The sequence below is a fragment of the uncultured Campylobacter sp. genome, assembly GCF_938045345.1.
Lineage (GTDB): Bacteria > Campylobacterota > Campylobacteria > Campylobacterales > Campylobacteraceae > Campylobacter_B.
On sequence record NZ_CALIMS010000005.1, the window covers coordinates 1 to 56592 of the forward strand.

The following is a 56592-nucleotide window of genomic DNA, read 5'->3' on the forward strand; positions in this document are numbered from 1 at the left end:
GATCCAGTGAAATTGTAGTGGAGGTGAAAATTCCTCCTACCCGCGGCAAGACGGAGAGACCCCGTGGACCTTTACTATAGCTTGACACTGCTACTTGGATAAAGATGCGCAGGATAGGTGGGAGGCTTCGATTCGTAGATCTCGGTTTACGATGAGCCATTGTTGAGATACCACTCTTCTTTATTCGGGTAGCTAACTAGCCTAAGTTATCCTTAGGTAGGACAATGTCTGGTGGGTAGTTTGACTGGGGCGGTCGCCTCCCAAAATGTAACGGAGGCTTACAAAGGTTGGCTCAGAACGGTTGGAAATCGTTCGTAGAGTATAAAGGCAAAAGCCAGCTTAACTGCGAGACATACACGTCAAGCAGAGACGAAAGTCGGTCTTAGTGATCCGGTGGTTCTGTGTGGAAGGGCCATCGCTCAAAGGATAAAAGGTACCCCGGGGATAACAGGCTGATCTCCCCCAAGAGCTCACATCGACGGGGAGGTTTGGCACCTCGATGTCGGCTCATCGCATCCTGGGGCTGGAGCAGGTCCCAAGGGTATGGCTGTTCGCCATTTAAAGCGGTACGCGAGCTGGGTTCAGAACGTCGTGAGACAGTTCGGTCCCTATCTGCCGTGGGCGTAAGAAGATTGAGGAGAGTTGACCCTAGTACGAGAGGACCGGGTTGAACCGACCACTGGTGTACCGGTTGTTCTGCCAAGAGCACCGCCGGGTAGCTAAGTCGGGATGCGATAAGAGCTGAAAGCATCTAAGCTCGAAGCCGACTCCAAGATGAATCTTCTTTTAAGAGCTCTAGTAGACTACTAGTTTGATAGGCCGGATGTGTAATGGATGAAAGTCCTTTAGCTGACCGGTACTAATAGCTCGTTTGCTTATCTTTTAAGCATTACTTCCTTGTTAAGGATAAAATTGATTCCTAATTTTTCACTATGCTTCGTTAAACTTCGCTGCAGACTTCGGTCACATACCATACGTATGCTCCCTTGTCTTTGCTCGTTTGCCTCGCCTAGCAAAAAATTAGTTCTCAATTCGAAATAGTAAATTTTTACTATGCCTTATCAACTTTTGTTTTTATAAAACAAGATCTGGCTTTAACGATGAACGCAGTGTTAAATAAGAGATTATAAAAGATATCCGTAATCTACGATTAATCTAAGTTTTAGATTACGACGAAGTATTTTTAAATATGAGGCGAATAGGCAAGAACGAGTAAAGCTCCTATGCTACGCGGCTAAAGCTCATAACGTATTCGCAGTATATAATATTACTATCAAACAACAAAAGCAATCCCTTATTTAACACTGCCTGTGGCTATACAGACGAGGAAACGCCTTGCTCCATCTCGAACCAAGAAGCTAAGCTCGTCCTGGCTGATGATACTATCCGTTACTCGGACGGGGAAAGTAGGTCGCTGCAGGCTTTGTTAAAATTCCATAACTTTCCATACAATTTTCAATTTAAATTCTATTCCGGCATCTTTGGCTTATCGCTTTTTTAGCCAATAAATATTGCTTGATAAATTTAAAATTCCATAGCCTTTTTAGAATTTTAGAACCTTCTGCAAATACAAATTTTAAATCTAGCCCTCCGCCACAATACAAAATCTCAAAACTCTGCATTAAATTTGACTTATATTGAGTGAAAAATGATACGGATTGAAATTTTTCTATAATACTTGCTCGTTCGTGTCATTTTTCTATACTATCTGTTGCGTTTGCTTTTTAACTTCTATTGCGCGATCTTTATTTCTAACCTATACGAGCCTCATTTATGATTTATCCATTCGTTCGTTTTTAATACATTACCGCGTTTTTATATCTAAATTATAAAGCCGCCGGCAACTTATAAGGCTTTCGTATGATTTAAACTAGATGCCAAAAAAGCTTGGCAAGTGCTGTTGCTTAGTATAATGAAACGTTCTATAAGCAGATAAAACCCTATTAAAAATCAAGCCCAGAAAAGCATGTCCTACAAAAGCAAGCTTACGAATGCGGCTAAATTTTATGAAGATTGCCCGCCCGTCCTCGCACGTATAGTATCCGCGCCTTTTATAACACCAGCATCCCGTGTCGCCGTATGCGTCTAGTATTGCACGTAAAAAGTCTCTGTGCGCGGTAGGGTAGGACTAAATTTCATAAATACCGTCGCTTAGCCTTTTACATGATTTAAATCCAAATCCCGTTTCAATGCTTGCGGTATTAAATTTAATCTATCTAGCTTTATCCTTTTCGGTCTCCAAAGAGGAGCAAAAAAAGCGCTATTAAATTTAATCTATCTAGCTTTATCGCCTATCTGCTTTTTAAGATCAAGCTAAAATTTAACGTATTTATTTAATAAAACGATCGGAGCAGATAAAATTTCAATATATCTCTTAAATTTATCTCCCTTTAAGCCCTGCGTAAATATAATTCTTACCGTATTGCAAGGTAGCGTAATAGCATATGGGCGTATTCCTTTTCTAGCACTGACGCGGGATAGGTATGCAAAAGCTCTCAATGCTAATAAACGTTTTATTTAGCGATACAAATATCTCAACTTCAAAGGACTTTTAATGAAAAACCTATTTAAATCCGCATTATTTCTATCGCTTCCTGCATTTATGCTAGCAGCAGTAAATTTAAACACCGCAAGTAAAGAGGAGCTTATGGCACTTCCCGGTATCGGAGAAGCAAAAGCTCAAGCTATCATAGATTACCGCAAGGATAATAAATTTAAAGATATCGAGGATATCAAAAACATTAAAGGCATAGGCGATAAGAGATTTGAGCTTATTAAAGATGATCTTGCCGTAAGCGGACAAACAGATATAAGCGATCTAAAATCCGTAAAGCAAAAAGCAAGTAAGAAAGCTAAAGATAGCGTCAAATCTACTAAGGCTAAGGCAAATGCTAAATCAGAAAAGATGCAAGAGAAAATGGATGATAGCATGGATAAAACTATGAATGAGGATGGTAAAGTAAAAAACTCTACGGCTAAGTTGAAAGATGAGGCTAAAGAAGAGGGATCATCTAAGGCTAAAGGTAAGAGGGGTAAGAAGGGTAGGGGAGAGTAAAATTTCTCCCGACCTTAGCTTATTATTTTACAGATCTAGCACTTGCGGCGAATGCAAGGGTTAGGCAGCAAGTGCATAGATTTAGTCCATATCCTACAAATGTAACTTGCTATAAATTCAGCCGTAATTTATAGCCTCCAGTTCGATTTAAACTTGCGGATGCGATTTTATTTTATGGTACGACGAGCCGATATTTTTTAGAATTTTAAGGTGTAAATTCTTGATTTCTCATAAATTTCAATCTCACTGCTTTTAAGCAGAACTAAAATTACCCTAAAGACCGCCTAACTACAGCAAGGTATCGGCAAATCGATTACCGGCGCGTTTCAAATAATGCCTAGAAATTGTGTAGGCTAAAGTCAAGCCATAAGAAATCATAGCGGTTTAGGGCGGCAATTTTGCAGAAGCGGCAGTGGGTTTATCTGATCAAAGTGTATAGCGTAGTGCGAGAGTGGCGGCTAAAAAGAGCACAAGAGATAGATTTAAAGCAAATTTTACCCTATTTAAATGCTAGCATCATCACGCCTGCGCCGATTAGTGCTAGCGCGAGCCATTCGCGCAGACTCGGGCGCTCGCCTAAAAAGATCACGGCGATGATTACAACGAGCACTACGCTTAGTTTATCGATCGGTGCTACTTGATAGGCTTTGCCGATTTGTAGGGCTTTGAAATATGCTAGCCACGATGCACCCGTAGCTAATCCGCTTAGTATCAAAAATACCCAGTTACGAGGGCTCAGACTAGATAACGGCTGCCAGGCTTTAGCGTAGCGTAGGAATGCGGCGAGACATAGGGCGATGATGATCGTGCGGATAAAAGTCGCGAAATGAGAGTTGATCCCTTCGAGTCCGATTTTTGCAAATATCGCAGTCAGCGCCGCAAAGAGTGCTGATGCAAGCGCCCAAGCCACCCATGTCTCCATGATATTCCTTTATGAAATGAATTATTGGATTATAGCCCTATTTGGGTAAAATTTGTTTATAATTTCGCGAGCGTCGCAGCAAAAAGCTAAATCGCGAGCGAGCAATCCCACGAAGGCGACATTTAAATTTTAAAATTTTAGCCGCAAAATACGGCTAAATTTCAGTTCCGACAAGCAAAGCTTGCCTCACGCGCTACCGAATGAGTTTGGGCACCGTTTGAGTGGTGTGCCGCAAGACACGGTTCGCAGAAACTGCCATAAAATTTCGCTTCAGCAAGATAAAATTTTACCGAGGCAAGACGAGCTTTCCTTCGAATGCAAAATTCTATTTTAATTCAGAAAAAGCACGACCGAATACCCTTTTTGCAAATCCAAACGCGATATAAATTCCCCCGAGCAGAAAGGTTAAAATTTAAAAAATATTCACCGCTCGTATATAAAATTTCAAAATTTCTACGAGGAGAGCTTATGAAAAAATTTCTACTTGCACTCATTGCGATATTCGTTTTAGCGGGCTGCGGCAGCGACTCGAAAGGCGTAGCCGAGGACTTCATCAGAGCCCTATACGAGGGCGATTCTAAGACTTTGGTGGATGCTATAGATATACCCGATAAGGACAGATGGCTCTATGCAGATGATAAACGGCAAACTGATGCAGATGGCAGGCGCCGGCAAGGAGGAGGCCTCTAAGCGCGACGGGCTAAAGAGCATCTCAGGCGAGCTGCAAAATAGCGACGAGAAATCGGCGCTCGTGAAAGTCACCGTGTCTTTTAAAAACGGCATGAGCCATACCGAGGACGTTGATCTCATCAAAAAAGATGGCAAGTGGAAAGTCTCGCTTTAGCGAAAAAGTTTCTTATCTGCTTGATCTTTGTGGCGGGCGGGCTCGGCGAGCTTTGGATGCTCACGCACGCACCTGCCGCCAAAGAGCCGCTACGGGTACCGGATGAAATTTTATCAAATCTACGCACGGGCGATCTCGTCTTTCGCTTAGGCGACATTACCGACAGCCGCATAATCGCGACTGCGACGGATTTTAAATACTCGCACGTAGGCATGATCGTGCGCGAGCGCCCGCTTTTGGTGGTGCACGCGGTAACGGGCGAGGGCGGGCTAGAGGGCGTCGCGGCTGTTTCGATGCGGGAGTTTTTAGCGCATGCGCGAGACTTCGGCACGGTGCGGATGAAATTTTTAAGCGAGGAGCAAAAGGCGCGCCTCGCTGTCTCTCTACTTAGGCGCGTCGGCGAGAGTTTTACGTTAAGACCTCGCGGTGAAGCAAACCTCTACTGCACGACGCTACTTGAGCAGGAAATCTCTAAAATCACGGAATTCTCGCCGCAATATTTTAAACTAGGCCTAGCCGTCTTGGGCGGCGAATACCTCGCGCCGAAGGCGTTTTGGCATTACGGCGACGTTGAAATTTTATACGAGCGGTAGGCACAACTTAGTTTAGGTCAGAATTTTGCGTGCCGTGTAAATTTAAATATCGCGTCAATTCAAATCCGCGCATGAATAAAATTTGATCTTAAAATTTCGTGCCGTAAAATTTCAGTCAAGATTTCGCTTTGACTTTAAATTTTGAAATTCCGCACTCCGTAAAATTTCATATTAGAATTCTGCAGAGCATTAAATTTACAAATTTCGCTAGCTACCGAATTCGCAAAATTACCGCTCGCTTCAGATTCTGCACATCCTACGCGCAAAACAAAATTCCGCCTTGCTACAGAATTTTCAAAAGACGAAATTTACAATTCATAAAATCCTAAAAGAATAGAATTTTATAAAAAGCGCAACTTGCAAAATTTCAAAAAGCGAAGTGCGCTTCGTCTCTACAGCTCGCCGAAAAGCGCTTCGAGATTTTTAAGACCTTCCTCCGTGGAGACCTTTTTCTCGCTTGCCGAGCCGATTTCGATAAGCTCGATCTCGCAGCCGCACAGCATCGAAGCCAGGCGGATATTTAGGCCGTTTTTGCCGATCGCTTTACTTTTTTGATCGGGGTTTACATAGACGATCGCCTTGCCGTCCTGCGTTATTTTGACCGAGTTTACGATCGCGGGCGCCATTGCGCGAGTGATCAAAATTTCGGGGCTTGCGGAGTATTCAAACGCGTCGATGCTCTCGCCGCCGCTTCCGTCTTGCAAATTTTTGCTTAAAAATCTACTCACCGCGTCGATTCGAGCGCCTCCTTTGCCGACGGTGGCGCCTACCGGATCGACGTTTGGCGAGACGGCGCTAAGTGCGATCTTGGCTCGCCTGCCCGGAATCCTCGCGCAAGCCTGAATGATAACGCTGCCGTCTTTGATCTCTGGGACTTCGGCAGCGAGCAGGGCTTCTAGGAATTTCGGGCTGGTGCGCGAAAGTTCTAGTCTGATGCCGTGAGATTTGTCGATGGCTACGTTTTTGATGACGGCTTGCAGCACGTCGCCCACTTTGAAATTTTCACCCTTGATGCGGTTTTTTTGCGGCATGAAAGCCTTCGTATCCTCGATCTCTACGTAGGTCGTGCCGTCGTGATCGATCTTGGTGACCGTGCCGTGGGTGAGGGTGCCTACCTTGCTTTTATAGTTTTCAAAAATTTTCTCTTCAAGTAGCCTTTGGATGTGGAAATTTAGCTCTCTAGCCAGCACGCCGGAAGCCGTGCGACCGAGGTTTTCTATATTTATTTCGTAGCTTAGCTCATCGCCGATCTCTGCGTTTTCGCCTATTTTTTTGGCCTCGTTTAGCGCGATGAAGTTGTGATCGCCGAGCCGCTCATCATCGTCTGCTACGACGTGGACCTTTTGGTAAAGCTTGACGCGCTTGGTCTGCGGATCGACTTCGCTGTCGTAGAGATACTCCTCGCCGAAAAGTCTTTTTGCGGTCTGGATGAACGCCGTTTTGACGCGTTCTTTGACGTCTGCGGGCTCAAGCCCCTTTTCATTTGCAATCGACTCGATGATGTCGGTGATTTTTTCCATAAATTTTCCTTAAGATTTGATTTCGTGCTACTAAATTTGGATTTTAAATTTTGAAGTGCGGTATTATATGGAATTTTGACTTTATTTTTATTTAAACGAATTATTATCTAAATTTCGCTAAACTCGCGGGTTTAAAACATAAATGAAAGGATAGATCATGCAGCTAAAACTTGCCAGAACGGAGCTTGCCTCTAAGCCAAAAAGCGTTAAGATCGAGGATTTGCAAGCCCAAGTAGAAAAGAGCGGACAAAAAATATTTTATCTGGATAGAGAAAATTCTCAAAAAGATTTAGCCGCTTTGGTGGATTTTTTCGATACTAAGGGTTTTAGCGTGTATCAGCGCATAGTGCGATACGGGCTGAACGAAAATGAGTATATGTACGAGGTGCATATCCTTTGAGTAAACTCCTCTTCATCCAGACTCTAGGTTGCGCGATGAACGTGCGCGATAGCGAGCATATTATCGCGCAGCTAAAAGAGCAAGATTACCAGATCACCGACGACGTAAATATTGCGGATCTGATCTTAATAAATACCTGCTCCGTACGCGAAAAGCCCGTGCATAAGCTTTTTAGCGAGATCGGAGCTTTTGATAAGGCGCGAAAAAAGGGCTCTAAAATCGGCGTTTGCGGCTGCACCGCAAGCCATTTGGGCGGAGAAATTTTTAAGCGCGCACCCTTTGTGGATTTCGTACTCGGCGCCAGAAACGTATCTAAAATTTCGCAAGCCGTACGTACGCCAAAATTTATCAGCACGGACATAAACTACGACGAGAGCGAGTTTGCCTTCGGCGATTTTGCGAGCTCGCCATATAAATCCTTCATAAACATAATGATCGGCTGCGACAAAAAGTGCTCCTATTGCATCGTGCCGCAAACTAGAGGCGATGAAATTTCGATCCCCGCTCAAATCATCTTGCGCGAAGCCGAAAGATCCGCCGCTCGCGGCGCCAAAGAGATATTTTTACTCGGCCAAAACGTCAATAATTACGGCAAGCGCTTTTCTAGCGCGCACGAAAAAATCGACTTCAGCGACCTGCTCATGCGGCTTAGCGAGATAGAGGGCATCGAGCGCATCCGCTTTACTAGCCCGCATCCGCTGCATATGGACGATAAATTTTTGGACGTTTTTTGCAATAATCCTAAAATTTGCAAATCGATGCATATGCCGCTGCAAAGCGGTTCCAGCAAGGTTTTGCGCGATATGAAGCGCGGATATACCAAGCAGTGGTATCTGGACCGCGCGCTTAAACTGCGCCAAAGCTGCCCGGGTGTGGCGATTAGCACCGACATCATCGTAGGCTATCCGAGCGAGAGCGAGGATGATTTTGCTGAGACGATGGAAGTATTGGAGGCGGTGAGATTCGAGCAGGTTTTTTCCTTTAAATTTAGCCCGAGACCCCTCACGCCAGCGGCAAGCTTAAAGCCGCTGGATGATGAAATTTCAAGCGAAAGATTAAGCAGGCTACAAAGCGCTCACGCTAAAATTTTAGATGAGATCGCAGGGGCGCAAAAGGATAAAATTTTCGACGTATATTTCGAGGAGCTGCGCGAGAGCGGCACCGCGTGCGGTAGAAGCTTTTCAAATTTTTTAATCTGCGCGCAAGGTGGCGAAGAGCTGCTAGGCAAAACGCGCAGAGTGCGTATCGAAAAGACCGCCAGAATGGCGCTTTATGGACAAGTTATCGCTTAAAAAGCGGTTGTTTTTCCGCGTCGCCGAATATCTCATTTTTATCCTGATTTGGTGTATTTTTTTAACGTGCAGGGTTAAATTTACCCCCACGAAGCTGCCCGGAAAGCCCTGCGTCGTCGTATTTTGGCATGGAAGGCTAGCGATGATGAGCTTTGCATATAGGCGCTGGTGGTTGCGGGATTTCGGCAATGCTAAGCGCGCTAAGGTCATCATCTCAGATCACAAAGACGGCGAGATAATTACGCGCGTGATCTCGCATTTCGGCATCGGTGCGATCCGCGGCAGTAGTTTCAAGGGCGGCGCACGCGCACTTATGGGTGCGATCAAAGAGATAAAAAACGGCACCGACGTCATCATCACTCCCGACGGTCCGCGCGGCCCCCTTCACGGCGTCGCCGACGGAGCCGTGATCCTTGCGCAGCGACTGAACTTAGGCATTTACGCGCTAAATTACGAAGCGAGCAGTTTTTGGAAATTTCGTAGCTGGGACGAGATGGTGTTGCCAAAGCCGTTTTCGCGTATAAATTACAGCCTCAGTGCGCCGCTGAATTTGGAAGGACTTGACCTTGAAGAGGGCAAAGAGGCGATTAGGCGGCTGCTTTTTGCAAGCGCTGAGCAGGACATTAAATTTTAGTTTGAAATAATAGTGTTTCGATATAATTGCAATTTTAGGAGAAAAAATGGCACTATTTAAAGCAAAATCATTCCTCGGCGTCGCTAAAAGTGCCGACGCATGCGAGTTTTTTTATAGAAAATTGGGCTTCGGCAAAAGAATTTTGGATGAGAAATCCGATCGCTTTCCCATCGCGCAAGAAAATGATCTGGCTACCTCGCTGGCAGGCTTTGCGGATCTGAGTGATAAAAATTTAATCTCTTGCGTACTGATAGACGACGAAAATCAAAGGGTGTATTTTAACGAGGATTATATGATTAAAGAAAATAGCATTTATCAAAAAGTCGATGATAGCTTCATAGTGGAATTTCCTCGCGCAAGTGCACAGGCGGCGGATGAGACTTTTGGAATAGAATTTAGCTCGCACGCTAGTTTATTTAAAATTTTATACTTCTTGCTAAAAAATCAAAGCGATTTTGAAAATATGGCGATGTTCGCACTGAAATTTAATAACCGCGCATGTTTCGTCGTCGCCAACCAAGAGCGCGTGCTGTATGCCGACATAATGCGTATCGATGAGGAGATGCAGGCGGCGATGAGCGACGCGGACGAGCTATTTTACGAGCTTTTAAATTTTCAGATCGAGACCTTCTATAAATCCGAAAATAGCGAGTTTCTCACCAACGTTTTCATCTACTCCGACGGCACGCTTAGCAACGAGATCGGTTATGTGATTTTCACGCGCATCTTCATCAAAACAAATTTGATAAATCTAAATTTCGCCGATTACATCAACAAAATCGCGATGCTGGAAGCTCGCTAGATCAAATATTTTTGCTCCGTACCGAGTTGGAATTTTAAAATTTTATCTTTGCAATTGCGCTTGCTTGATACGATTTAGTTGCCTGTTTGCGCCGCATTTTATTAAATTTTATCTCGCGTTACATAATGGATTTTGGCTGGGTAAAATAATCAGTATTTAAACAACTCGATTTTAAATTTAAGCTCATTTGCCGCAAAGATCCGTCTTGCGCCGTAAATTTTGTCTTTTTCACGAATCCCGATTAATTTTGCGTAAAAAATTTTCTATCAAAGCCCGCCTTTGCTCCACGTCGTCGTTCTCGCTAATGCCCTCTAGCTCGCTTGCGTGATGGGCTTTGGGCGGGATATCTTTCAGATACGACCACACTTCGTCCTCGCTTAAAATTTTGCCGTGCAGATCAAAGCCCACGTTTAGCGCCCTGCCCGAAACTTCAGCCATATCTGCGTGCAGGTGACCGTAGAGCATCAGCGCGCCATAATGGCAGTTTGCCCACTCGATCATAGGGTAGTGAGACAGAGCCGCTCTCTTATGCGATAGGCGCACAAAGGCATATCCCACGATCTGTTCAAACATAAAATTGCCGTCCGCCTTGCGTCCACTTAGCAGTTCGTTTTTCATCGCAGCGATCCGCCCGTCGTGGTTACCCAGTAGCAAAAAATGTCGCCCGTTTAGCCTGCCAAGTAACTCGCAAGTGTGCGCAAAATCCTTGTGAAAGGACACGTCGCCGAGATTATAGACGAGATCCTCGGGCGTAACGAGCGCATTCCAAGCGGCGATGAGATTTTCATCCATCTCGGCCACGTTCGCGCCTTTTCTAAAATTCGGGTATTTTTTCAGCACCAGCTCGTGACCGAAGTGCAGATCGGAGGTAAAATAAACGCTCATAAAAGCTCCTCAAATAGCGCAAGATCCGCGCCTGCGGCAAATAAAAATCCGCGGTTTATCGGTGGGATGGCGAGCTGTCTGCACGCTTCTTTAAATTTCTTGTCCATCGCGGCTTTGATATATGGCGTTACGAGAATAAAATTTTCGCCCGCACCCACGGCTACCTTGCCGCCTAGCACACAGCCTGCGCTGTTTTCTAGGCAGCGCGCGCATTCGTTTCTCTGTGCCGAGCTTAGCACTAGTCCTAGCCGCTTGCACGCCTGATCTACGCCGCGAAGCTCGCCCCGGCCTCGTTTTATGAGATAAATTTTAGGCGCGGGATTAGAAATTTCGGGGCTTAAATTTTGTGCGTCAGTCGCCAAAAACTCAAAACTTTTTTTCACGCCGCTAAAATATTCGTCCAAAAACGGCTCGCTAAATTTCGCGCGAATAAAGCCGCGTTTAAACCGGTTCGTTAAATTCGTCTCGTCGGTGAAGTATTTTAGGTTTCGCTCACGCAAAAACCGCTCCAGCTCGCACTTTCGCACGCCTAGAAGCGGACGAGCGATCACGTAGTCCTCGCGAGCCTCTAGCTCTTGCATGCCTAGCATCTCGTTAAGCCCGGCGCCGCGTCCCAGCTGCATCAAAAACCACTCAAATTTGTCGTCAAACTGATGCGCTAAGATCAAATTTTCATATCCCTGCTCGCGGCAAATTTGAGCGAAAAAATCATATCTGACTGCGCGCGCCTCGTGCTCGAAATTTGACGTGCCCAGTCGCACGCTTTTTACGTAGATTTGTTTGTTAAATTTGGCTACGAGCTGCTGCGCCGAATCGACTTCGTCCTTGCTCTGCGCGCGGACGTTATAGTCCACGATCGCAAGGTCAAATTTCACGCCCGCCTCGTTTAAAAGATAAAAAAGCGCTGTGCTATCGACGCCGTGCGAAAATGCAAGCAGATTTTTGCCAGCCCGCAGCAAGGCTAGAATTTTGCTTGGAATTTCGGGCGAGTTTTTCATTGTCCTTGCGAGCTTTTTAGTACTCGCGCAAGCAGTCTATCGCCAACAAATTCCGTGATCTCGCACTCGTATAGACCGCCTGCTTTTAGGTTTTGCACGCAGCTTTCGTTGATTAAAATTTCGCCGTCGATGTCCTTGCCCCATGCAAGAGGCTTGGCGCCGTAAAAAAACTCGCCCTCACTGCTGGCACCTTCGATTATTAGGGGTATCTTTTTGCCTACGAGCGTGCGCATGCTGCTATCTATCGCCTCGCGCGTGATTTTCTCGATTTTATTCAGACGGCGACTAATTGTCCGTGCGGGGATTTGCGACATCGCAAAGCTCGCCGTATCCTCCTCTTTGCTGTAAGCAAAAGCTGAAATTCTATCAAATTTAAACTCCTGCAAAAAGTCGCAAAGCTCGTCAAATTCTACGTCTGTTTCGCCCGGGTGCCCGACGATGACGCCCGTTCGTAAAAATGCGCCCGACGCACTTCGCATTAAATTTAAAAGCTCTTTGATCCGCGCCGCGCTTGCGCCGCGCTTCATCAGGCTTAGCATTTTGTCGTTTATGTGTTGGATCGGCATGTCGAAGTAGTTTGCGAAAACGGGTGAGTCCACGATCGCGCGGATGAGCCGCTCGTCGGTGCTGGTGGGGTAGAGATACAGCACGCGCGCTACCTTGACGCCCTCGATTTTTTCGATGCGTTTTATCAGCGCGACTAGGTCGGCGCCCCACTCATCAGCTATTTCATCGCTTGCGTTCTCCTCGCTAGAGCTCTTGCCGCGGGTGAGCCTGCCTTGAGCGGAAATTTTATCTGCCGCGCCGCCGCTTGAGTCATCAGAATTCTGCCCGTCGCGAAAGCCTGCAAAATTTAACTCATCGCGGTAGTCTTTAAAATTTGATCCGCCTTTTTTGCCGCGTCTTAGATCGCGACCGTAGCTGCTAGAATCCTGCGCTATAAAGCTAAAATCGTAAAATCCGCGCGCTACCAAACTGCGTACCTCCGCTTCGATGTCCTCGATACTGCGGCTTTTTAGGCGACCTTTGAAGCTCGGAATGGCGCAGAAAGAGCATTTTTGATTACAGCCCTCTGAAATTTTAACGTAAGCGTGGTAGTTTGAGCCCGTTATCACGCGCGAAGAGGTAAGCGCGGGACTTTGCAGATAGGTTTGCGGGCTGAATAAATTCTGCTTTTTTAAAATCATCTCATCGATTTTATCGTAGTCGCCGACGCCGCTGAAAATATCAACCTCGGGCAGCTCGCGCATGAGCTCATCCTTGTAGCGCTGCATCAGACAGCCCGTGACGACCAGCAGTGCGCCGCTTTTTTTCTGCTCGCTAAGCTTCAAAATCGTGCGGATACTCTCCTGCTTGGCGCTTGCGATGAAACCGCAGGTATTTACGATGATGACGTCGGCAGAGGCCACATCGGGCGTGAGCTCATAGTTTTGCAAGCGCCCAAGCATGATCTCGCTATCGACTAAATTTTTATTGCAGCCTAGAGAAACGAGATGGAGTTTTGCCATTTTACAGCCAGATATTATCGATCAGACGGGTCGTGCCTACCTTGGCGGCTACTAAAATGATAGTATCTCCCGACTTGATCTGCGAAATTTCATTAAATTTATAATCCACGAACGCTATATAATCGACCGCCAGCGGCTCAAGCACGCTAAGCATCTTTTCGCGGACGATGTTTAGGCTGATCTCGCCTTTTTTAATAAGCGAGCTGGCATTTAGCAAGGAGCGCGAAAGCTTAAGCGCCATAAGTTTTCCCTCCTCATCCAAATAGGCGTTGCGCGAGCTAAGCGCCAAGCCGTCGCTCTCGCGCACGATTTCACAGGGCACGATGTTTATATCCATAAAAAAGCTCTTTACCATATTTTGTACGATGAAAAGTTGCTGGGTGTCCTTTTTGCCCATATAAACGTTGCTAGGACGAGTTAGATTAAAAAGCTTATTTAGCACCTTAAGTACGCCGTCGAAGTGCCCGGGGCGCGTTTTGCCTTCTAAAATTTCACTTATTGGCTTAGGTGCTATGATTGCTGGCTCCTCCGTGCCGTAAATTTCATCCGCGATCGGGATAAAAAGCGCGTTCACATCGAGGCTTTCGCAAATTTTAATATCGCCCGCTTCGTTTTTTGGATAGCTGTTTAGATCCTCGCCGGGCAAAAACTGCGCCGGATTGAGGAAGGTCGAGACGATTACGATGTCGTTTTCGTTCCGCGCTCTTTTTATGAGGCTCGCATGCCCCGCGTGCAAAGCCCCCATCGTAGGCACAAAGCCTATGCTGCCGCTTGCTGATGCTCTGAAGCTTTTTAGCTCCTCTACGCTTCTAATGATCTGCATTGTTCTCTCTTTTCAATATAAAATATTAGGCTGGCAATTATATCAAAAAATATTAAAGGTATAAATTAAGCGCGAAAGGGTGGTCTATTTAGCGAGTGTTAATCAATAAGTACTAAAATCTATCGCGAGCTTTAGCTCTAAAATAAACTTCAAAAGGAGCGAAAATGGCTACTCAAGAGACAAATTTAGATTCTTTGAAAAAGGATATCGACTCTTTAAAAGCGGATTTTAAAGAGATTATGAAGTCTATTAAAAATATAGGCGCAGAGCGTGCGGAGTCTGCTAAAGATAAAATTCTAGATCAGCTAAATAGCAATGAGATCAAAAAATATATAGATGATCTAAGGCTCAAAGGCAAAGACGGCATAGAAAGCGTAAATGACACGATAAAACAAGATCCGATAAAAAGCATCGCTATCGCTGCGGGCGTCGGGTTTTTGCTCGCTTGGTTGCTGAAAAAATAATGGCCGGCATATCTGAATTTATAGTTTCGGTAGTAGAGCTCGTAGACGCTCAAGCTAGCGATATTAGGCGCTCTTTTTTAAAGAGCGCCAACTCGGTTTTACTAAACATAATTACGGGCGTAATTTGCATTATAGGCTTAGTTTTCTTTTTGCTAGGGTTGCACGCGCTTCTTGAAAAAACTATCGGAGAAATTTGGGCGTATTTTGCCTGCTCCATCGTAGCTTTTTTATGCTCTATTATCGTGTATAAGGCGCTTTCGTGCAAAGCGAAATGACAAAAGAAAAGCTAAGACTAGTGGTGTCTATGCTTGAAGACAAAAAAGCCGATTGCAAAAAGTTAAAGCTAGAAGAAGCAAAGCTAAAACTGCTACTAAACGACCCCTTGCCCGATCTCTCGACGGAGCTTAAACTGATTAATCGCGGAAATATCAAGCAGGTTTTGATATCCCTAATAGATAAATGCTTCATAATGCCCGCCTTAAATAAAATTTTATAAACAACCTTAATCCAAAATATGTTATAATCACGCCAAAAGCATAAAAAGGCCTTAAATTTTGGATAATTACGAATACACGGAACTTTTAAAAACCCTAAGTACTAAAGTCGAAAATATTGCAGGCGTCGTAAAACCAGAGAACATTAAAGCGCGCCTAAAAGAGATCGAGGAGCTTGAAAACGATCAAAATCTCTGGCAGGACGTCGCAAAAGCAGGCGCCATCGGCAAGGAAAAAACTAAAATTTCAAATATCTTAAATAAATTTTTAAACGCTAAAAATGCCGTAGACGACGCAAAAGCTCTATATGAGCTGGCAAACTCGGAAAACGACGAGGAGACGATAAACTCGCTTTTTGCCGAGGCGGACGAGCTAGAGGGCAAGATCATAAATTTAGAAATTTCTATGATGCTTAGCGGCGAAAACGACGATAAAAACGCTATCGTCAGCATTCATCCGGGCGCAGGCGGTACGGAGAGTAACGACTGGGCGAGTATGCTATACCGCATGTATCTGCGCTTTTGCGAGCGAGAGGGTTTTAAGATCGAGGTTTTGGACTTTCAAGAGGGCGAGGAAGCAGGTCTTAAAGATGTCAGCTTCATCGTGCGCGGCGAGAACGCCTACGGATATCTGAAAGCCGAAAACGGCATCCATCGCCTGGTGCGCGTAAGCCCGTTTGATAGCGCAGGGCGTAGACATACGAGCTTTTCAAGCGTGATGGTAAGCCCCGAGCTGAATGATGATATCGAGATAAATATCGAAGAGAAGGATATCCGCGTTGATGTGTTTCGCGCAAGCGGCGCAGGCGGGCAGCATATCAATAAAACCGAAAGCGCCGTGCGTATCACGCACATCCCGACGGGCATCGTAGTAAACTGCCAAAACGATAGAAGCCAGCACAAAAACAAAGAAACGGCGATGAAGGTGCTAAAGTCCCGCCTTTACGAGCTTGAGCTGATGAAACAGCGCGAAAAGGACGAAAACGCGCCTAAAAGCGAGATTGGCTGGGGGCATCAGATCCGCTCCTACGTACTTTTCCCGTATCAGCAGGTCAAGGATAACCGCAGCGGCGAGGCGTATAGCCAGACCGACGCGATCTTAGACGGCGATATAAAAAGCATAATCGAAGGCGTTTTGATTTCACAAGCGAACAAATAAATTTTTTTGAAAGGATGAGAATGAGTGAAGATGGAATTTTGCTAGCGCTAGGATATAGCGTAAACGACGCGACGGTAGCGCAGCTGCGAGGAATTTTATCGAAGTGTGATTTTGAGGATAACGAGCTCGATCGCATCGTGGGGCTGAACGATAAGCTTAAAATTTACGGTGCGCATGTGGCTATGTCGAATTCAAACCCATATTTTAAGATAAAAAATGACGCTACGAATGAGGAGCGTAAGAGCGCTGTTGAGGAGATCATCAGCGCTTGGTCGGAAAAATTTAAGCTCAAGCTGCAAAAGGTCGCGGGCAAAGAGACCTATTACATTTTGGGTCGCCAAATTTCAAAAAATTAAGGAGCAAAATATGAAAAAAATTCTAGCTTTGATAGCCGCCGGGGTGTTTTTGGCAGGTTGCGTAAGCAACGCACCAAAAAGCGCGGTCGATGCGCCTAAGAGCGGCAAATATTCTTTCGCCGAGGTTCAAGACGGAATCCGCCCGATGAGCTTGCAAGGTAGCGTCGTGCAAAGCGATGCATGCAAAAACGGCAACGGTGCTATGTGCCTAAATTTCGCGGATTCTATGTACTCCAAGCGCGACTACGCTTCTGCCGCTAACGCCTACAACGCCGCGTGCACGCTCTCTCAGAACTTCCCTGCTTGCCAGAAGCTCGCAGCGATGTTCGAAAAAGGCGAGGGCGTGGAGCAAAATAAATTCAACGCCATTGATCTATACCGCATCTCGTGCTATTACGGCTACAAGGATGCGTGCGCAAATATGCGCCGCTTAGGCTACAACGGCTAAGGCTTTGGGATTTAAATTTTAAAATTCTATTTTAGATTTACTCGCTACGAATTAGCTGCTTTCAAATTCCATTCCGCCGTATCACGGGATGGAATTTGTTGCATGAAATTCTGTTATCTAGCCGCAATGGCTAAAATTTTCCTTGCCTTCTCAATTTGTTCCATAACATGCTCCTTTAAAATTTAAATTTTCTAAATTCTATCTTTTCATTAAAAATCGACATCGTGCGCTGAAGATTGTTTATATCTTTTTGCATCGTTTGCATAAAATAATCTCTCAGCTGCAGATACTCCTCTTTATTCGCCATCAGAATATTTAGTATCTCGACCTCAGCATTTTCTTTATAAAGCACGAGCTGATCGTGAAGACCGAAAAAGCCGAGGCTACCGTTAAGCAGATGCATATAGGCTTTGGTAGTTAAAATGGAAAAGCAAAAAGTAAAAATTATCGCCACGCCATTGATCGGCTCTCCCGTCGTATAGCAGCCGAGCAAAAACCAAAGAACAAGAAAGACCTTTATATAAATAGGTATTTTTTGCTTCCAGCTCCATCTCCAGTCAAAGCTTAAAGCCATAGCGCCGATTGTATTTATCTCGAACGTTTTACGAATCTTATTTTTATTGTAATATAAAATTTTATCGTTATAAAACACGAAGTATGCGCCGTCTCTATTCATAAAATTTGTTACGAATATTACCAAGACCAAAGGAAGGAGGCGAAACATTTTAATGCTTATGGGATTTACAATAGTGGCAAATGCAAGCGCTATTAACAAGCCTACCATAGTAGGAACTATGGAGTATTTCATATAGTCATAATAAGTATGATCTTTGATAATTAGCGGATTTTTGTCGTAATCTCTAGCTTTGAAATTTTGTTGCAAGACGCCGCTGTCATCGTATATAAAATTTTGCTGCTCTATGTTGTTTACACAGGCGGAATTCTGATCCGCTTCGGCTTCTAAATTTAAAGCGTCAGGAGCGGAATTCGGTGCTTTAGAATTCAGAGATTCGAAATTCGGAGGTTCAGAATTCAGGATTTCAAAATTCGAGGCTTCGAAATTTAAGGTTCTAAAATTAGAAGCTTCAAAATTTGAGACTTCGGAATTCGAGATTTCGGAATTTTGAGCTTTGAAATTCGAGACTCCAAAATTCGATGTTCCAGAATTTTCGCCGTTAGAATTTTGCTCCAAGCCCCGCTTTGGCTCCTGATGCCGCTTTTGTAGTAGCCTTTTTAATTCCCCAAGCCTGCTTTGATCCATTCTTGCCCCCGATAAGGCGTTTTAACCTCGCTTATTTTTGCTTGCGCTTTTCATCGCCGCTAGCTCCTGCACCAAAAATTCCCCCGTGTAGCTGAGCGTCTTTTTGAAATCTTTCGCGAGCTTTTCTGGGGTGCCGCAAGCGACGATCCGTCCGCCGCCCTCGCCGCCCTCGGGCCCCATATCGATGATGTAATCGCAGTTTTTGATGACGTCCAGATTATGCTCGATCACAAAGACGGAATTTCCCAGATCGACCAAATGGTGCAGCACCGCCACCAGGCGATCTACGTCTGCAAAATGTAGCCCCGTCGTGGGTTCGTCCAGGATATATAGCGTATTGCCCGTGTCGGTGCGGCTTAGCTCCTTGGCGAGCTTGACGCGCTGTGCCTCGCCACCGCTAAGCGTCGTGGCGGGTTGGCCTAACGAAACGTAGCCGAGCCCGACGTCCGCGAGCGTTTTTAGCTTTTGATAAATTTTAGGCACGGCTTTGAAAAACTCGAGCGCCTCGTCGATACTCATCGCCAAAACGTCGGCTATGCTTTTGTTTTTGTATAGAATTTCAAGCGTCTGCGCGTTGTATCTCGTGCCGTGGCAGACGTCGCAGACGACGCTGATATCGGGCAGGAAGTGCATCTCGATCGTGATCTCGCCCTCGCCCGCGCATTTTTCGCAGCGCCCGCCCTTGACGTTGAAGCTGAAGCGGCCGATCTTATATCCGCGCAGCTGCGCTTCCTTCGTCGCGGCAAAAAGCGCGCGGATCTCGTCCATCACCCCCGTGTAGGTCGCAGGATTGCTGCGCGGGGTGCGTCCGATCGGGGTTTGATCCAGATAGATCACTTTATCCAGGCTATCAAGCCCGGAAATTTTAGCGCCCTTTACCGCGTGCACTTTCCTCGCGCGATTTAGCTCCTCAAGCGCCGTCGGCAGTATAGTTTGCAGCACCAAGGAGCTCTTGCCGCTGCCGCTAACGCCCGTGATGCCGACTAAATTTCGCAGCGGAAATTTTGCGCAAAGGCCGTGGATGTTATTGATATTTACGTTTTTGATGCTTAGCCAAAGCTCCTGTTTGCGGTGCTTTTGGTAATTTATCTCCTTTTGGTTATTCAGATACAGCGCGGTTTGCGTATTGCTTTTAAGCAGATGCGCGACGTCTCCTGCGAATACGACCTCGCCGCCTAGATTGCCCGCTCCTGGGCCGATATCTACGACGAAGTCTGCCGCCTCGATCGTCTTTTTATCGTGCTCGACGACGATTACGGAATTTCCCTTTTCCTGTAAGCTTCGCAGCGTCTTGATGAGCTTTTGCGTATCGCGCTCGTGAAGCCCGATACTAGGCTCATCGAGCACATACATCACGCCGCTAAGACCCGAACCGATCTGGCTGGCTATCCTGATTCTTTGCGCTTCGCCGCCGCTGATGGTGCGCGCATCGCGCCCCAGCGTGAGGTACCCCAGCCCCACGTCCTTTAAGAAAAACAGCCTCTCGTTGATCTCTTTTAGGATCGGCGCCGCGATCTGCGCGTCCTTTTCGCTTAAATTTGAAAACCGCTTCTCGTCGCTGAAAAATTCCACGCAGTCTGCGATACTCATATTTATCACGTCGCCGATGCCCTTGTCTGCGACCTTTACGGCTAGGCTTTCGGGGCGCAAGCGCAGTCCGCCGCAATCGGGGCAAATTTTTTCGCTCATATAATCGTCCAGGTCGCTTTCGTTTTTGAGCAGATCGTAGGCGTATTTGATCGCGCCCTCAAATTTTCGCACGAGCTTATGTTTTTTCCAGTAAAAATCGATCTCTTTGACGCTGCCGTAAAGGATCAGCTTTTTTTGCTCTTCGCTTAAATTTGCGTACGGGATTTTGACGTTTATGCCGTTTGCTTCGCAAAATCCGAGTAGAAATTTATAGTAATAGCTCTTGTTGAAGCCTGACATCACTTTAATCGCGCCGCCCTCGATCGAGGCGTTTTCGTTGATGATCTTGCCCAGATCGAGGCTAAATTTTATCCCCAGCCCGTCGCAACTCTCGCACGCGCCCTTTGGGGAGTTGAAGCTAAACGCGAGCGGTTCGAGTGGCTTGAATGAAATTTTACAATCAAAGCACGCCATATGCTCGCTGTAGTGGATCAGACTCTGCGCGAGCCCCAGCTCGGCGGCGTTTGCGATCTCCACCTCAAGCTCGCCGAAGCTGAGCTTGAGCGCCTTTTCGACGTCGCTTGCGATACGGATGGAATTTTCCTCGTCGATGGTCGTGCGGTCGATGATGACCTTGATCGAGTGCTTTTTCGTCTTGCTTAGCTCGATCTCCTCGTCCAGTCGCACCAGCACGCCGTCGATCTGAGCGCGTACGTAGCCCTGCTCGCGCAAGCTTTGCAGCATATCGGCGAAGCTGCCCTTTTTCTCGCGCACCAAAGGCGCGCCTAAGATTACTTTAGCGCCGCGCGGCAGCTTCATAATCTCGGCGATGATGTCGCTGGAGCTCATCTTTGAGATCGGCTTGCCGCATTTGTGGCAGTGCTGCACCCCCACGCGCGCATAAAGCAGCCTCAGATAGTCATAAATTTCGGTAATCGTGCCCACCGTCGAGCGCGGGTTTTTCGACGTCGTTTTTTGATCGATCGCGATCGCAGGCGTCAGACCGTCGATCTTATCGACGTCAGGCTTGCCTACGCGATCTAAAAACTGCCTCGCGTAGCTGCTTAGGCTCTCGACGTATCTGCGCTGCCCCTCGGCATATAGCGTATCAAAAGCCAGCGTGCTCTTGCCGCTGCCGCTAAGACCGGTAAAAACGACGAGTTTGTCCTTTGGAATTTGCAAATTTATATTTTTCAGATTGTGCTCGCGCGCGCCCGTGATGGTGATGAGATCGTTCATTTTCGCCCTTTTGTGCAAATTAATCTTACATTATAGCTCAAATTGTTAAAATTGCGCTTTTGGAAGGGGCGGCGATGATACTAATCTGCACGGCTTTGCGCTGCGAAGCCCAAGCGATAATCGAGAGTTTTAAACTTACGCGTAGTGGCGATCTGTTCGCAGGCGAGCAGATGCTTCTATACATCTGCGGCGTGAGGTTTGGAGCTAAATTTGAAGCGGGCGCTGCAGGCGGCATAGAAATAGAATTTAAGAGCGAACCCGGCGCGGAATTTATTTGCCGTGCCTATACAGATGCGGAATTCGGGCGTAAGCTTCGCAAGGATCGGCGCGGCGCGGATCCAAAATTTAAGCATCGTTTGGACGCGGGCGCGCTCTGCGGCGATGATGCAGAGGTCGGTTCTGCGCGAAATACGCCTGAAAATTTTGAAATTTTAAATTTTGGTTCCACACAAAATTTAAAACGCTTCGGCGAAATTTTACTTTCGCGGCGCGTGGACTTTGCGCTAAACATAGGCGTCTGCGGCTGCGAGGATACAAATGTGCAAATCGGCGAGGCGTTTTACTTTGACAGCACGGCAGCGCGGGAATTTTACGGCGAGGGCGGATCGGAGCTTTACGGCTCGCAGGCAATGGGACGCGGCGTGCAGGCTCAAAAATTTCAAAATTTCCGCTCGCAGACATTTTGCGGCGTGAGTTTGGACAGCAAGCTGCTGGCAAATTTAATCTGCGTAAGCGAGCCTAAAATTTTAAACGCAGCGGAGCAGACCGATGAGGCAAATGTCGCAGAGATCGAGGCGCGCGGCGAGATAAACGCACAAGCCCCAACGCAAGGGGTAAACGGCTCAGCAGATACAAAAAATTTCACGCGCGACGCGACGCGGGCTGAAATACAAAGCTTAACGCAAGTCAAGGCGCAAAATTTATCGAGCGTAAAACCCTCACAAATCGCGGTAAGTGGGCACAACGTCGCGACGAATACCGCAACGCGAGCAACACAAAATACGCCGTGCACGGCAAAAGACGCTACCCGCGGGCGTGCAAGTTGCGGCGTTACGCTTTACGATATGGAGAGCTCGCTTTTTGTTAGTGCTTGCGAGCGTGCGGGTGTGCCGTGGGCGATGATGAAGATCGTAAGCGATCATCTGCGCGGCGAGCGGCTTTGCAAAAGCTTCGTCTATGAGCTCGTAAAGGCGCGCCTGCCACAAATCCGCGCCGCAATAAAGAGTAAAATTTAACTATAAGAGCGTATGCAAAAAACCGAGCCGAGAGATGAATTTTGACTTCATACGCCGAATGTATCGCAGAATTTGAAGGTATTGCGGAAGCGCAGGAGAAACGATGAAAATAAAAGGCTCTTATCTGTATTTTGCCCTCTTGACGTGCGCATGCATCGCGGCTTGCGCGTATGCCGTAGCGGATCTGTTCGCAGATCCGCCCTCGCTAGTCTTTTTAGCCCTTTTGCTCGCATTTGCCTGCATCGGGCTATGGCTGAAAGACGCCTTAATAGGTGTGCGCTACCTATTTTACTGCGTCTGCGTGCAGCTACTCTTTGCGGCGGCCATTTTCGCCGCCCTTAAATTCCCCGCCATGGCGCAGTTTGTGCGCAGTGCTGAGATAGGCATCGGCGGCACGGGCATACCGCTAGGCATCGTTCTGCTCGTGCTGCCCGCGTTCTTTTGCGCCCTGCCGTATTACTACCGAACTGGCGTCAAAAAAATCCCGCAAAAGCTCATACTCGGCGGAATTTTGATCCTAAACGTCGCTATTACGCTAGCTTACGCCTTCTATTTCGAGCGACTATTCTGCGGCGCGATCTGAAATTTCAACGATTTTCAGTGACCGCGCGTGAAATTTAAGTATAATTTGCAAAATTTAAACGAAACGGAGCAAGATGACGGAGGCAAAAAAGGAGCTAGGCACGCAGTTTGGCGTGAATCTGAGCGAGCGATCAAGCGCGTTTTTGGGCGCGCTATTTGAGAAATTTCACTTTTCATTTCAGCAACGAAAGCAGCTTGCGGAGTTTGCGAGCGATTTTGAGGCGTGGGACGAGACCCCCGTTTATGAGCTGCTTGCGAGCGAGCAATGCGGGCTAAATTTTAATAAAGCCAAATTTAATAAAGCAGAAAAAGGCCCAAGCGGCGAGCAAATTTTTAATTTCGTGCGCGAAGCCTGGCTTGAGCTAAAGTCGCGCCCACACTCATACGCGAGCTTCAAAAGCGATTACGCGCCGAAAAAATTTGAAATTTCATCCTTTCGCGCAGATCGCATCGCTTTAGGGCTCTGTCCGGTGGCGAGCGAAAATACGCGCTGCTGCAATCTGCTGACGCTTGATGCAGTCAATTCGTGCGGCTTTGACTGCTCCTATTGCGCGATCGGCTCATTTTACAAGCAGGGGAAAATCGGCTTTGACGAGAATTTCGCGGCAAATTTAGCGCGCCTGCGGCTCGATCCCGCGCGCAGCTATCACATCGGCACGGGTCAGAGCTCCGACTCGCTCATGTGGGGCGATCGCTTCGGCATTTTAAGCGCATTATGCGATTTTGCGGCGCAACATGAAAACGTGATTTTGGAGCTTAAAAGCAAGTCGAATAATATCCGGTTTTTCCTGCAGCGCGAGATCCCGCGCAACCTCATCGTCACCTTTTCGCTCAATACCCCCGCGATCATAGCGAACGAGGAGCATCTAAGCGCGAGCCTGGATGCGCGGCTGGCTGCAGCCGAAGCGCTCGCGGCGCGCGGCATTTTGGTGGGCTTTCACCTCCACCCGATGGTTTGGTACGAGGGGTGGCGGAGTGATTACGGCGCGCTTTTTGAGTGGCTGCTACGCAGCTTCGATCCAAGCGGCGTCGCGATGGTCTCGCTCGGCACGCTTACCTTCATCAAACCCGTCGTAAAAAAGCTGCGCTCTCGCGGGCTGCGGAGCAAAATTCTACAGATGCCCCTTGCGGACGCGAACGGCAAGCTGTCCTACCCGCTGCAGATCAAGCGCGAGCTTTTTAAATTTGCCGCGGACGCGCTTTCGCCGTGGCGGGAGCGGGTGTTTTTCTACCTCTGCATGGAGGATGCGAGCCTGTGGCGCGAGGTCTTGGGGCACGAGTACGAAAGCAACGACGCATTTGAGGAGGCGATGAAAGCGGCGTATTTCGCAAAGATACGGCAGTGCTAGACGCGCTGTTTGTCGCGGACCGACCGCAGCTCGCTCATGTGTGACGCCGAGGATACAGCGCGAAATTTGCGGCAAGCGAGCGGTTAAAATTTAGCGGCGCGCCGAGTTTTATAAAATTAAATTTTATAAATCGGGTGGGCGGGCACGGCGAGCGTCGATGAAATTTACAAAGCGGCGGCGCAGCAAAACGCCCGTGGGCTAAATTTAAAATTTTACCCGGCGCAGGTCGCGGCGCGAAATGTTTAAATCGCGCAAATTTAGCGGCGGACACAATGAGCAGAGAAAATTTAGCGTAGGAAAATTTACTCAGCGCGCGAAATTTAACGCGCCGAAGCGGCATGAAAATTTAAAGGAGAAAAGATGAAAGCATTGATCACGGGCGCAAGCGGCGGTATCGGCAGCGCGGTTGCGGAGCTTTTGCGGCAAAACGGCTATGAAATTTTAACGCTAAGCTCGCGCTTTGAGGATACGGACGCGCTAGCGAAGGAGTGCCGCGCTCTGGCTGCGGCGTGTGAGATTGATGCGCTGATTTTATGCGCGGGTGCGGCGAAATTTGCGCCGCTTGAGGCGATGAGCGAGAGTGAAATTTTAAAAATTTTAAACGTAAATCTTGTCGCAAACATCATCATCGCGCGCGCGTTTTTGCCGAATTTAAAGCGCAACCGCGCCCATATCATCGGCATCAGCTCGATCGAGGCGCTGCGATCTAGCCGCTTTAGCGCGGTTTATAGCGCGAGCAAGGCGGGGCTGCGGGCGTTTCTGCTCTGCCTTTTCGAGGAGGCGCGCAAACATATCAGAGTAAGCTGCATCAACCCGGACATCACCAAAACGCCGTTTTACGAGGATTTGAGCTTCGAGCCCGCGGATGATGAGGCGAGCTTCGTGGATGCGGGGGAGATCGCAAATTTTACGCTGCAAATTCTGCGCACGAAGTCCAACGTGAGCGAGTTTACGATCCGCCCGCAAATCGTAAATCTGCGGAAAAAATCAAAATTTAATCGTGAAGGGGGCAAGCTTGAAAATCGGTAAAAGTCATGTTTTTGTGCTAGCTGTGGCACTTCTTATCATTTATGCCGCGTTTATAAGCGGTAGCGGCGGGTATTGTAGCGCGAGAGAATTTTTTTCAGGCAGGCACGACGAAGAGGATGACGCCTGCATCGCTAAGCTGATAAAGCGAGCGGACGCGGGTAATATATATGCGGCAAATCGACTAAGATATCCGCACGAGGCGTATATCAAGCGCACATGTAAAAAGGAAGTGGAGAGCTTGGGCGAGCGCGAAAGATATTATTTTGAGCTCTACATCCAAAATCGCTGCGAAGCTTGGGGCTTTGAAACGCCCAAATCAAAGGGCGGCGAAGCAAATACGACGAGCGGCAATACGAACGCAACGGACGGCAAGGGAAATTTAACGCGCGAGGGTGCGAATACAATCCGCGATGAAACGGGCGTAATCAAACGCGATATAAATTCTACGGGAGGGTCAAATGTCGGGCGATAAAGCGAAATTGAAAGCCAGTAAAAGTAAAATTTTTATTATGCTAATTGTGGGATTTTTTATTATTTATGGAGTTATAAGAAGCAGCGGTATGTATTGCAATATGGAGGAATTCTTTTCTGATAAACAGGGCGAAGAGGATGATGCCTGCATCGCTAAGCTGATAAAACGAGCGGACGACGGAAACGGCTTTGCGGAAAATAGACTAAGATACCCAACTATGGAATATATCAAGCGAGTGTGCGAAAAGGGAGTGGAAAGCTTGGGTGAGCGAGAAAGATTTTATTTCGAGCGTTATAGTAAAGATCGTTGTAGCGCTTGGAGCTTTAAAACGCCCAAATCAAAGGGCGGCGAAGCAAATACGACGAGCGGCAGCGGTAATTTAGCGCAAGGCAATACGGACGCAACGGATAGCAGAGCAAATTTAACGCGCGAAGGTGCGAATACAGTCCGCAATGAAACAGGCGCGATCAAACGCGATATATAAATTCTACGGGAGGATTAAATGCCGGGCGATAAAGCGAAATTGAAAGCTAGTAAAAGTCAAATTTTTTTGTTAATCGTAGGGGTTGTTATTCTGTGCACCCTATATATAAGCAGCAGTGGTGCGTATTGCAACATTTGGGAATCTTTTTTAAACAATAAGGGCGAAGAGGATGATGCCTGCATCGCTAGGCTGATAAAGCGCGCGGATGCGGGTAGTGAATTGGCGCTCAGTCGACTTAGATACCCTAGCAAGGCATATATCAAGCGCACATGCGAAAAGGGAGTAGAAAACTTGAGCGAGCGTGAGAGATATTATTTCCAAGGCTTTAGCGGGGATCGCTGCGAGATTTGGGGCTTTAAAACGCCCAAATCAAAGGGCGATGAAGCAAATACGACAAGTAGCGGCGGTAATTTAGTGCGAGGTGATATGAACGCGACGGATAGCGGAAATTTAACGCGCACCGAGGCAAACAACGGCGAAGCCGATACTACGGACAGCAAAGCGGACATCGCGAAGCGCGAAGGAAATTCTACGGAAGAACAAAATGCTGGGCGATAAGATTAGCCTTGAAGGCGATATCGTAAATTTTATGTCATTGGTCAAATTTGTGAAAAAATGAGTTAAAATTTATTACTCAAGGAAAAATATGGTAAAAAAGAGATCTTTAGAAGTAAAAGGAAGCATATCGATCGCCATAATCCTGCTTTGGGTTTATTTTTTGATTACGGCGCTGGGCGGTGATAGATACTGCGGCATATGGGATTATATCGCAAATAGTGAAGAGGATGATACCTGCATCGCTAAGCTGATAAAGCGCGCAGACGCGGGTAGTGAATTGGCGCTCAATCGGCTTAGATACCCTAGCAAGGCGTATATCAAGCGCGTATGCGAAAGGGGAGTGGAAAACTTAGGTGAGCGAGAAAGATATTATTTTGAACGTTTAGGTGTAGATCGTTGCGAAGCTTCAAATTTTAAAGATAACGAAGTAAACACGACGAGTGGCAGCAGTAATTTAACGCGAGGCGATACGAACGCAACGAGCGGCGAGGGAAATTTAACGCGCGCCGAGGCAAACAACGGCGAATCTGACACTATGGACAGCAAGGCGGACAAGATGAGGCACGAAGAAAATTCTACGGAAGAGCAAAATGCTAGGCGATGAAAATTTAGAAAAATTTTTCTCGAAAATCGACGCGGCGGAGTTTGGAATTTCTGCGGGCTCAAAGCTTGCTTTAAAAAATTCCAAACTTGCAGGAAGCACTAGAAGTAGGAGCGGCGACAAGCCTTTAAAATCACAAGGCGGCGCGGAATTTTGCGACGGACAGCCATATTCGAGCGGCGCGCAGCAAGCTGAAATTTTAAAATTTAATGCCGAACCGCTGTTTAATGCCGAGCAAGTGCGTCTTGATACGGAGCAAGCACATTTAAAATTTAACGTCCGTTCATCGCAAGCAGGGCTAGGTGCCCATCCGCCGCAGACGCCGTTTGATGCCGAGCGAGCGCAGGCAAAAATCGAAAATTTCATGCGCGATCTGCTGCAAAACTATGTGCTTTGCGTAAGCGGCGCGGAATTCGCCTTCGCGGAGATCGAGGCGTATTTCACGGGCGCGGATCGCAACACCTACAAGCGCACGTCGCGGGCGGGCGAGATATTTTTTCACAATTTCGGCTTTGACATTTCGTTTCGCAGCGTCCCGCAAAGCGGCGGCGGGATTTTGGTGCGAAGCCTGCGCGTCCTAAGCGGCGCAGAGCTTTTGGCGGGCGGCTTACCGGATTCAATGGGCTGCTTACCCGGCTTGGCGGAGAGTGGCCAGCTTGGCTCTGCCGCCCCGCTCATACAAAATGGCGATTTTATCGCGGGTCCGCGCAAATGCATGGGTAAAATTTTAAATCTGCAAACGCAAAATTTAAGCTTTTCTTTAAAGCATGCGCCGAAAATAGCGCGTGCGGCGAGCTTTAGCAACCGAATCCGACGAGGCGAGATTATAAATGAAGCGAATCTGGACGCAAATACGCCAAGCGGCGCGGCGGACGCGGCGAGGCTTGCGAATGAGCCGCGCAGGCTTACTAGCGAGGAGTTTGAGGCATATCTGAGCGCGGGCTGCTCTGCGGCGAAAACATATAAAAAATCGCTGCAAAGATACGAGAGCTAAATTTTGATCAAACGGCGCACGGCGGGCGAGTGGTAAAATTTACTGAGCTTTAAGCGGCGGCGCTATAAAATGGCGCGTCCATCAAATTTAAAGGCGGCAAATGGATCAAGGCAGGCTTGAGGAATTAAAAAGGCTACTACAAAAGCGGCATCAGGAGCCGAAGCGGGGCTTGGAACAAAATTCTAACGGCAAAAATTCTAAAGTCTCGAATTTTGAAACCAAAAATTCCGAAGTTTCAAATTTTGAAGCTTCGAATTCTAGAACCTTGAATTTCGAAGCCTCGAATTTTGAAATCCTGAATTCCGAACCTCCGAATTTCGCTACCGACGCTTTAAATTTAGAGGTCAAAGCGGCTCAGAATTCTGCCTGTGAAAACAACGCAGAGCCGCAAAATTTTATATCCGATGACAGCGGCGCCTTACCGCAGAATTCCAAGGCTAGAGATTACGACGAAGATCCGATAATAATCAAAAATTATGAAAAATTTTTTGTATATTCGTTTTTAGTCTTATTATTGCCGATTTCTACGCTACATGCATTTTTGATTATAGATTGTATAAATTATAAAAATATTGACATAGTTCAGTATTTTGCAATTTTATTCATTATTTTACTATCTACAGTTATAATATCCATATTTACCGTAATCCGCCCTAGGCAAGAGATAAAATTCACAAACAAATATATACAATTCATTAGCGACGACTTGGTTGAAAAACGCTGCGAAATTGACAAAAACGCTTTATCTTTAAATTTCTCTATCGGAATTTTGGCAAGTTCATATGAGATAGGAAAATCTGAAAAGATATTTTTGTACTTTATCGCTATTTTTATATGCGTAATATGGTGGGATATATTTTTTATAGCGGTATTCTTTACATATTTATTTGGGTTCTTATTAAATTTCATACTTTATCTGTTTATAAATAGAAATTTAAAAGGGTTTAGGGCTCTGCCGTTTATTAGGATCGCACGTCCCTCATATGGCAGATGGTTTAGGAACAAACTCATTTATCCAAGATATTATCTCGTTTATCTCTATAATCAAAAAATTTATGATGAAATTAAGGAATATTTTTTACGAAAAAGCATAAATATAAATAACGTTAAGAAAGATTACTTGTTTATCTAATGAGGAGGATAAAATGACGAGGGAAGAGGTCGCGAAGAAAGAGTCAGGCAACGTATATAAAAGTCTTTTGTCAATTAAGCTATTACAAATTTAGATCTATTTTTTAAAAGGTGCTTGAAATAATGGAAAATTTTAATAAACAAAAAGCCAGGGACTACGACAAAGATCCGATAGTTATAAAAGACTATGCTTTTTACGACTATATGAAATATTCCACGATTGCTACGCTTATAGGATGTTTATTCTTTATCTCGGTCGTTACCGTAGTAAACCCCATTGAGCCCAAAAATTTTAGACTACTCCCTTTCGCTTTGGTAATGTTTTTTATCAGGCGAAAGCAACAAAAGGGCGTCTATTTCGTATTTAACGATTCGGAGATCGAATACCGCAAAGAAGATAAAGCTTATAAATCTTTGAAGCTTGAACAAATCGGCGCCGTTGCGATCAGTTTTGATCCTCGCTGGGACCGGCAGCAGAGGATAAGCATACCCGAAATGCTATTTTTGTCACTTTGGCCTTTGGGCGCATACGTTATGCGCGGAATGCATGCGATGATCGCGCTAATTTCGATGATAGCAATTGGCCTATTCGGAGCGGGTATATTGATGCATCTTAAAAATGGCAGTTTCAGATGCTTAGGTATTCATGACCGGCTTGTGATATACGGCGAAACGGGCGATCTTAGAATTATAAATGTTTTGATTTATAGCGAAAAAGAGTATCTGGAATTAAGAGAGTATTTTATGCGCAAAACGCATATAGATTTAGATACCGTCCCACGCACCTTGTCGGTATTTAGCAAAAAGGTAAAATTTAGAAAATTTAAATTCTAACGCTCCGCTTGAAATTTTGCCTTTAAATTTACGCGCTAATCAATCTCTGCCTTCATATACGCCGAGCTCTACGAGATTGCCGTCAGGATCGCGCAGATAGATACTTTGCATAGCTCCACGCGCGCCTGTGCGAGGCACGACGCCAAGCTCTATTTGCGCCCCTTTGCTTTCAAGCTCCGTTTTGAGCTGCTGCGCGCTTTGATCTTCGCAGATGAGGCAAAAATCCGCTGAGCCCGCGATAGGACGCGCTGCAAACGGCGCAAACTCGCCCGCGCGGGTGTGGATATTGATCTTTGAAGAGCCGAAACGCAGGCTGTGTTTGCCGCCCTCGCAAACATGCTCTAAGCCCAAAATCCCTTCGTAAAATTCCACACATTTTTGCAGATCCTCCGTAACTAGGACGAAGTGATCGATCTCTGTGATTTTCATTTTGCCTCCAATCTCGGCAGCGGGTTCAAATTTACGCCTCGCAGTACAATTTTGGAATTCTACCGTGAAATTTTGCGACAAAATTCCAAATGTTCGTAGCGAGAAATCAAAATCTCGCGGCGTAAATTTTAAAATTCTAAAATTTTGCCCAAGCAAAATAGGGTGCGAGTAGAGCCTGGCTTTAGTAAAATTTAGACCGACGAAATTCCGTCTAGCTAGCGCCGCAAATTCTAATCTCGCGATTTCAAAACTAGCGATTTTAAAATTCTCTTGCCCACCTCGACACCCGGCTGATCGTAAGTGCTGACGCCCAGTATCGCTCCAGTAGCGCTGGTTAGCAGCTCGAAGTAGTAAAATAGCTCGCCCATGCTCTGTTCACAAAGCCGCGAAACCTCGATAAGATCGACGCTGATACCCTCGTTTAGCACGGCTTGCAGCGTAGCATCGCACTGAAGATTTAGCACCTCGCCCAGTCGCATGCCGTTTACGAAGTCACAGCCCTCAAGGCCTTGCAGACTGATACTAGGTACCGCGTCCGTAGTGCCGTTGTCCGTGAGCTTTAAGAAAGTCACGGTCTTATCCTTTACGCCGTCCATTATGAGCTGAAGGAAGCTGTGCTGATCGCGCGAGCCTACAAGCCCTACAGGAGTAAGTCCCTCGCGGCTAAAGCCGATCTTTTTACCTAGGCTTTCCGCCCAGAGCTGCACATACCACTCACCCAATGCGCGCAGCGCGTCGCCATAGCTAAAAAGGATGTTGATTTTCGCACTTTTGTGCGTGGCGTAGTGATGGGCTTTTCGTAGAATTTTATTCTCCGCGATTTTAGCGGGATCGCCTGCTAAAATTTCATCCAGATACTGCTCTTTTGCGACGGCAGCCCCGCGCAGCATCGCGCTTGCATCAAGACCTAGCCCAACTGCGGGCACTAGCCCTACCGCACTTAACACGCTAAAACGGCCGCCTACGTTAGCGGGCATATTTATCACGCAGGCGCCATACTTGTGCGCGAAGACATCCAGCGGCGAGCCTGCATCGGTGATAAATATGAAATTTTTCGCTAGCGTCTTTAAATCTGAAATTCCGAAACGCCGCAAAACGACCTTAAAAAGCGAGATCGTTTCAATCGTGCCGCCCGATTTGGAGGATACTATGAAGATAGTGCGAGCAAAATTTAACCCTTCAAGCGCGCGGTTTACACTGTGCCCGTCGAGATTATCCAAAATTTCAAAGCGCAAATTCTTTCTTACGCGCGGACGCAGCATCTCATAAAGCGCTCGCACGCCCACGCTGGAGCCACCGATGCCCAAAAGCACGACCCCGTCGTAGCTTCGTGCGCTAAAAAATTCCTGCGCCCGCGCTATTTCGTCTGCGCCTTGCTGCGGCAGGCGGTAGTAGCCTATCTCGCCGCTTTCGTATTCGGCGCGGATCTTTGCCGCTACCTCTTCTAGCGCGCCCTCTTTTGCCGGCGGGAAAAACAGCTCATTTTTTACCATCGCCGAATTCTCGCTCGTAGAAATATTTGATCGCCTCCACGTAGCCTTTTACCGAGCCGCAGTCGAAGCGAGTGCCTTTAAATTTATACGCGATCACCACGCCGTTTTGAGCCTGTTTCAAAAGCGCGTCGGTGATCTGCACCTCGCCGTTTTTACCGGGCGCCGTCTGCTCGATGAGATCAAAAATATTAGGCGTTAGGATGTAACGCCCGATGATGGCTAAATTTGACGGAGCTTCGTCGGGTTCCGGTTTTTCTATCATATCCGAGACCATTATCAGATCGTCGCTGATGCTTTTGCCGGCGACGATACCGTATTTGTTTACATCCTGCGGCGGCACCTCCATCACTGCAACGACGCTGCAGCGGTATTTTTCGTAAATTTTAACCATCTGCGCAAGCACGCCCTCGCCGTTTTCGTTCACGCACAGATCGTCTGCGAGCACCACGCCGAAAGGCTCGTCGCGGATTAAAATTTTACCCGTATAAATCGCGTTACCGAGCCCCTTCATCTGCTCTTGGCGCGTGAAAGAGAAGGTGCAGCGCTTCATAAGCGCCCTGATCTCGTCGAGCAGATACTCCTTGCTGCTGCCTGAAATTTGATCCTCCAGCTCGTAGCTGCGGTCGAAATAATCCTCTAGCGCGCGCTTGCCGCGACCCGTGACGAATGCCATATTGTCCATGCCCGCTTCCAGCGCCTCGTCCACGCCGTAGTGAATGAGCGGCTTGGTAAGGATCGGAAGCATCTCTTTTGGTAGCGATTTGGTCGCGGGCAAAAAGCGCGTGCCGTAGCCCGCCGCGGGAAATAAACAGGTCTGGATCATGAAGCTCCTTTGATCTTTTTTTGAACTTTTATTATAATGCAAAAAAGATAAAATTCCGCAAAGGAAAGCCTTGAAAACGATTGAAAAAGAGATCAGCGCCACGCAGGAGATCAAAAAATCAAGCTTCATCACCTATCTCGCGCCGATAGCGAGCTTTGAGGCGCTGCGTGCGCAGTTGCGGCAACAGCATCCCAAGGCGCGGCATATCGTCTGGGCGTATCGCGCGCTGAATGAGCCCGGGCAGATCGTAGAAAACTCGAGCGACGACGGCGAGCCCAAATCGACCGCGGGTGCGCCGTGTCTAAACGCGCTTCGCGGCGCCGAGCTAATTAATGCCGCGGTGCTCGTGGTGCGCTACTTCGGCGGCATCAAGCTAGGCACGGGCGGGCTCGTGCGCGCATACGCTAGTAGCGCAAATGCCGCGATAGACGCGGCTACGGACGCCGCAGAGTTAGTGGAATTCGTGCTGCGTAAGAAGTGCGCGTTTTTCGTGCCGTTTGCGGCGGTGGCTAAATTTGAACATTTTTTTAAAAAATCGGGTTTTGTTTATGAGGCGAGTTTCGGCGCTGCGGGAGCGGAGTTTAGCGCGGAGCTTAGCGCGGAGGAATTTGAAAAATTTAAAGGCTTTGCAGATGCTCTCGCGCCGGCTCTTAAAATGCTGCACGAGCCGAAATTTTAAAATTTCAAAATTCTATAAAATTTAAAATCTCGTCTCAGCTAAATTTGAAAGCATAAACGGATTTTGCATTTTATCGTAGCGGAATTTTAAAGCTAAAGTGAAATTTCATAGTGCGAAACATAAAATCCGATAAATTTTAAAATTTTAAGAATTTCAAAATTTCGTCGTAATTTAGCTTGCAAAATTTTGCGAAAATTCCGTCCGTAAATTTCAAAATCCCATAAAATTTTTAAAATTTAACGTGCTTCATCTTAGCTTCACGCACAGGCAGGCTTAGCAGAGCTGCAATAGCCGCTAACGTCATATCCAAATACCACATATAATCATACGCGCCGTATGCCCGCACTGCAAGACCTCCGATATATGCGCCAAAAAATCCGCCGATTTGATGCGAAAGCATCGTAAATCCAAATAGGCTTGCTAAATATCGCGTCCCTAATAGCTTACCGACGGCAGCCGCAGTAGGCGGTACGGTCGCTAGCCAGGTAAATCCTAATCCCACGCTGAAGATATAAAACGTAAGGCTATCTTTTGGCGAGAGCACATAAGCACCAATAAGAGCGATACGCAGGGAATATATGCAAAATAAAATGACTTTACAGCGCACTTTGGAAACACACCAACCTACGAATAAGCTGCCTACGATGTTAGCGATACCAATCAGTGCGAGCGAAAAGGACGCTACCTGCGCACCATGCCCGCTTAGTGCTACTTCACTAGGCAGATGCGTCACTAAAAACGCTACGTGAAAACCGCACGTAGCAAAGCTTAAATTTATCAAAATATAGCTTTTATCGCGCAGTGCCAAACGCAGAACTTCGCCTAAGCTGCGCTTATCTTCTTCATGCAGGCTGGTTTGCTCGCCAAATAGAATTTTGCCGCCTGCTAAAAGCCTCGCAAGCGGCAGAATTAACAAGCTAAGCCCTGCAAGCGTAAAAAATGCGCCGCCGTATCCTAAGGCAGGCGTTGCGATACAAAACCCAATCATCGGCGCAAATAAAAACTGCCCGAACGAGCCGCCTGCATTTAGTACTCCGCTAGCAACCGAGCGGATAGAAAATGGCAGGCGCTTTGCCATTATGCTCATTAGAATCGGAAAACTACCCGCGCCAAGCCCCAGTGCAAGCCCAAAACCCATCGTTAATACAAGCGCGCTTTCACTACTAAATAACGGCACAAGAGTGCAACTAATCGCCAAAAGCACGCTGCCCCAAAACAGCACGACGTAGGCACCGAGCTTGTCTGCAAGTATCCCACTAAGCGGTTGCGAAAAACCCCATACCAGCTGCGTAGTTGCCATCGCAAAGCTTACTTGCGCGATGGATAGGGAATTTGCTTGCATTATGGGCTGCACGAAAAGACCTAATGACATACGAATGCCCATCGTAATCATCAAAATCGCCGCGGCGCATAGGATCATTATCCAAACTGATTTCATATATATTCCTTTTAAAAAATAGAATTATAGCATAAAAATCACGAATATATCGATATTTTATAGATATATTTAATTAATGTATTTTAGTATATTATTTATGTAAGAGGAATTTACCGAGCTTTAATGGGCTTTGCATTAAAATTCCATTTTCAAGGAGAAGCGATGATTTACGAAGATGAGATGATTTACGTGGAGCGCGAGGAGCACGAAGTGCCGTGGGTGAAGGTCTTTACGAAGGCTAAATTTAAAGAGCTTAGCGACTGCGACGAGGCGACGCTGGCGCATCTGTGGCGTGCCGTGCTTCAGTGCGAAAAGAGCCTGCGGGAGTTTTACGCGCCCGATAAGATCAACATCGCAAGCTTTGCCAACTACGTGCCGCGCGTGCATTTTCACGTCCAAGCGCGCTTTAAAAACGACAGCTTTTTCCCAGAGTCCGTCTGGGGCAAAAAGATGCGCAACGGCAAACTCAATCTGCCGGAATTTAGCGAATTTGCAGAGGTTTTAGCGGCAAATTTAAAGATGGAATTCAGATGATAGGCACGCGCTCAAAAAAATACCTAAGCCTTTTCGCGCTTGCTTGCTGTGTCGCCACCTTTGCGTTTTACCTGCGCTTTAAAAGCGAGGAAAACGAGATAAAAATCAAGCAGCAGTTCGATTTCAGCGCGAGTTTGTTTGAAAAGATCGTCGATGAGGAGAAGCTAAACGCCTTTGCGATCTCGCTTATTTTATCGCAGAACAGCGACGTGGTGCGCTGCTTCGAGAGCGGCAAACACGGTGAGTGTATGGACGTGACGAAAAAATACAAAGACATTTTGAGTGCAGTGCCCTTCTATACGGGCGTGAAGATACATTTTCACACGCAAAACATCAGAAGCTTGGCTAGGAGCTGGAGCGACGAATTTTACAACGACGATCTGAGCTCGTTTCGCCATTCGCTTTTGCAGATTCGCCATAGTCTGCTTCCCAAAGCGCTCGTCGAGATGGGGCGGTGCGGGGTTTTTATGCGCGGAATTTCGCCCGTTTTTAGCGACGGTAAATTTATCGGAAGCGCCGAGATAATGCTCGATTTCGAACACGTCATCGCGCAGATCAACCGCATGGGAAACGATATTTTTATCCTCGTAGATAAGAGGTTTGAAACCGACTGCTTCTACGATAAAATAGGCGTTATCAAGGACTTTATCGTCGTAAACAGCGCGCCGGATTACGACGTTTTGTCGATTTTGGCGACGCTTGATTTTGGGGCGCAGAGCTTTATCAAAAAGGACGGGCATTATTTTTACGTGCGGGCATTTTCGGACGAAAACGGCACGAAGCTGGGCTATATAATTTTGCACCGCGAAGGCTAGCGGCGGGATTTAAATTTAGGCGCTCGCCGCTCTTAGCTACTTTGTCGCGGCGGCGGCAGCGCGGGGCGAGCGAGCGTTTTAAATTTAATCGCAAGATTACGGAAATTTGCGCTAGAATTTTAAATTTTAAAAGGAGCGTCGGTATGAAATTTTATAAATCCGTTAAATTTAAAGCGATAGCTGGCGTGCTGCTTCTTATAATAATACTTTGCGCCGTATTTATCCGTATAATCCCCGATTACTCCACTTCACGAGGCTTCGCCGTCGTTTCCGTTTTTGGCTATAACAAATACAAACAAGGTTATTGTTTAGCCGAGAATAGAATTTTAGATAAAGAGGAGTTCTATAGAAGGGCTATAGTTCAGTTTTTAGATAAGAAACTAATATATGAACAAAAGATGGATAAAGCAAGAATTTATGCATATGGTTCGTCAATGAAAAGCAAGATTGAAATTGGATATTACGAATTGGCTGACGATATAAATTTAGATAATTGGCTAGAAAAGACAATAAATTACTATAAAGATTTATATAGCTTAATCAAAGATGATGAATATAAATCAGATTTGGATGAAAAAGCTAGAAATATATTATTATTTGATAAATTAAAAATCAAAAAAACAAATCCGATAAAATATTTAAAAATTGATTTGAATAGAATGGTGGCTGGATTTGACAAACCTATCTTTTTAGCAAATAACGGTTGGAGCGGTATCATTATATTAGATAATGCAATAATATTAAGAGACAAAAAGATTGCGTATGGATATAATTTTATACTTCATTACAATTTTTATGATAGTAGCGCTAGAAATATGATACTTGATAAAAAAATGTTTAATTCGGAAATTAGACAATCAAAATATTCATATCCAAGATTAAATATAGGCGATATAGATAATTGCGGAAATTTGGATTATGATGTAAGTTATAATCCTGAAGATATAGCAAATAGTTTAGGTAAGGGTGGCTGAAAATCCGAGCTAAAACAAAATTTTAAAAAGCCCTAGCCGCGCGAATTCTACTTCTAAATTTTAAAATTTACGCCTAAATTTCACGTGCCGTTTTAGTCCAAAAGTTTCTGCTTAAACAGCGGGATTTTGTAGCAAAAGGTGCTGCCCTCGCCGAGCTTCGAGCTGACGCTTTTTGCGATTCCGTAGCGCTTGCAAATTTTATCGATTATGTTTAGCCCGAGGCCAAATCCGCCAAGAGCCGCGTTTTCGCGCGAGTATCTATCCCAGATCGCGCTTGTATCCTTTATGCCGATGCCGAAATCCTGTACGCTAAAGACCGCTATGCTTACCCCTTTTTCCAGCGCGATGATGACTTTGCCGCCGGGACGAGAATATTTTATGGCGTTGCTTAGGGTGTTGTCGATGAGGCGCATTAGCGAGGTTTCGTCCATAAAGACGCTCACGTCGGGCGCTATTCGCGATTGTAGGCTTATGTTTTTGCTTTTTGCGACCAGATAGATGAAATTTATCCTAGCGCTCAAAAACTCGCTCATATCGATGCGGCGGCTTTTGAAGCTCATCTTGCCGCTTTTGATGAAGTACTCCACGTCCTCGTAAGTAATTACCATCTGCTTGAGCGCGGATTTTATTCGCGCCGTGTGCTTGTCGCGCAGGCCTAGCATCTCGGTGTTGATGAGCGCGACGCCCAGAGGGGTCTTTAGCTCGTGCATCGCGTCGTTGAAAAACGCCTTGATGAGGTTGCTTTGCTGCGCGTAGAAATTTTTTATGATTTTGTAGTTAAACAGCGCGATGATGAGCGCTACGAAAATCGTGATAAAGATCGTGGAGATCGCGATAAATTCTATCTTTGCGTAGCTTATCTTTTTTGAGATGACGAAAAAATGCAGCTTGCCCTCATGCAGAAAGTGGCGCTTAAAAAATACCCGCCCGCCGAATTTCAGCGTGATAAATGCAAAATCGGGCGGCTGGACGCTTAAGTTTGATCTTAAAATTTCGCCGTTTGCGTTTAGGATCGCATAGTCGTAGATGAGCTCGTCTTTTAGATTCAGATCCCCGCCGGCTAGAGCTTCGCCGCTTTTTTGTATCAGCTCGGCGACATCGGCGCTCTCCTCGATTTTGGAATTTAAATAGATGATATAAAGGCTCTCGCTTATAAAGGCGCCGATGATGAAAATCGCGCTAAAAAGCGTAAATTTAAACCCTTTAAGCATTGATCTTATATCCGAGTCCGCGGCTGGAGAGGATGAAGTCGTTGCTCGTTTTGGAGCGGAGGTTGCTGATATGCACGCGCACATCGACGCTGCCTGCCTCGCCGTCCCACACGTCGGCGATGAGTTCATCTACGCTAACGAACCTTTTGATATTGGCGAGCAGAAATTCTATAATTTTGATCTCTTTGGCGCTTAGCGATATCTCTTCGTCCGCGCGCTTTAAAATTTTTAAATTTGCGAAGTAGTGAAATTTATCCGCGATCTTGACGGCGCCCTTTTCGTCGCCGAAGTACTTTCGCATCAGCTCGCTTACTCTAAATTTAAGTTCGGCTAGGTGGAAGGGCTTTTTTAGGTATTCGTTGCAACCAAGCTCGTAGCACTGGCTTAAATCGTCGATGTCGCCGAGCGAAGTCATCATCATCACGGGAGTGCTAAGACCGAGGTTTCGCGCATATTTCAGCACCTCTTCGCCCGAAACCTCCGGCACCTTGATGTCTAAAATCAGCAAGTGGTAAGCATTTGCGGCGATTTTATCGCAGGCTGCGTCGCCGCTAGCGCATTCGTCCACCTCGTAGCCAAGCTCCTGCAGATACTCGCTTACGCTGCTTCTGTATTCAAAATCGTCTTCTAAAAGTAAAATTTTCAAACCCACTCCCTAAATCGGGAGCGAGGCTACGCTCCCGTGCAAATTTGCCCCGCATATACGATATAGTAGCGAAGCAGAATGACGCCGCAAAGCACAACGAAAGAATTTAAAACTATAAACGCAGGCTTATAGGCGTGGTTTTTCAGCGCCGTAAAGGCGATGATGATAGGAGCGATGAGCCCCGTGCCTAAAACGCCGATCCAGAAAATTTTACCGTAAACCTCGTGCGTCAAAGCCTGCTGTGCCGCAAGCGCGCTAGTGCCGCCCTCAAAATACATCCCGACAAACAGAATGAATAAAAGCGGAATCTCAAAGAGTATCGCGCGCAGATCAAGCACCAAAAGGTATTTTATGCTATCTTTGTTTAACGAGCCTTTAAAAAACAGAAGTCCCACTAAAATGCTCGCCGCGATGCCGCTGGAAAAGCCGGATAGCAAAAATAAAATCGGCAGCACCGGAGTATTCCAAAGCGGAATTTTCATCACCGCGCTTAGTAAAAAGCCCGTATATGCGCCCACGCAAAGAGCAAGGATAAATAAAACTCGCTCGAAAGCTTTGGAAGCTTTGGCGAACGAGCTTAGTAAATTTACGATAGGTCGCAGGAACGCAAGTAGTTTAAATTTATAAATTTCCTCGCCGAATACGCATAGCGCAAATACAAAGCTAAACGGCACGTAGATTAAAAGCGCCGCCACGCCGAGGCTCATTACAGAGCCGAAGTTAAATTTGATCAGCAAAAGATAAAAGCTAAATGGCTTGCCAAGATCAAAGATCAAAAGCAAAAGCCCCGCGCAGATCGTGATCGGAGCCGTGATCGCACCCGCTCTAATCATCGCGTCCCAGATGGAATTTTGCTCGCTTTCGTGGCGATTCCATTTAACTAAAAGCGCCACCATCGTCGCCCCCGCGCTAAGACCCGCCAAAAATAGATAAATCGCAATCGGCCAAGGCCAGTAAATTTCAGAGTATTGGCTCATATCGCCCCACATATTATTCATAGCGTCCTCCTTTTTTGTTTTTGATATTCGCTAGGCGCGGTTTGGTGTTTAGATACGCTTTCGGATATTCTACGCTCGTTTTGGCTAGCAGCTTGCTTACCTCGGAATTTACGTCATTTACGTCGCCGAAAGTTAAAGCATCTGTTGGGCACACGCTTACGCAGGCAGGCTGCAAACCTTTGCTAGTGCGGTTCGTGTAGCAAAAGGTGCATTTGCCGATAGCGTGCGTGATAGGATCGACAAATCTAGCGTCGTAAGGACAGGCCAGAATGCAGTATTTGCAGCTGACGCAAAGCCTCTCGTCTATGAGCGTTACGCCGTCTTTGGTTTTAAAGCTCGCTCCCGTAGGGCAGACGTCCACGCAGGGGCTATCCTCGCACATAACGCAGCTGGCGCGCGAATAATCTAGCTTTAAATTTGGAAAAATGCCGCTTGTTTTGCCGTGCACTTGCAGCCTATAAACGCCGCTCGGTACGCTGTTTTCGTTCCTGCACGCAACCGAACAGGCTTGGCAGCCTATACATAAATTTTCGTCGTGAATCATTATGAGTTTTTTCATAACCGCTCCCTTAAATTTTAACTATATCGACACCGACGTTGGTTACCATCGTGCTTACCACAGGACCCGCAGCGGGATCGAGAAGGACGCTTTGGTTGGTGCCTACGCCGTTCGTGCGCTTTAGCCCGGGGCTTACGTGCCCAAAGCCGTGGTATAAAAATAGGCAATCGTCCCTGATGCCTTGCGTGACGAAAATTTTAGCCTTTTGCTCGCCGAATTTGTTTTTAAGCTTCACAACATCGCCCGTCTTTAGCCCCTCCGCTTTTGCAGAAGCCGGGCTGATCCAAACCGGCGATTCGTTCATCATATCGTTTAAAATTTTGACATTTTGAGTGTGGCCGTTGGTATGAAGCGCGGTCTTGCCGGTCATGAGGCAGTATTTGTGCCCGCCGAATACGTCCATACCCTCGGTATTTAAGCAGCCGTATCCTGCGAAAAGCTCCTCCACTTTCGGCGCGAAAAGCTCGATCTTGCCGCTCGGGGTTTTAAATTTCATCTGCGAGCTCATCTCGCCGTTTTCGTCCACGAACTCCGCCGCGGCAGGATATTTATCGATAAATTTAGCCACGAGCTTCGGCTCTCGGTAATACAGCTTCGGCACCTTGTAGCTTACGTAGCCGTTTTTGATTAAATTTGCGATTAGCTCGGCGTTGCCTTTGGCTTGCTGCATGCGGTATTCGTCGATGTTGTTCCAAGTGTAGTCCTTATCGATCTTCATCACCCTTGCAAGCTCTCTAAAAATTTCATAGCCGCACTTCGTATCACCCACCGGCTCGACGGCTTTGTTTCGCATCACAAATCCCGGCGCGGTGCCGCCTTTGTTTTGAATCGATTCATCGCGCTCCAAATACGTGGATTCGGGCAAGATCACGTCGGCTAGGCACGCAAAGTCGCTCATATACACGTCGATTGCGAGCACGAAGTCTAGCTTTTTGATCGCTTCTACGCTCTTATCCACGCCCGCAACGTTGATGAGGTGGTTAAAGCGCGTGCTGACCCAGCCTTTTACCGGATATGGCTTTTCGCTTAAAATCGTAGGCGCGATCTGCATCAAAACGCCGTGTTTGCGCGGCACGAAGAAATTTTCGCTACCTTCTTCGCCGCAGCCGTCGATACGCGCGGTCTTTGGAATTTTAAAATTTTTATCCGGGTTCGAGATGGTAGGGAACAGATCCTCTTTACAAAGCGTGTTGAAGGTTTTGGAATCTTTAGAGAAGTAAATCCCGCCCTTTCTCTCGACGTTTCCCATCAGCGCGTTTGCGATCGCGATGGCGCGCGTGCGGACGTATTCGGCTTTGGCAGTCGTGGTTTTATGGCCCCAATCGATTATGACTGCGGGAGCCGCGGCGTAAATTTCATTTGCGATGCGCTCGATTTTGTCTGCTTTGATGCCCGTGATGCCCTCCTGCCAAAGCGGCGTCGTATCCTTCACGGACTCCCTTAGCTCCTCTAGCCCCACGGCGTATTGTTCGATAAATTTTTTGTCGTATTTGTTATCGCGCAGCCAGACGTGAATTAGCGCCATTAAAAACGCCGCGTCGGTTCCCGGTTTTATCGGCAACCACTCGTCTGCTTTGGAAGCTACGACGCTAAAGCGCGGATCGAGCACCAAAAGCTTTACGTCCTCTCTGCTTGCGGCTTTTGCGAGCTTTTTGGTTTTTGAGATGTCGATGCCCTCAAAGAGATTGTGGCCGAAATTTACGATATATTTTGCGTCGCCGTAGTCTCTTTGCATATTGGCGCCGAAAGTGTGTGGCACGGCGATATTATAAGTGATCGGGCAACAGGACCAGTGCGAGTAGATGTTCGGGCTGCCGTATGCACAGGCAAAATTCATCATCTGAGTGTGGTGCTCGCCCGTTTTAGAGGTAAAAACTACGCTTTGCGGGCCGTATTTTTGCGAAATCTCGCCAAGCTTCTGCGCGCAAATTTTAAGCGCCTCATCCCAGCTCGCCTCTTTAAATTTACCCTCGCCGCGCTCGCCTACGCGAATGAGCGGCTTAATGAGCCTTTGATCGTCGTAGAGCTGATTTATGCCCGCACCTCCGCGAGCGCAGACCGAGGTTTTGTTTGAAAAGCGATGGTTGCCCTCGATGAGAGCGCCGCGACCGTTTTTGACGGTTACCTCGATAGGACAGCGAGAGGAGCACATCTCGCAGACGCTAGCGACTTTCTTTTCCGTCCCGCCTGTAACCGCGCTAGCGTTTAAATTTAGATTTAACGTCGCTAGCGTGCCGATTGCGGCGGTGCTTTTTAAGAAATTTCGTCTATTCATAAAAACTCCTTACCTTTAAATTTTGGTAGGAATTCTAAGGCTTCATCGTAAAAATAAGGTTAATTTTGATAATGCAGCTTTTGGCTTAGACTTTATCTCGAAAGATAAAATGCGTCCTGCGCCGTATTTTAAAGCCGTAAAATAGCGCCAGCAGTAGCAAAATGCTAATTGCGCCGCAGATCGCAAGAGCTACGCGAGCGCCTAATAACTCGGTAAAAAAGCCCGATATGAGCGCTCCAAATGGCGTACTACCTATTAAAAATAGCGCGTATAAGCTAAGTACGCGCCCGCGAAATTCGTTGCTTACGTGCATCTGCACGGTGGAGTTGATGCTGGAGTTTGTGATTACGAAAAGAAACCCAGTTACGGCAAGCCCTGCCGCAGCCCATGCGAAGGAATTCGCAGCCCCAGTAAGAGCTAAGCTCACTCCCATAGAGATCGCGCACGATCTGATTTTGCGGATGCCAAGTTTATCAAAGACTGCTACGAAAAGCGCGCCGCAAAAGGCTCCCACGCCCAGAGCCGACATCAAATATCCAAAGCTTCGCTCATCCGCGTTTAGGCTAAGCTTAACAAGTGCCGAGATTGTTACGTTGTAATTTGGCACCAGCGTCGCTACGATAAGCACTATTATCATTAGCTCGCTTAGAATTTTTTTGTGCGATACATACGAAATTCCAGCACCGATCGAGGCAAAAACGCCTCCGCTTCTGCTAGATAGCGTAGTAGCGGATGGCGGAATTTTTATGAAAAACAGCGAAACGATGATGCCTAAAAAGCTAAGAGCATTGAATAAAAAGCAAAAGCCTACGCCCCACAGCGCCATCACGATCCCCGCAAGTGCGGGCCCTGCGATACGAGCGACGTTGAAGGACATAGAATTTAACGCTATGGCGTTGGCTAGATCGCGGGGCGAATCGATGAGGTCTTTTACCATCGACTGACGGCTAGGGGCGTCCATGCTGGTAAAGATGCCGCTTGCAAAAGCGCAAAATAAAATTTTGCCGAAAGAGTATAGCTCGCAAAAGCTCATAACCGCGAAAATTGAAGCGGTCACCGCCATGCCTATTTGAGCAAGCAGAAGGATCTTTTTGCGATTAAACTTATCGAGCAGTACACCGGAAAACGGCGTGAAAAGTAGCGCGGGCAAGAACCTCGCCGCAGCTACGAGACTGACCTTAAAAGCGTCTGCGGTGATGCTTAGCACTAGCCACGGCAGCGCGACGCTTTGCATCCAAGAACCGATCAGCGAGAGGTTCATCCCGATCCAATAAATTCTAAAATTTGAGTATTTAAGTGATAGGAAGGGATTTTTCAACGCACTGCCTTTTGAAATTTTGATTTGAGATTATACATTAAATTTTAAAAATTCACTTAAAGATTTAACATTTATAAAAATTTAACGAAAATTTAATATTTCTGAAAAGAAAAATTTTATATACTCTGCAATAAATTTTTAAGCAAAGGATTAAAAATGCAAAGACCAACTCCGATTAATCAGGAAATCAAACTCGATGAGAAGCGCTATATCGTTTCCAAAACCGATCCGAAGGGCATTATCACGTTTGCAAATCCGTATTTTTGTATGATTTGTGGCTATAGTGAGCTTGAGCTTTTGGGGCAGCCGCACAACATCATCCGACATCCGGATATGCCGCGAATAGCGTTTAAGCTTATGTGGGATACGATACAACAAGGCAAGGATTTTACCGCCGTGGTTAAAAATTTAGCCAAAGACGGGCGCTTTTATTGGGTCATTACGGAATTTACTTCTAAAAAAGATCCTGTGACAGGGCAGATCACCGAATACACGGCATTTCGCAAGGCTCCACCAAGATCCGCGATCGAAACTATAGAGCCAATTTACAGGGCATTGCTGGATGCTGAAAGAAACGGCGGTATGCAGGCTAGCCAAAAGGCGCTCGTGGACTTTTTAAAAAGCAAAGGCGAGACCTATGAGAGCTGGATCGCAAAGGTCTCAGGCAAATCAAATCCGCTCACCGCAATGTTTTTTAAGGCGATGAAAAAGCTTTTTAGCTAGTTTCGATTTAAAATTTGATTCAAAATCCCGCGCAATGCGGGATTATTCAGCCTTGTAGATCAAAACAAATAAGGCACGAAGCCGCCCCTTCATAAAATTTTGAAATTCTACGAAATTTTAAAATTTAGCTTGAGTTTTGAAATTTCACGTCTTCATCAAGTGCGTTGCGAATCAAAGTCCCTCAAGCGTTATGTCGTAGAGTCTCTCTGCCGTTTCGTCGTTTAAATTTAGCGTCTTTTTGCTTCGTAAAAATTCTAAAATTTCATCCTGCGCAAAGCCTACTCTTTGTGCGCAATGCTCGTGCGCAGGCAAAAAACCGCGGCATAGCGCGATATTTTCTAAAATTTCTTCATCGCATAAAAAACAATATGGCTCGTCGTGCAATCGCCCCTCAAATTTTAAAATTTCGGCGTAGCTTTCTACGATTATGCGGCGCGGATTTTGTTTACCAAAGCGCATAGCAGCGCGGTTTAGCAGCTCGTAATAGAATTTATCCAGATGCTCGGCATCTTTTAGATGCGCGTGTAAAAGCCGCATAAATTGCTGCCAAAATAGCAGCTTCTCGCGGTTTCCGAGCCACGCGTATCCTAGATGCATCACGCCGCTAAGACGAGGGAGGAAGTTTGGATTTTGCGAGAGCTCGAAGTCGATCTTATAGCCCTGGATGATGTTTGAATGGCGCGCGCCGTAAAAGCGGTACGCACGCACGAGCGCACTTTCGCTTAGCACGTCTACGATACAGTCCTCGTCCCTAACTTTGGTCGTTTTTAATATAAATCCTTGCATTTTCCTATTTTAGCGAAATTCACATATAAATTTAAATAAAGAATTTTAGGTTATAATCAGAAGTTTCATTTCATAGAATTTAAAGGAAATCATATGAATTTTGGAGATCTATTTTCAAAAATACGCAGGACGCAACCTGCGCCGAGCGAAGCTCCTACGCACTGGATAAAGTGCCCGGGATGTGGCGCATTGATGTATAGCAAAGAGGTCGAGCAAAATCATAGCGTTTGCCCCAAGTGTAACTATCACCTTCGTTTTGGTGCGCAGGCTCGCATTGATCTGATCTGCGATGAAGGCTCTTTCGTGGAGTACGATCAAAATTTGCAGCCCGTCGATCCACTAAAATTCGTCGATAAAAAATCCTACAAAAAGCGCATCTCCGAGAGCAAGGAAAAAACGGGCAGGTTCAGCGCGGTGATCGCGGGCGAGGGCGCTATAAGTCGTCAAAAAATTCAGCTCGTGGTGTTTGATTTTAACTTCATGGGCGGAAGCCTGGGCTCTGTGGAGGGCGAAAAGATCGTGCGCGCCGTAAAGCGCAGTCTGGATAAAAACGAGCCGCTAATCATCGTAAGCGCAAGTGGAGGCGCAAGGATGCAAGAAAGCACCTTTTCGCTGATGCAAATGAGCAAAACCTCCGCCGCGCTTAAAATTTTATCCGAGCATAAAATTCCATTCATCTCCGTTCTTACCGATCCTACGATGGGCGGCGTGAGCGCGTCCTTTGCGTGGCTTGGAGATATCATCATTGCAGAGCCCGGCGCTCTTATCGGCTTTGCCGGGCAGCGCGTCATCAAGCAAACCATCGGAGCTAATCTGCCGGAGGGCTTTCAGAGATCGGAATTTCTGCTCGAGCACGGATTAATTGATGCGATCGTGCCTAGAGCTGAGATGAGGCAGTATTTAAGCGATATAATCAACGTGCTGAGCAAAAACGCTGTGCAGATTGACGACACGAGTGACAAATCGCTGCACGAAGAGGGAAGCGAAGAGTAGTGCAGATAACGGTAAATTCCATCCAAAAGGGCGCGGACGAGTTCGCAGGCGCGATAAGCGATTATAAAAAAATGGCGGCTAAATTTGCCGCGGTGCGAGATGAGACCTTTTTTAACGCTAATATCGCTCGCGCACAAAGCACATCTGCCGAGCTAGCGCTTAAGGCGTATGATGAAGCTTATCTACCGCGCCTTAGCGGATACGTCGTAGCTTTGGATGAGCGCGGACAGGAGCTAGATAGCATGGAATTTGCGAGTATGCTAAAGAATAAAAGTAGCGTGTCGTTTTTCATCGGTGGCGCTTACGGGCTTAGTGAAAATTTTAAGGCAAAAGCCGATAAAATAATCAGTCTTAGCAGGCTTACGTTAGCGCATAAAATCGCTAAACTTTTGCTCTTTGAGCAAATTTTTCGCGCGCTGTGCATTAACGCAAACCATCCATATCACAAATAAAGGGAAGTAATGAAGAAAAACGAGTTGAAATTTTACAAGAAAATTTTAGAAGAAAAAAGAGAGCAACTCATCGCCAATATTAATAGCTCTGTAAATGAAATTTCGGAATTGCGCGAAAATAAAGCTGCGGATGATTTTGACGTAGCGAGCATGAATACGGATTTAAGCATCGAATACTCGCTCAATGTTAATCAACAAAAGGCGTTTTTAGAGATTGAAAGCGCGCTTAAACGTATCGAAAACGGCACTTATGGGCTTTGCGAGAGCTGCGGCGAGCAGATAAGCTTAGAGCGTCTTAAGGTAAATCCAGAGGCGAGATTGTGCATTTCGTGCAAGGAACAGGCGGAAAAGCAAAATAGGAGTTAGCTATGAAAACCAAGCAATTCTTTTTATATTCGATCGTCTATATCGCAATCGTCGCGATTTTAGTTTTTACGCAGCAAAGCAGTAGCTATACACTGGGGCTTTTCGGTTTTACGCTTACGCTTCCTGTGGCGGTGTGGATCGTACTGCCGTTAATTTTATATATGATTTTGGCGATTTTTCATATCGTTTTTCACAGCTTTGCGTTTTACCGCACAAAAAGGGCGATCGCAAAGGATCTAAGCGCATACGATGCGATGAGTAAAGAGGTTTTGCTGGGTCTTGATACCAATAAAGACTTTAAAACCGAGTATTTTAAAGACCCGAGCGAGCTTACTAAAATTTTATCTCCGTGGTACGATAGCACCGGCATAGATGTCAAAAATGAGGATCTAAAAGAGGTCATAGGCGTTATCGAGAAGGTTAAAAACGGCGAAGTGGCGGATCTGCGAAAATATAAACTTCCTAAAGATAACGGACTATTTTTGCAAAACGAGCTTAACCGCCTCGACGCCGAGCCTGCGTATGCGTATGAAATTTTAAAAACTAAAGGCGTTTATAGCGAAAATATCACTAAAAAAGCCTATGCCGTAGCGCTTGCCAAAGGAAGCTACGATAAGATCAAGGCCTATAAAATTCCTCAAGATATAGCCGAGGTAAATATTTTAGTGGATCGCGCGGTGAATGACGCGAGCTTTGAGATCAGCAGCGAGGAACTTTTTGATCTTGTAAATAATGAAAAATTCAGCGAGCAGGATTTTATCGGCTTTGCTAAAAAGCTAAAAAATCATCTCGCTCCAGAGCAATACAAAGCCTTTTTCGAGCGGCTCAAAAACGAGAATCAAGAAGCGACCGAGGCATATCTGTACGCGCTATATGAGCTTGGCATGATCGACGAGTTTAGAGAGCAGCTAAGCCTCGCCGACGGCGACGAGTTTGAGAAGTTTAAAATTCTGCTATTTTTGCGCGACAACGGCAAAAACGTCCCTGCGTCGCTGTTATTTTAGCTCGGTAATTTTACGAGTTCGTTTTATGCGGGTAAGAGAGGCTGCCTTTAAGCTCTTTGCGTCTATTAAACACAGCCTGCGCGATAAATTTTAAAGTGCGGGTAAAATTCTAATTCGCGCAAATTTGAAATTTCAAAATTTGTCGAAAGATCAATGCGCGCAAGCGGTAAAATTTAAAAGATTTGCTTGCGTAGTGTGCGCGTAAACGGATTTTGCATTTACGCGATGAAATTTAAAATTTAAACATAAAGCACAAGACTTGCTATCTGAATAAAGTGCTGAAATTTTAAAATCCGCGCGGCGTTTTGCAAGCTGCTTGCTGGGTTTGCCGTGCAAATAAAATTTGGTGGTGATCATCCTTGCTGCCGTTTTGCCACCACTCAAATTAGCTAAGCTTAAAAATAAAATTCGCGCCTAAATGCGAATACGTAGCCTATGAAATTTAAAATTTAAAGCTCACGGCAAAACCCGCTGTAAGCGTTGCGGCGTTAAATTTAAAGGTTTAAATTCAAACGAAATCAAAATGAGAAATTTAAAATGACGGAAGATTTTTTTAAAAGGGACCCTCTATTTTTGGCGCCTTTGGCGGGCTTCTCGGATCCGCCGCTGCGGGGCGTAGTGAAAAAATTCGGCTGCGACGCGACCGTAAGCGAGATGATAAGCGCAAACGCCCTTGTTTTTGAGGGCGAAAAGACGCTAAAGATGCTCGAAAAAAACGCCGCGGAAACCCCCTTTTTCGTGCAGATCGCAGGCGGCGATGCGGAAATTATCAAAAAGGCGGTTTTGCTCATCAATAAATTTGACGGCATCGACGGCATCGATCTAAACTGCGGCTGCCCCGTCCCTAAAGTCGTAAAGCAGGGCGCCGGCTCGGCACTGCTGCTTGATCTACCCCGCCTATCGCGCCTAGTTGAGACTATCAAAAAGTATTCGAACAAAAAATTTACGAGCGCGAAGGTGCGGCTAGGCTTTGGCGCCGTGGATATCGAAAATATCGCACGCGCCGTACAAGGTGCAGGAGCCGATTTTATCGCTATTCACGGCCGCACCAGAGCGGGCGGATACAGCGCGGCGGTGGATTACGGCGCGATCGCAAGAGCCAAGCGCGCGCTGCAAATCCCCGTGATCGCAAACGGCGACATAAACTCCGCCAATGCGCCTGCAGTGCGAGACCTTAGCGGCGCAGACGCGCTGATGATCGGTCGCGCGGTCATCGGCAGGCCGTGGATCTTTCGCGAGATCAAAACGGGCGAACGCGCAAGCGACGCGCTAAAAAGGGAGGTCGTGCTCTATCATTTCGCTCAAATGCTTAGCCACTACGGCGTGCGCGGCGTAGCGATATTTCGCAAGCATCTGCACGAATACTCCAAGGGGCGCGAAAATGCCGCAAGCTTTCGCGAGCAGATCAACCACGTCGCCACCGAGAGCGAAATGACTCGGCTGATCGAGGAATTTTTTAGCTAAATTTAGAATTTTAGGAGCTTTGATGATTATTTTAAAAATTATAGCCTGTGCATTTTCGATGAGTTTTTGCTTGATGTGCATTTCAAGTTTAATGGGTTTTTTTATAGGGCAGATTTTTGACACATCTAGCGTCCGGTTTGACGATCCCTTAGAATGGCTACAGCAGAAGTGCGTATATTTCCTATTTTTGTGGATATTTTTCTGCGGGATTTGCGCGATACTTGCCGCAAAGTTAAAGGATTTTGGTAAGCTCACGGATTTTTTCGTAAATCTATTTTTGCCTACAGCAGCGGTTTGGATGCTATCGCCATTTTTAGGGATGATGATTGTGGCGCTGATTGTTTCAGATTTGCATCTTGCGAGGTTTTATTCCTCATTGCTTAGCGCATTAATATTTATCGTTCTTTTTATGATCGTCGTAGCCGAGGTCCTAAAGCAGATTTATCCGCCCAAGTCCTAGCGCGCGAAATTTTAAAATTTAGCGCAGAGCTTTTATCTACCGCTTATATCACAGCCCGCGCGTTAAAAGGCGAGGGCGTTAAAATTTAAGGAGAAATTATGCAAAATATCTACATCATCGGCGACGTGCACGGCTGCTACAGATCGCTTTTGGCGTTAATAGAGCAGCTACCGCATAAATTTGATAGCAAAATTTGCTTTGTGGGCGATCTGATCGACCGAGGCCCTGCGAGCGCGAATGTGGTTGAGCTAGTGCGCACTCGCGGATATGACGCGGTGATGGGCAATCACGAAAAGCGCTTTGTGGGCAACGCAAAAACTGCCCTAAGGTGCGCAAAGACGGACAAATTTACGAGCTCAAATGACCTCTACGCATTTTTTAGCCTGGATGAAAGCTGGCTATTTAATAACGGCGGTGAGGCGACGCTAGCGTCGTATTATCGTCACGGAGGCGTGGAGTAATGCAAGGAGCATCTGCGGTTCGTCTCGCAGCTGCCGATTTACCTAGAGTATGATTTGAGGGACGAAAGCGGTTGCACGCTCGTCGTATCGCACTCCGCGGTGGGTCGCGCGTGGGGGATTAGACACGATGCAGAGCGTGCGAAAAGCTTCGCAGCTCATGTGCTAAGCGGGCGCGGAGATGATAGCGCGAATGATGGAATTTTTAATGTCTACGGGCACACGCCGGTAAAAAAGCCCGTCATTACGGAATTTAGCGCAAATATCGATCTGGGCTGTGTTTATAAAAAGCACTGGGGCGAGAAGGCGAGGCTTTGCGCGTTGGAGTTTCCCTCAAAGAAAATTTTTACGCAAGAATGCATAGATTTTTGAGTTCGCATCCAGGCTCGCGCAGATTAAAATTTAAATTTAAGCGGGCTGTTTGAAGGCGAAATTTTAGAATTTAAAGGCGCGTTCTTAAAGCGTCCGTCGCGCAGCCTAGCCGTACGGGTAAATTTTAAATAATATCCCTTAGCTTGCGCGCTTCATACATCCACGCCTCAAGCTCGTCCCAGCGCTCGCCCTCAATCATCTGTACGCAAATTTCAAGTTCGTTTTTAAAAGCATCGATCGCGCCTAGCAGGTTTGTGCGGTTTTGTTTGAAAATATCGACCCACATCTGCGGCGAGCTTTTGGCGATACGGCTCATGCCCGAGAAGCTACCGCCTGCGAGATTTATGATATTGCGGCGATTTTCCTCTTTTAGTACGCTGTTTACGAGCGAGTAGCTGATTGCATGCGGCAGGTGCGAGATGAGTGCTACGTGGTGATCGTGGCTTTTTGCGTCCATAAATACGATCTTCATCCCCGCGAATGAAAAAATTTCGACCGCTCGTTTGATATGCACTTCATCCGCGCCGTGATCGTCGCAGATGACGACTACTGCGCCGTTTAAAAGCTCTTTAAATGCCGCCTGCGGGCCGGAGTTTTCGGTACCTGCCATCGGGTGAGCTGCGATGAAATTTCGTCTGATTTGCGGCGGGCAGTTTTGCAAAATTTTAAATTTCGTGCTTCCCAGATCGATGATTGTCGTCTCGCTTCTGCAGTCGCTTAGTTTTTGCAATGTCTCAATAATTGCCTCCACAGGGATTGCGAGAAAGATCGCATCGCAGCTTTGCTTCATCTGCTCCAGACTTAAAATTTCATGCACGAGCCCGAGCCTCAGAGCTTCTTTTTCATTTTCGCGGCTGATGTCGCAGCCATAGACGGCGCTAATGATTTTGGTGCTTTTTAGACATAGCCCCAGCGAGCCGCCGATGAGACCCAGACCGATAATTCCTATCTTCATAAAATTCCTTTTTGATATATGCAAGTTTTAATTTTAATGTGGTATTATACGCAAATTATTTTCGTTTTTAGGTAAAATTTTATGAAAAAAAGCGTTTTTTTACTCTTAGTAGGCGGGATTTCCGTGGCGTGCGCCGCACAGATCAAATCCATTAAATTTGAAGGGCTAAGGCATCTTTCTCCACAGGTCGCACAGCAAATTTCAGGACTTAAAGTAGGCGATGAGCTTAACGGCGAAAACACCAATGCTGCGATTTCAAAGCTATTTGAGCAGGGCTATTTCAGCGACGTTTATATCAGCGAACAAGGCGGCGCGGTCACTATCAACGTAACCGAAAAACCGACTATCGCTAAGGTCGAGATCAAAAACGTAGTGACCAATGATCGCGATAAGATAAATGAGCTCATCGGCTTGCGTCCGGGTCAGGTTTACGATGAGGTGGCTGCTAAAAAAGCGGAGACCCGCATCAAGCAATACTACGAAGTCAAGGGCTTTTTTGACACCGTGGTGGAATTTTATCCAAAACCGATAAACGACGATAAATCGGTCATCTTGCTAACGATCGAGGTAAATCGCGGCGAAAATATCATCATCGATAAGGTAAATTTAGTAGGCGCAGACAAGCTCGACTATGACGATATTGAGCCATCCGTTGCCAATAAAGAACGCGAGATGCTGGGCTGGATGTGGGGCTTTAACGATGGCAAGGTAAAAACCGCCGAGCTTCCTAACGACGCAAATAGAATTCAAGAAGAATATTATAAAAAAGGCTACTTAGACGCACAGGTTTCTGCGCCGCTACTTAATGCCGATATGGATAATTACACTGCTGATCTTACCTACTATATCAGCGAGGGCGAGCAATACACCGTAAGCTCCGTAGATATCGAGTATCCTGCAGATATAATCAAGCTTGATAAAGAAAAGGTTTTGGACGATTTTAAGCTTCAAAAGGGCGATACGATGAATTCCGAGCGTTTGCGCCGCGATATGAATACGCTAGAGACTTTAGTCGCGGATCAGGGATACGCCTATGTGCGTATCGTGCCTAAGACTAAGCAGGACAAAGAAGCTCGCACGGTCGCTATCACGTATCAAGTCGTCCCTGAGGATAAAGTCTATATTAGAAACGTAACGATCTCGGGTAACGATAAGACCGAGGATAAGGTCATTCGCCGCGAGATGTATCTGACCGAGGGAAATTTATATAGCAAAACCGACTACAACGATTCGTTAAATTCTTTAAAACGCACGGGGTATTTCGATGAGGTGGAGATTAAAGAAAACCGCGTTTCTAACGATCAGATTGATCTTGAAGTCGCAGTCAAAGAAGCTCCTACAGGCTCTATCACGGGTGGTATCGGATATGGCAGCGAGGATGGAATTTTACTTAGCGGTGGTATCAGCGATCGTAACGTATTCGGCACCGGCCTTCACGGCGCATTCTCGGTCGAAAAAAGTGACGATCAGCTAAGCGGACGCTTGAGCTTAACCAATCCTAGAGTGTTTGATTCTGAGTATAGCTTAGGCGGATCGATCTTTGCCAACGATTACGACTGGGACGACTACGATGAGAAATCTTACGGATTTTCAATCACGGGCGGTCGCAAGATCGGGCGTAATACCGATGTAAGCCTTACGTATTATCTCGAAAAAAGCGAAATCAAGGGCTTAAACAGGTATTATGCCGAGGCAGGTTATTTAGATGGCAAGAATTTAAAAAGCTCGATTATCCCGTCTATTACATACAACAGCACAGATGATTATTACTTGCCAAGAAGCGGTATGATCGCAAGTGCCAGCTTAGAATACGCGGGTCTTGGCGGCGATATGGACTACACCAAGGCGCGAGGATCATTTAACTACTACTTTGGCTTGCGAGATTATATCGATCACGACATTATCTTTAGATACAAAGCTGCAACGGGCTATATGTGGGAAGGTAATAAAAAGATCCCGATCAACGAAAAGCTATTCCTAGGCGGAATGAAAAGCATTAGAGGCTACGAAGGTCGCAGTATCCCTAAACGAAATATATGTGTACCTAAGGGGTCGTCAGATTGCCGCTACATTGAAACGGGCGGTATGCAGAGCTTCAATAACTCCTTTGAGCTAAGCTTTCCGGTAGTTGATAGGCTTAAAATGCGCTTTGTAACGTTTTTTGATTACGGAATGATCGGCGATCATGACTGGAACGAGGAGGAGCGCTACAGCACGGGCGCCGGTATCGAGTGGATGACGCCGATGGGGCCTTTGCAGTTATACTTCGTTAAGCCGCTTAATAAAAAACCGCACGACGATACAAATAGCTTCGAATTTAGCATCGGCGCTAGATTTAATTAAACTCGGCGATTTGCGAACGCTGTGGCGTGCGTAGGATTTCTACCGCATGCCTTAAAATTTAATAACGTTTGCGATTTTGGCTTTTCTTGTCGCACTAATTTACGGCCGAATTATTGTGGGCGGTTTGATCTAAAATTTAATTGGAATTCCGCTCGGCTTAGGATGAAATTTAAACGTATAGCTTGCTTTGAATTTTTTAGAATTTTATTTATCAAGATAGTTTAAAATTTCATTCGTATGGCAAAATTTTAAGTATAAGTGTTCTAAAAAAAATCAATACAAGCCATTAGCATAATTTAAAGAAATTCTAATATTGAAATTTTAAAGATTACGATATAGACGATAAACGCCGCTTTATCGCGCGCGGAATTTCACTGCATAGGATTTAGCGCGCCACCAAATTTTAAAGCTCATAAATTTTGAGATTCTAAAATCGCGAGAATTTAAAATTTGAAATTCGCCTCGTAAATCGCTAAACATTTGCGTTAAATTTTGCCTCGCTTTACCGATAATTTAAGTTAAGCTTGTAAAATCGCGCTCTAAAATCATATCAAAGGCTCTTTTATGCGTAGAAATGGCAATGGAACGAAGCTTAAAATTTTAATATTTCTTATTATAATATGCGCTTTGGTTTATGGAATTTTTAGAATTTTCACCTCGCCGAAATTTGAAAAAAATCCTCCGCAAATTGCGCTGGAAAATGAAATTTATTGGAATTTAACCTCGCCTTTAAAGATTAAAATTTCAGACGATACCGGCATTAAGCTCGTTCGCGTTAATTTAAACGACGGAGCCAGCACGATACCGCTACTAAATGAGGAGCTGAACGTTCCGCAAACGACGCTAGAGCTTGCCGTGCAATTTCCTAAAAATTTGATGCTTAATAAAGATAAAAACTACAAGCTCGAGGTTTTTGCAAACGACATTAGCTCGTGGAATTTTGCGCAAGGAAATAAGAGCGTAAAAACGGCAAATATAATAATAGATGACAAAAAGCCCATCATAAATATAATCAATCAATCCTATAAAATCACCAAAGGTGGTAGCGCTGTAGTTGTATTTTCGGCAAAAGACGAGCGCCTAAACGAAGTCTATGTCAAAACCAACTATGGCAAAATTTTTAAAGCAATTCCTTTTGTAAAAGAGGGCTATTATGCGTCTCTCGTAGCGTGGCCTGCAAATTTAGAGGAATTTCGCGCAGAAGCGGTCGCCACTGATCGTGCAGGCAATGAAAGCATTTCTCAGATCAAATATTTTTATCAGGACAAAAAATATAAAGTCTCTACTATTAAGCTAAATCCGGGCTTCATTAACGGCAAAGTAAGTGATCTGGCTAGTCAATATGCGCAGAATTTTAACTCGATGAGCGATCTGGAAAAATTTAAATTCGTAAATGAAACTCTGCGTAAGAAAAACGGAGATGATCTGCA

At 46.3% G+C, this 56592-nt stretch carries 59 protein-coding genes, 2 rRNA genes and 1 pseudogene (1 of these 62 only partly in view); 42 read left to right on the forward strand and 20 right to left on the reverse strand.

Translation table 11 applies throughout. The features are described 5' to 3' along the window. From Q0144_RS00955 to Q0144_RS00965, 3 genes and pseudogenes are all read left to right on the forward strand, one after another. A 23S ribosomal RNA gene (locus Q0144_RS00955) occupies window positions 1-883 on the forward strand; the annotation flags it as partial. A 423-nt stretch (window positions 884-1306) separates the two neighbouring features. Further along, a 5S ribosomal RNA gene (gene rrf / locus Q0144_RS00960) occupies window positions 1307-1423 on the forward strand. A gap of 1131 nt (window positions 1424-2554) precedes the next feature. Then, window positions 2555-2794 (forward strand): annotated as a pseudogene (locus Q0144_RS00965) (helix-hairpin-helix domain-containing protein); the annotation flags it as partial. Between the two features lie 760 nt (window positions 2795-3554). On the opposite strand, the gene Q0144_RS00970 reads toward Q0144_RS00965, so the two are convergent. After that, window positions 3555-3977, reverse strand: coding sequence for an EamA family transporter (locus Q0144_RS00970; RefSeq protein WP_298060975.1), 423 nt, complete (start codon window positions 3975-3977; stop codon window positions 3555-3557). Window positions 3978-4445: 468 nt separating this feature from the next. On the opposite strand from Q0144_RS00970, the gene Q0144_RS00975 reads away from it, so the two are divergent. From Q0144_RS00975 to Q0144_RS00985, 3 genes are read left to right on the forward strand one after another with little or no spacing between them, the layout of a single operon-like run. Further along, window positions 4446-4667: a membrane lipoprotein lipid attachment site-containing protein gene (locus Q0144_RS00975; RefSeq protein WP_298060976.1), complete on the forward strand. Its 222-nt coding sequence runs from the start codon at window positions 4446-4448 to the stop codon at window positions 4665-4667. Next, window positions 4630-4821, forward strand: a complete 192-nt coding sequence (locus tag Q0144_RS00980; protein WP_298060977.1) for a DUF4878 domain-containing protein — start codon at window positions 4630-4632, stop codon at window positions 4819-4821. The genes Q0144_RS00975 and Q0144_RS00980 overlap by 38 nt, the downstream gene beginning before the upstream one ends. Continuing rightward, window positions 4803-5414, forward strand: coding sequence for a YiiX/YebB-like N1pC/P60 family cysteine hydrolase (locus tag Q0144_RS00985; RefSeq protein WP_298060978.1), 612 nt, complete (start codon window positions 4803-4805; stop codon window positions 5412-5414). The genes Q0144_RS00980 and Q0144_RS00985 overlap by 19 nt, the downstream gene beginning before the upstream one ends. A gap of 392 nt (window positions 5415-5806) precedes the next feature. Here the strand turns inward: Q0144_RS00985 and nusA are convergent, their stop codons facing one another. Further along, entirely contained in the window at window positions 5807-6934 is a 1128-nt protein-coding gene (gene nusA, locus Q0144_RS00990) for a transcription termination factor NusA (protein WP_298060979.1), read from the reverse strand. A 157-nt stretch (window positions 6935-7091) separates the two neighbouring features. Between nusA and Q0144_RS00995 the strand changes: the two genes are divergently transcribed. The 4 genes from Q0144_RS00995 to Q0144_RS01010 are packed head-to-tail and all read left to right on the forward strand — an operon-like array spanning window position 7092 to window position 10062. After that, the gene (locus Q0144_RS00995; protein WP_005870077.1) at window positions 7092-7334 is read left to right on the forward strand and encodes an HP0268 family nuclease; all 243 of its coding nucleotides are present in this window, start codon (window positions 7092-7094) and stop codon (window positions 7332-7334) included. Further along, complete coding sequence (gene miaB / locus Q0144_RS01000; protein WP_298060980.1) at window positions 7331-8626, forward strand: tRNA (N6-isopentenyl adenosine(37)-C2)-methylthiotransferase MiaB; 1296 nt, start codon at window positions 7331-7333, stop codon at window positions 8624-8626. Before Q0144_RS00995 ends, miaB begins: the two co-directional genes overlap by 4 nt. Further along, window positions 8607-9260 carry a lysophospholipid acyltransferase family protein gene (locus tag Q0144_RS01005; protein ID WP_298060982.1) on the forward strand — a complete coding sequence of 218 codons (654 nt, stop codon included), beginning with the start codon at window positions 8607-8609 and terminating at the stop codon, window positions 9258-9260. Before miaB ends, Q0144_RS01005 begins: the two co-directional genes overlap by 20 nt. A gap of 46 nt (window positions 9261-9306) precedes the next feature. Continuing rightward, window positions 9307-10062 carry a hypothetical protein gene (locus Q0144_RS01010; RefSeq protein ID WP_297881903.1) on the forward strand — a complete coding sequence of 252 codons (756 nt, stop codon included), beginning with the start codon at window positions 9307-9309 and terminating at the stop codon, window positions 10060-10062. Window positions 10063-10290: 228 nt separating this feature from the next. Here Q0144_RS01010 and Q0144_RS01015 read toward each other — a convergent pair whose 3' ends face one another. The 4 genes from Q0144_RS01015 to panC are packed head-to-tail and all read right to left on the reverse strand — an operon-like array spanning window position 10291 to window position 14276. Beyond that, complete coding sequence (locus Q0144_RS01015) at window positions 10291-10947, reverse strand: metallophosphoesterase (RefSeq protein WP_298060983.1); 657 nt, start codon at window positions 10945-10947, stop codon at window positions 10291-10293. Further along, a complete protein-coding gene (gene tilS, locus Q0144_RS01020) occupies window positions 10944-11945 on the reverse strand; it encodes a tRNA lysidine(34) synthetase TilS (protein WP_298060984.1) in 1002 nt (333 codons plus the stop codon). Before tilS ends, Q0144_RS01015 begins: the two co-directional genes overlap by 4 nt. Continuing rightward, window positions 11942-13453 (reverse strand): radical SAM protein, encoded by a 1512-nt coding sequence (locus tag Q0144_RS01025; RefSeq protein WP_298060986.1) that lies wholly within the window; start codon window positions 13451-13453, stop codon window positions 11942-11944. The genes tilS and Q0144_RS01025 overlap by 4 nt, the downstream gene beginning before the upstream one ends. Window position 13454: 1 nt before the next feature. Then, the gene (gene panC / locus Q0144_RS01030) at window positions 13455-14276 is read right to left on the reverse strand and encodes a pantoate--beta-alanine ligase (RefSeq protein WP_298060988.1); all 822 of its coding nucleotides are present in this window, start codon (window positions 14274-14276) and stop codon (window positions 13455-13457) included. A 164-nt stretch (window positions 14277-14440) separates the two neighbouring features. Between panC and Q0144_RS01035 the strand changes: the two genes are divergently transcribed. From Q0144_RS01035 to Q0144_RS01055, 5 genes are all read left to right on the forward strand, one after another. After that, a complete protein-coding gene (locus Q0144_RS01035) occupies window positions 14441-14740 on the forward strand; it encodes a DUF883 family protein (RefSeq protein WP_005870065.1) in 300 nt (99 codons plus the stop codon). Between the two features lie 259 nt (window positions 14741-14999). After that, the gene (locus Q0144_RS01040) at window positions 15000-15236 is read left to right on the forward strand and encodes a hypothetical protein (RefSeq protein WP_291935601.1); all 237 of its coding nucleotides are present in this window, start codon (window positions 15000-15002) and stop codon (window positions 15234-15236) included. Window positions 15237-15294: 58 nt separating this feature from the next. After that, a complete protein-coding gene (prfB, locus tag Q0144_RS01045) occupies window positions 15295-16392 on the forward strand; it encodes a peptide chain release factor 2 (protein WP_298060990.1) in 1098 nt (365 codons plus the stop codon). Between the two features lie 20 nt (window positions 16393-16412). Beyond that, window positions 16413-16748, forward strand: a complete 336-nt coding sequence (locus Q0144_RS01050; RefSeq protein WP_298060992.1) for a type II secretion system protein — start codon at window positions 16413-16415, stop codon at window positions 16746-16748. 10 nt (window positions 16749-16758) lie between these two features. Next, a complete protein-coding gene (locus tag Q0144_RS01055) occupies window positions 16759-17196 on the forward strand; it encodes a hypothetical protein (RefSeq protein ID WP_298060993.1) in 438 nt (145 codons plus the stop codon). Window positions 17197-17371: 175 nt separating this feature from the next. On the opposite strand, the gene Q0144_RS01060 is transcribed toward Q0144_RS01055, so the two are convergent. Continuing rightward, window positions 17372-18457 (reverse strand): hypothetical protein, encoded by a 1086-nt coding sequence (locus tag Q0144_RS01060; protein ID WP_298060995.1) that lies wholly within the window; start codon window positions 18455-18457, stop codon window positions 17372-17374. A 21-nt stretch (window positions 18458-18478) separates the two neighbouring features. Next, window positions 18479-21325: an excinuclease ABC subunit UvrA gene (gene uvrA, locus Q0144_RS01065; RefSeq protein ID WP_298060997.1), complete on the reverse strand. Its 2847-nt coding sequence runs from the start codon at window positions 21323-21325 to the stop codon at window positions 18479-18481. A gap of 74 nt (window positions 21326-21399) precedes the next feature. Between uvrA and Q0144_RS01070 the strand changes: the two genes are divergently transcribed. The 12 genes from Q0144_RS01070 (at window position 21400) to Q0144_RS01125 (ending at window position 30594) form a co-directional block, all read left to right on the forward strand. Further along, entirely contained in the window at window positions 21400-22560 is a 1161-nt protein-coding gene (locus Q0144_RS01070; RefSeq protein ID WP_298060999.1) for a hypothetical protein, read from the forward strand. 103 nt (window positions 22561-22663) lie between these two features. Continuing rightward, window positions 22664-23143, forward strand: coding sequence for a hypothetical protein (locus tag Q0144_RS01075; protein WP_298061001.1), 480 nt, complete (start codon window positions 22664-22666; stop codon window positions 23141-23143). Window positions 23144-23216: 73 nt separating this feature from the next. Continuing rightward, window positions 23217-24491: a spore photoproduct lyase family protein gene (locus tag Q0144_RS01080; RefSeq protein ID WP_298061003.1), complete on the forward strand. Its 1275-nt coding sequence runs from the start codon at window positions 23217-23219 to the stop codon at window positions 24489-24491. Between the two features lie 238 nt (window positions 24492-24729). Beyond that, window positions 24730-24855 (forward strand): hypothetical protein, encoded by a 126-nt coding sequence (locus Q0144_RS01085; RefSeq protein WP_298061005.1) that lies wholly within the window; start codon window positions 24730-24732, stop codon window positions 24853-24855. Then, the gene (locus tag Q0144_RS01090) at window positions 24852-25520 is read left to right on the forward strand and encodes an SDR family oxidoreductase (protein ID WP_298061006.1); all 669 of its coding nucleotides are present in this window, start codon (window positions 24852-24854) and stop codon (window positions 25518-25520) included. Before Q0144_RS01085 ends, Q0144_RS01090 begins: the two co-directional genes overlap by 4 nt. After that, on the forward strand, window positions 25507-25992 hold the full coding sequence (locus Q0144_RS01095) for a hypothetical protein (protein WP_298061008.1): 486 nt from the start codon (window positions 25507-25509) through the stop codon (window positions 25990-25992). Before Q0144_RS01090 ends, Q0144_RS01095 begins: the two co-directional genes overlap by 14 nt. Before the next feature lie 88 nt (window positions 25993-26080). Continuing rightward, complete coding sequence (locus tag Q0144_RS01100) at window positions 26081-26476, forward strand: hypothetical protein (RefSeq protein ID WP_298061010.1); 396 nt, start codon at window positions 26081-26083, stop codon at window positions 26474-26476. A 39-nt stretch (window positions 26477-26515) separates the two neighbouring features. Further along, window positions 26516-27034 (forward strand): hypothetical protein, encoded by a 519-nt coding sequence (locus Q0144_RS01105; RefSeq protein WP_298061011.1) that lies wholly within the window; start codon window positions 26516-26518, stop codon window positions 27032-27034. Window positions 27035-27122: 88 nt separating this feature from the next. Continuing rightward, window positions 27123-27638, forward strand: a complete 516-nt coding sequence (locus Q0144_RS01110; RefSeq protein ID WP_298061013.1) for a hypothetical protein — start codon at window positions 27123-27125, stop codon at window positions 27636-27638. Then, complete coding sequence (locus Q0144_RS01115; protein ID WP_298061015.1) at window positions 27625-28629, forward strand: hypothetical protein; 1005 nt, start codon at window positions 27625-27627, stop codon at window positions 28627-28629. Before Q0144_RS01110 ends, Q0144_RS01115 begins: the two co-directional genes overlap by 14 nt. Before the next feature lie 100 nt (window positions 28630-28729). Continuing rightward, window positions 28730-29761: a hypothetical protein gene (locus Q0144_RS01120; RefSeq protein WP_298061016.1), complete on the forward strand. Its 1032-nt coding sequence runs from the start codon at window positions 28730-28732 to the stop codon at window positions 29759-29761. A 122-nt stretch (window positions 29762-29883) separates the two neighbouring features. After that, on the forward strand, window positions 29884-30594 hold the full coding sequence (locus tag Q0144_RS01125; protein WP_298061018.1) for a hypothetical protein: 711 nt from the start codon (window positions 29884-29886) through the stop codon (window positions 30592-30594). Between the two features lie 39 nt (window positions 30595-30633). On the opposite strand, the gene Q0144_RS01130 is transcribed toward Q0144_RS01125, so the two are convergent. The 3 genes from Q0144_RS01130 to galU all read right to left on the reverse strand — a co-directional run bounded on the left by Q0144_RS01130 (window position 30634) and on the right by galU (window position 33339). Beyond that, the gene (locus Q0144_RS01130; protein WP_298061019.1) at window positions 30634-31023 is read right to left on the reverse strand and encodes a VOC family protein; all 390 of its coding nucleotides are present in this window, start codon (window positions 31021-31023) and stop codon (window positions 30634-30636) included. Between the two features lie 230 nt (window positions 31024-31253). Then, on the reverse strand, window positions 31254-32516 hold the full coding sequence (locus tag Q0144_RS01135; protein ID WP_298061021.1) for a glucose-6-phosphate isomerase: 1263 nt from the start codon (window positions 32514-32516) through the stop codon (window positions 31254-31256). Next, the gene (gene galU / locus Q0144_RS01140) at window positions 32503-33339 is read right to left on the reverse strand and encodes a UTP--glucose-1-phosphate uridylyltransferase GalU (RefSeq protein ID WP_298061023.1); all 837 of its coding nucleotides are present in this window, start codon (window positions 33337-33339) and stop codon (window positions 32503-32505) included. The genes Q0144_RS01135 and galU overlap by 14 nt, the downstream gene beginning before the upstream one ends. A 70-nt stretch (window positions 33340-33409) precedes the next feature. Here galU and Q0144_RS01145 point away from each other — a divergent pair, with 70 nt between their 5' ends. After that, window positions 33410-34018 carry a YigZ family protein gene (locus Q0144_RS01145; RefSeq protein ID WP_297945019.1) on the forward strand — a complete coding sequence of 203 codons (609 nt, stop codon included), beginning with the start codon at window positions 33410-33412 and terminating at the stop codon, window positions 34016-34018. Window positions 34019-34247: 229 nt separating this feature from the next. Here the strand turns inward: Q0144_RS01145 and Q0144_RS01150 are convergent, their stop codons facing one another. Further along, window positions 34248-35456, reverse strand: a complete 1209-nt coding sequence (locus Q0144_RS01150; protein WP_298061024.1) for an MFS transporter — start codon at window positions 35454-35456, stop codon at window positions 34248-34250. A 162-nt stretch (window positions 35457-35618) separates the two neighbouring features. Between Q0144_RS01150 and Q0144_RS01155 the strand changes: the two genes are divergently transcribed. The 3 genes from Q0144_RS01155 to Q0144_RS01165 all read left to right on the forward strand — a co-directional run bounded on the left by Q0144_RS01155 (window position 35619) and on the right by Q0144_RS01165 (window position 37779). Next, window positions 35619-35990 carry an HIT family protein gene (locus Q0144_RS01155; protein WP_297915493.1) on the forward strand — a complete coding sequence of 124 codons (372 nt, stop codon included), beginning with the start codon at window positions 35619-35621 and terminating at the stop codon, window positions 35988-35990. Next, the gene (locus Q0144_RS01160) at window positions 35987-36805 is read left to right on the forward strand and encodes a cache domain-containing protein (RefSeq protein WP_298061025.1); all 819 of its coding nucleotides are present in this window, start codon (window positions 35987-35989) and stop codon (window positions 36803-36805) included. The genes Q0144_RS01155 and Q0144_RS01160 overlap by 4 nt, the downstream gene beginning before the upstream one ends. Before the next feature lie 143 nt (window positions 36806-36948). Then, entirely contained in the window at window positions 36949-37779 is an 831-nt protein-coding gene (locus Q0144_RS01165; protein WP_298061027.1) for a hypothetical protein, read from the forward strand. Between the two features lie 92 nt (window positions 37780-37871). On the opposite strand, the gene Q0144_RS01170 is transcribed toward Q0144_RS01165, so the two are convergent. From Q0144_RS01170 to Q0144_RS01195, 6 genes are all read right to left on the reverse strand, one after another. Further along, entirely contained in the window at window positions 37872-38990 is a 1119-nt protein-coding gene (locus Q0144_RS01170; protein WP_298061029.1) for a HAMP domain-containing sensor histidine kinase, read from the reverse strand. Further along, the gene (locus Q0144_RS01175; RefSeq protein WP_298061031.1) at window positions 38983-39636 is read right to left on the reverse strand and encodes a response regulator transcription factor; all 654 of its coding nucleotides are present in this window, start codon (window positions 39634-39636) and stop codon (window positions 38983-38985) included. Before Q0144_RS01175 ends, Q0144_RS01170 begins: the two co-directional genes overlap by 8 nt. A gap of 26 nt (window positions 39637-39662) precedes the next feature. Further along, on the reverse strand, window positions 39663-40634 hold the full coding sequence (gene nrfD / locus Q0144_RS01180; protein WP_298061033.1) for an NrfD/PsrC family molybdoenzyme membrane anchor subunit: 972 nt from the start codon (window positions 40632-40634) through the stop codon (window positions 39663-39665). Beyond that, window positions 40627-41193: a 4Fe-4S dicluster domain-containing protein gene (locus tag Q0144_RS01185; RefSeq protein ID WP_298061035.1), complete on the reverse strand. Its 567-nt coding sequence runs from the start codon at window positions 41191-41193 to the stop codon at window positions 40627-40629. Before Q0144_RS01185 ends, nrfD begins: the two co-directional genes overlap by 8 nt. Before the next feature lie 10 nt (window positions 41194-41203). Further along, the gene (gene phsA, locus Q0144_RS01190) at window positions 41204-43468 is read right to left on the reverse strand and encodes a thiosulfate reductase PhsA (RefSeq protein WP_298061036.1); all 2265 of its coding nucleotides are present in this window, start codon (window positions 43466-43468) and stop codon (window positions 41204-41206) included. A gap of 85 nt (window positions 43469-43553) precedes the next feature. Next, window positions 43554-44786, reverse strand: coding sequence for an MFS transporter (locus Q0144_RS01195; RefSeq protein WP_298061038.1), 1233 nt, complete (start codon window positions 44784-44786; stop codon window positions 43554-43556). Window positions 44787-44942: 156 nt separating this feature from the next. Here Q0144_RS01195 and Q0144_RS01200 point away from each other — a divergent pair, with 156 nt between their 5' ends. After that, the gene (locus Q0144_RS01200; RefSeq protein WP_005870765.1) at window positions 44943-45509 is read left to right on the forward strand and encodes a PAS domain-containing protein; all 567 of its coding nucleotides are present in this window, start codon (window positions 44943-44945) and stop codon (window positions 45507-45509) included. Between the two features lie 171 nt (window positions 45510-45680). Here Q0144_RS01200 and recO read toward each other — a convergent pair whose 3' ends face one another. Beyond that, window positions 45681-46295, reverse strand: a complete 615-nt coding sequence (gene recO / locus Q0144_RS01205) for a recombination protein RecO (protein WP_298061040.1) — start codon at window positions 46293-46295, stop codon at window positions 45681-45683. Between the two features lie 93 nt (window positions 46296-46388). On the opposite strand from recO, the gene accD reads away from it, so the two are divergent. From accD to Q0144_RS01245, 8 genes are all read left to right on the forward strand, one after another. After that, window positions 46389-47288, forward strand: a complete 900-nt coding sequence (accD, locus tag Q0144_RS01210) for an acetyl-CoA carboxylase, carboxyltransferase subunit beta (protein ID WP_298061042.1) — start codon at window positions 46389-46391, stop codon at window positions 47286-47288. After that, complete coding sequence (locus Q0144_RS01215) at window positions 47288-47740, forward strand: 23S rRNA (pseudouridine(1915)-N(3))-methyltransferase RlmH (RefSeq protein WP_298061044.1); 453 nt, start codon at window positions 47288-47290, stop codon at window positions 47738-47740. The genes accD and Q0144_RS01215 overlap by 1 nt, the downstream gene beginning before the upstream one ends. A 9-nt stretch (window positions 47741-47749) precedes the next feature. Continuing rightward, window positions 47750-48106 (forward strand): RNA polymerase-binding protein DksA, encoded by a 357-nt coding sequence (gene dksA, locus Q0144_RS01220; RefSeq protein WP_005872423.1) that lies wholly within the window; start codon window positions 47750-47752, stop codon window positions 48104-48106. Between the two features lie 2 nt (window positions 48107-48108). Then, window positions 48109-49110 (forward strand): LapA family protein, encoded by a 1002-nt coding sequence (locus Q0144_RS01225; RefSeq protein WP_291935720.1) that lies wholly within the window; start codon window positions 48109-48111, stop codon window positions 49108-49110. A gap of 537 nt (window positions 49111-49647) precedes the next feature. After that, the gene (locus Q0144_RS01230) at window positions 49648-50574 is read left to right on the forward strand and encodes a tRNA-dihydrouridine synthase (RefSeq protein WP_298061045.1); all 927 of its coding nucleotides are present in this window, start codon (window positions 49648-49650) and stop codon (window positions 50572-50574) included. 22 nt (window positions 50575-50596) lie between these two features. Continuing rightward, the gene (locus tag Q0144_RS01235) at window positions 50597-51034 is read left to right on the forward strand and encodes a hypothetical protein (protein WP_298061046.1); all 438 of its coding nucleotides are present in this window, start codon (window positions 50597-50599) and stop codon (window positions 51032-51034) included. Window positions 51035-51132: 98 nt separating this feature from the next. Further along, window positions 51133-51495 carry a metallophosphoesterase gene (locus Q0144_RS01240; RefSeq protein ID WP_298061048.1) on the forward strand — a complete coding sequence of 121 codons (363 nt, stop codon included), beginning with the start codon at window positions 51133-51135 and terminating at the stop codon, window positions 51493-51495. Window positions 51496-51549: 54 nt separating this feature from the next. Then, the gene (locus tag Q0144_RS01245; RefSeq protein WP_298061049.1) at window positions 51550-51864 is read left to right on the forward strand and encodes a hypothetical protein; all 315 of its coding nucleotides are present in this window, start codon (window positions 51550-51552) and stop codon (window positions 51862-51864) included. Between the two features lie 124 nt (window positions 51865-51988). On the opposite strand, the gene Q0144_RS01250 is transcribed toward Q0144_RS01245, so the two are convergent. Further along, window positions 51989-52819 carry a prephenate dehydrogenase gene (locus tag Q0144_RS01250; protein WP_298061050.1) on the reverse strand — a complete coding sequence of 277 codons (831 nt, stop codon included), beginning with the start codon at window positions 52817-52819 and terminating at the stop codon, window positions 51989-51991. A gap of 81 nt (window positions 52820-52900) precedes the next feature. On the opposite strand from Q0144_RS01250, the gene bamA reads away from it, so the two are divergent. Continuing rightward, window positions 52901-55162, forward strand: a complete 2262-nt coding sequence (bamA, locus tag Q0144_RS01255) for an outer membrane protein assembly factor BamA (protein WP_298061052.1) — start codon at window positions 52901-52903, stop codon at window positions 55160-55162. A gap of 564 nt (window positions 55163-55726) precedes the next feature. Continuing rightward, window positions 55727-56592 carry the 5' portion of a M23 family metallopeptidase gene (locus tag Q0144_RS01260; protein WP_298061053.1) on the forward strand. Its footprint extends 514 nt past the window's final position, so 866 of the gene's 1380 nt are visible here — the first part of the coding sequence; the start codon lies at window positions 55727-55729; its stop codon lies beyond the right edge, outside the window.

Bases quoted from the DNA above. Each gene is read 5' to 3' on its own strand.
- Q0144_RS00970 (WP_298060975.1), bottom strand. From the start codon at position 3,977: ATGGAGACATGGGTGGCTTGGGCGCTTGCATCAGCACTCTTTGCGGCG.
- Q0144_RS00975 (WP_298060976.1), top strand. From the start codon at position 4,446: ATGAAAAAATTTCTACTTGCACTCATTGCGATATTCGTTTTAGCGGGC.
- Q0144_RS00980 (WP_298060977.1), top strand. From the start codon at position 4,630: ATGCAGATGGCAGGCGCCGGCAAGGAGGAGGCCTCTAAGCGCGACGGG.
- nusA (WP_298060979.1), bottom strand. From the start codon at position 6,934: ATGGAAAAAATCACCGACATCATCGAGTCGATTGCAAATGAAAAGGGG.
- Q0144_RS00995 (WP_005870077.1), top strand. From the start codon at position 7,092: ATGCAGCTAAAACTTGCCAGAACGGAGCTTGCCTCTAAGCCAAAAAGC.
- Q0144_RS01005 (WP_298060982.1), top strand. From the start codon at position 8,607: ATGGACAAGTTATCGCTTAAAAAGCGGTTGTTTTTCCGCGTCGCCGAA.
- Q0144_RS01010 (WP_297881903.1), top strand. From the start codon at position 9,307: ATGGCACTATTTAAAGCAAAATCATTCCTCGGCGTCGCTAAAAGTGCC.
- Q0144_RS01015 (WP_298060983.1), bottom strand. From the start codon at position 10,947: ATGAGCGTTTATTTTACCTCCGATCTGCACTTCGGTCACGAGCTGGTG.
- tilS (WP_298060984.1), bottom strand. From the start codon at position 11,945: ATGAAAAACTCGCCCGAAATTCCAAGCAAAATTCTAGCCTTGCTGCGG.
- Q0144_RS01025 (WP_298060986.1), bottom strand. From the start codon at position 13,453: ATGGCAAAACTCCATCTCGTTTCTCTAGGCTGCAATAAAAATTTAGTC.
- panC (WP_298060988.1), bottom strand. From the start codon at position 14,276: ATGCAGATCATTAGAAGCGTAGAGGAGCTAAAAAGCTTCAGAGCATCA.
- Q0144_RS01035 (WP_005870065.1), top strand. From the start codon at position 14,441: ATGGCTACTCAAGAGACAAATTTAGATTCTTTGAAAAAGGATATCGAC.
- Q0144_RS01050 (WP_298060992.1), top strand. From the start codon at position 16,413: ATGAGTGAAGATGGAATTTTGCTAGCGCTAGGATATAGCGTAAACGAC.
- Q0144_RS01055 (WP_298060993.1), top strand. From the start codon at position 16,759: ATGAAAAAAATTCTAGCTTTGATAGCCGCCGGGGTGTTTTTGGCAGGT.
- Q0144_RS01060 (WP_298060995.1), bottom strand. From the start codon at position 18,457: ATGGATCAAAGCAGGCTTGGGGAATTAAAAAGGCTACTACAAAAGCGG.
- uvrA (WP_298060997.1), bottom strand. From the start codon at position 21,325: ATGAACGATCTCATCACCATCACGGGCGCGCGCGAGCACAATCTGAAA.
- Q0144_RS01070 (WP_298060999.1), top strand. From the start codon at position 21,400: ATGATACTAATCTGCACGGCTTTGCGCTGCGAAGCCCAAGCGATAATC.
- Q0144_RS01075 (WP_298061001.1), top strand. From the start codon at position 22,664: ATGAAAATAAAAGGCTCTTATCTGTATTTTGCCCTCTTGACGTGCGCA.
- Q0144_RS01080 (WP_298061003.1), top strand. From the start codon at position 23,217: ATGACGGAGGCAAAAAAGGAGCTAGGCACGCAGTTTGGCGTGAATCTG.
- Q0144_RS01085 (WP_298061005.1), top strand. From the start codon at position 24,730: ATGTTTAAATCGCGCAAATTTAGCGGCGGACACAATGAGCAGAGAAAA.
- Q0144_RS01090 (WP_298061006.1), top strand. From the start codon at position 24,852: ATGAAAGCATTGATCACGGGCGCAAGCGGCGGTATCGGCAGCGCGGTT.
- Q0144_RS01100 (WP_298061010.1), top strand. From the start codon at position 26,081: ATGTATTGCAATATGGAGGAATTCTTTTCTGATAAACAGGGCGAAGAG.
- Q0144_RS01110 (WP_298061013.1), top strand. From the start codon at position 27,123: ATGGTAAAAAAGAGATCTTTAGAAGTAAAAGGAAGCATATCGATCGCC.
- Q0144_RS01115 (WP_298061015.1), top strand. From the start codon at position 27,625: ATGCTAGGCGATGAAAATTTAGAAAAATTTTTCTCGAAAATCGACGCG.
- Q0144_RS01120 (WP_298061016.1), top strand. From the start codon at position 28,730: ATGGATCAAGGCAGGCTTGAGGAATTAAAAAGGCTACTACAAAAGCGG.
- Q0144_RS01125 (WP_298061018.1), top strand. From the start codon at position 29,884: ATGGAAAATTTTAATAAACAAAAAGCCAGGGACTACGACAAAGATCCG.
- Q0144_RS01130 (WP_298061019.1), bottom strand. From the start codon at position 31,023: ATGAAAATCACAGAGATCGATCACTTCGTCCTAGTTACGGAGGATCTG.
- Q0144_RS01135 (WP_298061021.1), bottom strand. From the start codon at position 32,516: ATGGTAAAAAATGAGCTGTTTTTCCCGCCGGCAAAAGAGGGCGCGCTA.
- galU (WP_298061023.1), bottom strand. From the start codon at position 33,339: ATGATCCAGACCTGTTTATTTCCCGCGGCGGGCTACGGCACGCGCTTT.
- Q0144_RS01150 (WP_298061024.1), bottom strand. From the start codon at position 35,456: ATGAAATCAGTTTGGATAATGATCCTATGCGCCGCGGCGATTTTGATG.
- Q0144_RS01155 (WP_297915493.1), top strand. From the start codon at position 35,619: ATGATTTACGAAGATGAGATGATTTACGTGGAGCGCGAGGAGCACGAA.
- Q0144_RS01160 (WP_298061025.1), top strand. From the start codon at position 35,987: ATGATAGGCACGCGCTCAAAAAAATACCTAAGCCTTTTCGCGCTTGCT.
- Q0144_RS01165 (WP_298061027.1), top strand. From the start codon at position 36,949: ATGAAATTTTATAAATCCGTTAAATTTAAAGCGATAGCTGGCGTGCTG.
- Q0144_RS01170 (WP_298061029.1), bottom strand. From the start codon at position 38,990: ATGCTTAAAGGGTTTAAATTTACGCTTTTTAGCGCGATTTTCATCATC.
- nrfD (WP_298061033.1), bottom strand. From the start codon at position 40,634: ATGAATAATATGTGGGGCGATATGAGCCAATACTCTGAAATTTACTGG.
- Q0144_RS01185 (WP_298061035.1), bottom strand. From the start codon at position 41,193: ATGAAAAAACTCATAATGATTCACGACGAAAATTTATGTATAGGCTGC.
- phsA (WP_298061036.1), bottom strand. From the start codon at position 43,468: ATGAATAGACGAAATTTCTTAAAAAGCACCGCCGCAATCGGCACGCTA.
- Q0144_RS01200 (WP_005870765.1), top strand. From the start codon at position 44,943: ATGCAAAGACCAACTCCGATTAATCAGGAAATCAAACTCGATGAGAAG.
- recO (WP_298061040.1), bottom strand. From the start codon at position 46,295: ATGCAAGGATTTATATTAAAAACGACCAAAGTTAGGGACGAGGACTGT.
- accD (WP_298061042.1), top strand. From the start codon at position 46,389: ATGAATTTTGGAGATCTATTTTCAAAAATACGCAGGACGCAACCTGCG.
- dksA (WP_005872423.1), top strand. From the start codon at position 47,750: ATGAAGAAAAACGAGTTGAAATTTTACAAGAAAATTTTAGAAGAAAAA.
- Q0144_RS01225 (WP_291935720.1), top strand. From the start codon at position 48,109: ATGAAAACCAAGCAATTCTTTTTATATTCGATCGTCTATATCGCAATC.
- Q0144_RS01230 (WP_298061045.1), top strand. From the start codon at position 49,648: ATGACGGAAGATTTTTTTAAAAGGGACCCTCTATTTTTGGCGCCTTTG.
- Q0144_RS01235 (WP_298061046.1), top strand. From the start codon at position 50,597: ATGATTATTTTAAAAATTATAGCCTGTGCATTTTCGATGAGTTTTTGC.
- Q0144_RS01240 (WP_298061048.1), top strand. From the start codon at position 51,133: ATGCAAAATATCTACATCATCGGCGACGTGCACGGCTGCTACAGATCG.
- Q0144_RS01250 (WP_298061050.1), bottom strand. From the start codon at position 52,819: ATGAAGATAGGAATTATCGGTCTGGGTCTCATCGGCGGCTCGCTGGGG.
- bamA (WP_298061052.1), top strand. From the start codon at position 52,901: ATGAAAAAAAGCGTTTTTTTACTCTTAGTAGGCGGGATTTCCGTGGCG.